The sequence below is a fragment of the Campylobacter concisus genome, from assembly GCF_003048905.1.
Lineage (GTDB): Bacteria > Campylobacterota > Campylobacteria > Campylobacterales > Campylobacteraceae > Campylobacter_A > Campylobacter_A concisus_V.
In genome coordinates, this window is the sequence record NZ_PIRO01000004.1 from 1 (window position 1) to 57671 (window position 57671).

Genomic DNA, 57671 nt, shown 5'->3' on the forward strand with positions numbered 1-57671 from the left:
TTTAGGAAGTGACCAGTTAAGAGTCCCTCGATCTTGCTACCAAGTGGGCAGGCTTTGGGTGAGTCAGAGTGGATCTTAAAAAGTTTTTCTTTATCATTTACTGCGTTAAAGATTTGAAGGAGGGTTAAGATTCTCTATTTAACATTTTAAATAAGCTTACTATTGAATATTTCAAATACCTAGTTAAATTTATAAAAAACCCTATTTAGATAAAGTCCTTCAGCTGGAGCTGGGATACGAGTTAAGGCAGAGCATCCATTAAGTGAAGCATTGATGAGCTCACCACCATTTTTGATACTTAAGGCTTTAAGTAGATTTGCAACCATAAGCCGTACTTGTGCGCGTAAAAAGCCATTCGCTTTAAAAACGATGATAGTTTGGTTTTTGTATTCATAACAAAATGCCTTAAAAATTTCTCGTACCGGACTTTTTGTATCACTTCCTGTTTTCATATAGGAGCTAAAATCATGCTCGCCAATAAAATTAGATAAAATTTCATTTGCTTTTTTGATATCGAATTTTGGCAAAAAGACTTTATAGTTTGAGCCAAAAACATCAAATTCTCCATGATCTATAATGTATCTATAAGACCTTGCTGCGGCATCAAACCTTGCTTGAAAATTTTCATCAACTAAATTTATACGTTTTATATGAATATTTGGATGAGTATGGCGGTTGATTAGCTCTTTTAAGTGCTCAAAATTTTTAAAATGATCGCCACAAATTACGCTTGAGCTTTGATTGATCGCATGGACGTTTTTGTCTGTACGTGAGCTAGAGACTATTTTTTCAAATATTCCAACGTGAGCTAGAGCACGCGAAAGCTCATCTTCTACGCCATTTTCATGCGGCTGAGTTTGCGAGCCTTGGAATTTGGAGCCATCGTAGCTATAAATTAGTTGGATTTTCATTAGTATCTTCGCATGATTTTAGCTTTAAAAAGCAAAATTCCTGCCAATAAAAAGACGAAAAATATGAGCGGGATCGCAAAAGCTGGTTTTGATGAAAATAGCATTATGAGTGTAAAATACCCAAATAAAACGCCAAACGTACCAACATAAACCATGCCCTTTTCATATCTATAAGTAACGATGCCAAAGCTTATGGCAAAAAGTGTACTGGCAAGTGGAAATAGTGCAACAAGCACATATGTGCTAAGGTCTTTTCTTCTTTTTTCACTACTATTTGCCTCCGCCCAGTACTCTTTTATACTACCTATATCGCTTATCTCTTCACTTTGTGCAGTCCTTATTTTCATAGACTTGAAGTTACTTTGATGATAAATTTTATCTTTTATATCATACATTTTTCCATCTATTAAAGAGAGTTCAATGCTTTGATTTGTATTGGAGATCTTTGCATTTTTAGCAGTGATTAAGCGTTGGGAGTCTTTAATGTAAGGATTAAACATCACGATATCTTTATAAGTAGTGCCATTATTATCTTGCATTTCACTACCCACATAGACCATCCAGTCAGAGAATTTTTGTCCAAACTGAGTTGGCTTTAAATTTAGCTTTGCAACAGTCTTTTTATAATCAATAAAATTTGCATTTAGCTGTGCGGCTATTGGTATCATGACGATGGCAACTACCAGCAAAGCGGCACTTAAAAGGGCTGAAAATGCTAAAAAAAATCTTGCTATTTTATTTGGCGATCCACCAAGCGTAAAGATAACGATACTTTCATTCTCTTTTGATAATCTAAAAAGAGTCATCGCAAGTGATACAAAAAATGCGATAGGCACGACAAAAAGTAGCACGCGTGGAAGCATAAATGAGTAGAGTTTAAAGAGCTCGCCAAAGCTGATCTCAATGTAAGAAGTGATGCGCGCGATCTGGATGAAAAATACGATCGACATGATCAAAAAAAGCGTACTAAATAGTGACGCAAAAGTCCCTAGGAAGTTAAATAAAAGATATCTATTTACTCTACTCATAAATAAACCTTAAAATTTCTAAAATTTGCTCTTTAAAAGCGTATGTAATAAGTAAGCCAAGACTTAAAAATGGCACAAAAGCCAGCTCATAGCCCTTTTTTTGAACGACCGCATAGACTGGAAGTGTAAAAAGTGCTGCAAGATAGATTGCCACTAGAGCTAGCTTGACTGACAAAATAGCTCCGATGATCGCTGCTATAAAGATATCTGCACTACCCATCGCTTCTCTTTTTATGGCAAAGCTTATGACAAATCTCAGCGCCCAAAAGATAAGCGCAAAAAGGAATAAATTTAAAATTTGGGCAAAATTTTCTTTAAATATAAAAAGCATCAGAGCGTAGATAAATGCGAAAAATAGCGCCGCAAAAAGAAGAGGATCTGGCACAGCTTTATATCTTATGTCTATGACGCTAAGAGCTAGCAGCATAACGAAGCAAAGCCCTAAAAATAGCGCGTAAAGCAGCGTTTCTACACTTAAAATTTCGCCGCACTCTTTAAAAAAGCAGATCAAAAAAAGTATCCCAGAAATTAGTTCGATCACTGGATATATGAGGCTTATTTTTTGCTTGCAAAAGGCACATTTGCCGCCTAAAAATAGCCATGAAAAAAGTGGAACGTTGTGATAAAAATTTAGCTTGTGAGAGCATTTTGGGCAGTGTGAGGCTGGGAAATTTATACTCTCATTTCGTGGCAAGCGATATATCAGTACATTTGAAAATGAGCCCACGCAAATACCCAAAACAAAAGCAAAAACGGCAAAAAAGATGACTAAATTATCCATTATTTCGCTAAACTCCACCAAATCTTCGCTCTATGTTTTTAAATTTACTAACGATATTTGCAAGCTCATTCTTGCCAAAGTCAGGCCAAAGTGTGGGCGTGAAAAATAGCTCCGCGTAGCTAGCCTGCCAGAGCATGAAATTTGAAAGCCTGCTCTCGCCACCAGTTCTAATGAGAAGATCCACCGGCTCACTCTCATCAAGTGCTGCATTTAGGCTCGCTTCGTTTATATCAGCGTCCTCTAAAATTAGCTTTTTTACTGCCCTTACGATCTCGTCTTTTGAGCCGTAGTTTATAGCTAAATTTAATAATAAATTTTTATTCTCTCTTGTAGCGTTTTTGGTGATCTCTATCTCGTTTTTTAGCTCATCGCTAAATGGCGAAATATCGCCGATCGTATTAAATTTGATCCTACTTTTTATAAAATCATCACGCTTTAAAATGAGAAATTTCTTAAGCAAATTCATCAAAAATTCGACCTCTTTTTGTGGCCTTTTCCAGTTTTCAGTGCTAAATGCATAAAGACTTAAAATTTTCACGCCATTATCGATACAAAATTCGCACATATCACTTACTACATTTGCTCCAGCTTCGTGCCCATTTGTCCGCAAAAATCCACGTTTTTTAGCCCAGCGTCCATTTCCATCCATGATAATAGCAAGGTGGTTTAATTCATTCAATCTTTAACCTTTTATATCAATAATTTGTTCTTTTTTGCTCCAAAGAGCACTCACATTTTGTACTGTTATGTTGGCGTTAAATTCTCTTTTTAGCAAGCTAGCTACATTATTAAATGGAGTCGCGATCTCGCATAAAGCTTCATCTTTAAATTTAAAAATAAGTGGAGCAAAATTTGAAAATATTAAAAAAATTTTCATATCATTCTCCTCTTTTTTTAGCTGAAAAACGCCGTTTGTACCATTATAAATAAATGGTATATGCACGACATTTTCTTGCAGAGCAAAGAGCATTTTCGCTAGCACTTTCATCTCGTCTTTTGTTTTAGCTTCACTTAGACTTTTGAATAAATAGTCATAAAACCACGATAAATTCTCATTTTCTATCAAATTTTCGATAAGATTTAGCCCATCAGCCAAGACATCTTCGTCTAAAATTCTTGGCTTTTCGTATAAATTTTTTATGACGATATTTTCGCCCTGACTTTGCACCTCGCCCCAGTATCTAGAGCCTACGTTTAGCTCTTTTGCACTTTTTGTGTTTAAATTTTTATTTGCAAAATTTAAAATGTATCTGTTAAAGCCGATCTTTTGGCTTACCAAGATACTAAGCGGAAGTGATGAATTTATCGCTACTAGTGGAGCTTGGCTGTTTTTTGCTATCTTTTGAACGCGTGAGATTTGCTCTATCATAAATTTGCTGCTAACTCCACTATGCGCCCTGCGATCTCATCTTTTGAGGCAAGCGGCAGTAGGGTTTCGCCACCTTTTGTGATGAAATTTACCTCATTTTGCTCGCTTGAAAAGCCATTTTTCTCGCCCAAAATATTTAGACAAACTGCGTCAAGCCCCTTTTGCTCTAGCATTGCTCTAGCATTTTTGTGTGCGCTCTCGCTTGAGATTTCAAGCTTAAAGCCGATATTTTTGCATTTAAACTCTTTTAAGCTTTGCAAAATATCGACATTTCTCTTTAGACTTAAGCTTAAAATTTCGCCAACATCCTCTTTTTTTATCTTGCCATCAATTTTTGTCGGCACAAAATCGCTTACTGCAGCACACATTACAAGCAAATTCGCACTCTCGCACTCGCTTTTGCAAAGCTCTAAAAGTTCACTACTTGAGCCAAAATTTAAAATCTCAAATGGCTCGTTTTCTGCTTCAAAGCTAGCAAGTAGTTTTACCTCTGCGCCTGCATAGTAAAAAGCCCTTGCAAGCGCCATCGCCATCTTACCGCTTGAAAAATTTGTAATGGCTCTAACATCATCTATCTTTTCTATCGTCGCACCACCCGTTATCACTACTTTTTTGCCTGCAAAAAGTGGCTTACTAAGCTTTTTTATCACTGCTTCAACTATTACTTCAGGGCTTGCAAGACCGCCTTTGCCAACGTCGCCACAAGCTAGAGTTTTAAGAACCGGCTCAACTATTAAAGCGCCGTTTTTCTTTAAAATTTTAAGTGAGTTTTGCGTCGCGAAGTGCTCTATCATATTGTTATTTGCAGCTAGTGCGACAACCAAAGGCACGTGTGAGGCGGCGATTAGCGTTTGCATAAAGACATTGTCACAGATGCCAGCTGCTAGCTTATTTATCGTATTTACAGAGGCAGGTGCGATGAGAACTAGATCCATTTTAGAGTAGGCTATGTGATTTACGCCATCTTGCCAGTTTTGCGTTTGTGAGCTTAAAATTTTATGCTCACTTAGCGCCTCAAAGCCGCTTACACTGCAAAAATCAAGCGCTCCGTCACTTAAAGCCACGTAGACATCAGCACCTTGTTTTTTAAGTAGCGATAAAATTTCGAATGCCTTATAAAAGGCAATACTACCGCAAACGGCAAGTAAAATTTTCTTATTTTTTAACATCGTCTTTGCCAAAGAATTTCTCAAAAAAGCCGCTTTTGTTCTCTTGACGAGCTCTGCTGATAGCTAGAGCGCCGCTTTCAACGTCTTTTGTGATGGTGCTACCAGCTGCAATGATGACGTTATCAGCGATATTTACAGGGGCGACTAGCTGTGTATCTGAGCCAACAAAGACGTTTTTGCCGATTTTGGTTTTGTATTTAGCTTTGCCATCGTAGTTGCATGTGATCGTACCGCAACCGATGTTTGTGCCACTTTCTATCTCGCAGTCGCCAAGATAGCTTAAGTGTCCAGCTTTTACGCCGCTAAGAACGCCTTTTTTAACCTCGACGAAATTTCCTATGTGTGTGTCAGAAATTTCAGAATTTGGCCTTATGTGAGCTAGTGGCCCGATGTCTGAGTTTTTGATGACGCTACTTTCGATCACTGATGAGCTTTTGATGATACTTTCTGTTATAACGCACTCGCCAAGGATGCTTACGTTTTCTTCGAGCACGCACTCGCCTTCAAATTTGGCTCTGCTATCTATGAAAATGCTCTCAGGCATGCGCATCAAAACGCCAGCTTTCATTAAATTTTGCTTTATCTCATCTTGCATTATTTTTTCTGCAATGCTTAGCTGAAATTTATCATTTATGCCCATGAAATTTTGCTCATTTACATTTACTGCAACGCACTTTAAACCCTTTTCATTTGCTATTTTTATGGCGTCAGTTAGGTAGTACTCTTTTTGTGCGTTTTGGTTGCTTATAAGCGGTAAAATTTGCTCTAGCGCCTCGCGTTTAAAGCAGTAGCAGCCAGCATTTACGCTCTTTATGGCAAGTTGAGCTTCGCTCGCATCTTTTTGCTCGACGATGGCCTCAACTTTGCCGTTTTTTATGATAACTCTGCCATAGCCAAAAGGATTTGCCGCTTCAAATGAGCTCATAACCACGTCTGCTTCGGCATTTGCTAGACGCATAAGATCAGTTGATCTAACAAGTGGCATGTCGCCGCAAGTGACAAGTACCTTTTCACCGCTTAAATTTACGCCCTTTATCGCGCCAGCAGTGCCTGGGAAATTTGCTAGATCTTGCTCGAAAATTTTAGTTTGAGGGAAAATTTCTTTTATCTTTTTGCTAATTAACTCTTTTTCGTAGTGAAGCACGACGCTAACATCATTTGTGATCGCATAAGCTTGCTTTAAGATGTGGATAATCATTGGCTCACCGCAAAGTTCAAATAGGACTTTTGGACGTTTTGATTTCATTCTGGTGCCAAGACCAGCCGCTAAAATTATGATTGAAGTATTGTTCATTTTTAAGCCTTTTAACGTTAGAAATTTCGCAGATTGTAGCAAAAAATGCCAAACATTTTTTTTAATTTAACGATTGTTTCAACAAAAAGCTAATAAAATAGCAATTCTTAAGAATTTATAAATAAAGTGAGCTTAAATGGATTTAGGAACCGTCGTCGGCTGGGTTTTGACCCTAGTGCTTTTGTTTGGATCAATGGCGATAGGCGTTGGTATAGGACCATACATCGATATTCCTTCTGTGATGATCGTTTTTGGTGGTACTATCGGCGTTATGATGGTTGGCTTCAAGATGGAGACGCTTAAAGGAATTGGTAAATTTTATGGCATTGCTGTTAAGCCATCAGTCGTAGTAAATTTACCTGAGACTATAAAAAAAATAGTCGATTATTCAACTAAAGCTAGACGTGATGGTATCTTATCGCTCGAAAGCGAAGTAAATAATGAGACAAATCAGTTTTTAAAAAGAGGCCTTTCAATGGCAGTTGATGGCAATGAGCCAGATGCGATCAGAGCACTTTTGGAGATTGATATCGATCAAACTAGCACAAGACATTCAAATAACATTAAAATTTTTGAGCAAGTCGGCGGTTTTGCGGGTGCTATGGGTATGATAGGAACGCTCATTGGTCTTGTTGCGATGCTTCTTAACATGTCAGATCCTAGTGCGATCGGCCCATCAATGGCGGTTGCCTTGCTTACGACACTTTATGGTGCGATGATAGGTAACATCATAGGTGCGCCTGTGGCAAATATCCTCTCTATTCGCGATGCTGATGAAGCACTTGAAAAACAAGTCGTACTTGAGGGAATCATGTCGATACAAGCAGGTGATAATCCAAGAACGCTTGAAGCTAAACTCTTAGCATTTTTACCACCAAAAGATAGAAAAAGTCAGTTTGAATAATGGGTAAGTTAATAAAACCAGAAGAGTGCCCAAAATGTATGCCTGAGTGGCTAGCTGCTTTTGGTGACCTCATGTCGCTTTTGCTTTGTTTTTTCGTTTTATTACTTTCTATGGCGACAATGGATGCTAAAAAGATGGAGGCTGCCGTTGGCTCACTAGCTGGTGCTTTGAGTGTGCTTGAAGGTGGTGCTAGACCTGAAAATCAGATAGAAAAAGAGACGGATCCAGAAAATACTCGTTCAAAAAAGATAAGCAAGCAAAAGGGCTCACAAAGTGAGCTAAATATGAATGTTAAAAAGATAAATGAGTTACTAGCTGCTAGTGGGGCACCTGAGATTACGATGGAAGAGAGCGAAGATGGCTTTATCGTAAGGCTTCCAGCGGCTATGCTTTTTGAGAAAGATAGTGTTGAAATTTCTGGTGAAGATGCGAAGCTATTTTTAAAACGAATAGGCATGATTGTGGCGAAAATGCCTAATGATGTAAAAGCCGATATCATCGGCCATACAGATAATATAGAACCAAGCAAAGACTCAGCTTATAAAAATAACTGGCAGCTCTCAACTGCAAGGGCTTTAAGCGTAGTTGAAGAGCTAATTAACGATGGTGTACCACAAAATAGAATAATAGCTTCTGGCAAAGCTTCGTTTGATCCAATCGCTACTAACAGCACAGAAGATGGCAGAGCTAAGAATAATAGAGTAGAAATTCACTTCATATCGCTTGAGCCAAAAAATAAAGAGGCTACTAAGAAAAGTATCCTTGATATGAGGAATTAGTCGTGAAAGCACTGCTCGGTTTAGCGGTTTTACTTTGCACGGTTTTTGGAGCTGATCCTGCGCTACCAACTATAAATTTAAGTCTAAATTCTCCAACAAATGCCGAGCAGCTTGTAAATTCTCTAAATGTTTTACTAATCCTCACTGCACTTGCACTTGCTCCTTCGCTCATTTTTATGATGACAAGTTTTTTAAGGCTTGTTATCGTATTTTCATTTTTACGCCAAGCGATGGGTACGCAACAAGTTCCACCTTCAACAGTGCTTATCTCGCTTGCGATGGTTCTTACATTTTTTATCATGGAGCCAGTTGGGCAAAAGAGCTATAATGATGGCATAAAGCCTTATATAGCTGAGCAGATAGGCTATGAGGAGATGCTTGATAAGAGCTTAAAGCCTTTTAAAGAATTTATGGTAAAAAATACAAGAGAAAAAGACCTTGCGCTTTTCTTTAGGATTAGAAATTTACAAAATCCAGCAAATATCGAAGAGATACCGCTAAGTATCGCAATGTCAGCTTTTATGATAAGTGAGCTAAAGACATCTTTTGAGATAGCGTTTTTGCTCTATTTGCCATTTCTTGTCATCGACATGGTCGTAAGCTCAGTGCTGATGGCTATGGGTATGATGATGCTTCCTCCTGTAATGATCTCACTGCCATTTAAACTGCTCATATTCGTGCTTGTTGATGGCTGGAATTTACTAATAGGAAATCTTGTAAAAAGCTTTCACTAATGAAAAAATTTTTATTCATTTTTTTGCCAGTGTTTTTGCTTGGTTCAAATTTAAGTGTGATCGCAAACAAAGCAACACAAAATGAAATTTCAAAGATCAAAGAGCTTGAACTAAAAAGAGCAAATTTAAGCGATGAAGCCACATTGAGCTCATATATGCCAAGTCTTAGCCTAGAGGGCTCATACGGCAAAAATGCAAGCACTTTTCCAAGTGTAGTCGCTAAAGAGTCAGCCGGTGTGCTAGCTAGGATAGATTTTTTGCTTTATGATGGCGGAGTGAGAGAGGCTAGGCTAAAGATGAGCCAGCTTTTAAAAAACAAAGCCATGATCGCTAGAGATGAAGCCAAAAACTATCTTGCATTTAAGGCTGTAAATTTATATTTTAATGCTCTAGCACTTGAAAATATAATCACAGCCAAGCAGGCTCAGGCAAATTTTTTAAAAGGCGTTTTAGATAAGCTTGAAAAGGCAAACATTGCAGGCCTTGCCGCAAAAGATGAGCTTGAAAATGTAAGGGCTAAATATTACTTAGCTAATAGTACACAGCTTGAATACAAAAACAAAATGGAGCAAATTTTAAATGAGATAAATTTGCTAACAGGCGAGCAAATTTCACCACTTAGCGGGGCAAAAATGGCTGAGATTGGCTCAAATTTAACTTCAAAAAATGCTGAGCTTGATAGACTAAGCCAAGATATATTTTTAGGCGAAGCTAAGCTTAGCGAGACAAGAGCTGGCTTTTTGCCCCAAATAATGCTTTATGACACATATGGATTTTATAAAAATAATTACAATATCGATCTAGGCAGATTTAGTTCTTACCGCTCATATGTGGATAAATACCTAAAAGAAGATACTCATGGCAATAAATTTGGTATCGCTTTTAAATGGAAAATTTTTGATTTTTTCGCCACTAGCAAGATGAGTCAGATCCAAAAGATCGCGCTTGATGAAGCGAGGCTAAATTTAGAGTATAAAAAGCGTGAAAACGAGACTAAACTTAAAAATTTACAAAACGAGATCGCAACTCTTAGCTCAAAGATTGCCTCGCTAAATGAGTATGTAAAAGCAAGCGATCTAGCGCTTAGAGTGAGTTATGAGAAGTATAACTCTGGGCTTTTAGGGTATAGCGACCTGCTTGAGGCGCTATCGCAAAAATTTGATGCCATTAGCCTTTTTGAAGGGGCAAAAGATGAGCTGGAGATAAAAAAGGCGGAGTATTTTTTTGAAAGTGGGGAGAGCATTTTAGAGAGGATTAGGGATTGAAAAATTTAGTTTTTTTAATGATATTTTGCATCTTTTCATTTGCAGCAGAGGAGATTTTTGCTGATTTTGAAGTCTATGCTAAGCAAAGCTCAAAGCTTGCATTTGAGAGCAGCGGCAAGGTGGATAAAATTTTTGTAGATGTCTCAAGCCACGTTAAAAAGGGTGACGCTTTAGCTAGCCTTGATCAAACAAGCCTTGAGATCGCTCTAAAAAAGGCAAAAAACGACCTAGCGCTTGCCAAAAATGCCAAAGAATTTGCTAAAAACACCTTTAATAAATTTAGCCAAGTAAAGGACGTCACTTCAAAACAAGAATTTGATGAGGTAAAGTATAAATTTGACGAGGTAGCTCTTAGGGTGCAGAGTGCAGAGATAGCCATTTTAAACGCAGATGATCATCTTAAAAAGGCCGTTTTAAAAGCTCCGTTTGATGGCGTCATAGCTAGTAAAAATGTCGAGCTTGGCGAGAGTGCTTCGCCGCTTCAACCAGCCTTTGTCTTAAACTCCGAGGAGGCTAAAATTTTAATAGCGATCGATGAAAAATATGCAAATTTAGTAAAAGTTGGCGACATTTTTAAATTTAGACTTGACGCAACAAGCGATGAGAAAGAGGTAAAAATCGCGCTAATTTATCCAGAAATTAAGCGAGAGACTAGGAAATTTTACGCCGAAGCTTACGATATGGGGCTAAAGCCAGGCATGTTTGGTCAAGGAAAAGTGATAATCGGCGAAAATAAATGATAAAAACAGCCATCAACCGCCCCATAACTACGCTTATGATATTTTTAAGCCTCGTTGTCTTTGGCATCTACTCGCTAAAGACGATGAATGTAAATTTATACCCGCAAGTAAATATCCCAATCGTTAAGATCACGACCTACGCAAACGGCGATATGAACTACATCAAGACAAAGATCACGCAAAAGATCGAGGACGAGGTCTCAAGCATCGAGGGGATAAAAAAGCTCTACTCAACCAGTTTTGACAACCTAAGCGTGGTAAGCATCGAATTTGAGCTAAACAAAGACCTAGAGAGCGCTACAAACGACGTCCGCGACAAGATGCAAAAGGCAAGGTTAAACGCAAACTACGAGATAGAAAAGCTAAACGGGCTCTCTTCATCTGTATTTAGCCTCTTTATCACAAGGCTTGATGGCAACGAAACCAAGCTCATGCAAGATATCGATGACGTGGCAAAGCCATTTTTGGAGCGCATTAGCGGCGTTTCAAAGGTCAAGACAAATGGCTTTTTAGAGCCAGCGGTGAAAATTTTGCTAAATAGATTTAAGCTTGATAAAAACGCTCTTAGCGCAAACGAAGTGGCAAATTTGATAAAGGTTGAAAATTTAAAAGCACCTCTTGGCAAGATAGAAAATGAGCAGATCCAAATGGCGATCAAGTCAAATTTCAGCGCCAAAAGCATAGATGAGATAAGAAATTTAACAATCAAACAAGGGGTCTTTTTAAAAGATATTGCAAGCGTTGATCTCGCTTACAAAGATGCAAACGAAGCAGCGATAATGGATAAAAAAAGTGGCGTCTTGCTTGGTCTCGAGCTAGCTCCAGACGCAAATGCTCTAACCGTGATCGCTCTAGCTAAGTCAAAGCTAGATCAGTTTAAAAGCCTGCTTGGCAGCGAATACGACGTAAAAATAGCCTACGATAAGAGCGAAGTGATACAAAAGCACATCGATCAAACCGCCTTTGATATGATCCTTGGCGTCTTGCTAACCATCGTGATCGTCTATCTATTTTTAAGAAATTTCTCGATCACTATCATCTCAGTTGTAGCGATACCAACTAGCATCGTGGCGACATTTTTCATCATAAATGCCCTAGGCTACGACATAAACCGCTTAAGCCTCATAGCGCTCACACTTGGTATCGGAATTTTCATCGACGACGCGATAGTTGTCACTGAAAATATCGCTAGCAAGCTAAAAGATGAGCCAAATGCCCTAAAAGCAAGCTTTGCAGGTATAAAAGAGATAGCATTTAGCGTCTTTGCGATCTCGCTCGTGCTACTTTGTGTCTTTGTACCAATAGCCTTTATGAGTGGTATCGTTGGCAAATACTTTAACTCCTTTGCGATGAGCGTGGCAGCTGGCATTGTCATCTCGTTTTTTGTGAGCATATTTCTTGTGCCGACACTTAGTGCTAGGTTTGTAAATGCCAAACAAAGCAGCTTTTTTCTAAAAAGCGAGCCTTTTTTTGAAGCGCTTGAAAATGGCTACGAGAAGCTTTTAGCCTTAGCGCTTAAATTTAAGCTCATATTTTTAGCCATAACGCTTGTGGTCGTTGTTTGCTCGTTTGGACTGGCTAAATTTGTAGGCGGCGACTTCATGCCAAGCGAGGATAACTCGGAGTTTAACATCTACTTTAAGCTTGATCCCTCACTTAGCTTGCAAGCTAGCAAAGAGAGGCTAAAAGATAAAATTTCACTCATAAACGCCGATCCTCAGGTAGCTTACGCCTACTTCATCCTTGGCTACACAGATGCCAAGCAACCCTATCTTGTAAAAGCTTACGTTAGGCTAAAAGAGCTAAAAGATAGAGCTAATCACGAGCGGCAAAACGCTATCATGCAGAGGTTTCGCGACAAGCTAAAAAGTGACGACATGAGCGTCATTGTAGCTGACTTGCCAGTTGTTGAAGGTGGTGATGTGCAGCCAGTTAAGCTTACTATCACCTCTGAAAATGGCAAAGATCTAGAGAAATTTGTGCCAAAGATCAGCAAGATGCTAAAAGAGATAAATGACGCAACGGACGTAAATTCGCCCGAAGAAGATCTGCTAAAACGCGTTCAAATTTCTATCGATGAAGATAAGGCTAAGAGGCTAAATTTAGACAAAGCCAGCATTGCAAGCGCCGTTTATAGCGCATTTAGCCAGAACGAGGTCTCTGTTTTTGAAAACGAAAATGGCAAAGAATATGAGCTTTACATGCGCCTTGATGATAAATTTAGAAGCGATACAAATGATATCTTACAGACCAAGATAAGAAGCAGTGAGGGCTTTTTCGTGACACTTGGCGATGTGGCTACGATTAGTTTTGAGCAAAAGCCAGCTAGCATTTCAAGGTTTAATAGAGCCGATGAGATCAAATTTCTAGCAAATACTAAAAACAACGCTCCGCTAAATAGCGTGGCAAATGAAATTTCAAAGAAGCTTGATGAAATTTTGCCAGCAAATTTCAAGTATAAATTTCTTGGATTTGTGGAGCTCATGGATGATACAAACGCTTCTTTTATCTTTACAGTAAGTGCAAGCGCGGTGCTTATTTACATGGTGCTAGCGGCACTTTATGAGAGCTTTTTGCTGCCATTTCTCATCATGCTTGCCATGCCGCTTGCCTTTTGTGGCGTCGTGATAGGGCTTTTTATAAGCGGCAATCCATTTAGCCTATTTGTCATGGTTGGCGTCATCTTGCTCTTTGGCATGGTCGGTAAAAACGCCATTTTAGTCGTTGATTTTGCAAACCACTTTGCAAATAGTGGCATAGAGGCAAACGAAGCTGTGAAAATGGCTGCTAAAAAGCGCTTAAGGGCTGTTTTGATGACTACTTTTGCGATGATATTTGCCATGCTACCTCTTGCTCTTAGCAGAGGTGCTGGCTATGAGGCCAACTCACCTATGGCTATAAGTATCATCTTTGGGCTCATTAGCTCGACCTTGCTAAGCTTGCTTGTCGTGCCAGTGCTTTTTGCATGGGTCTATAATCTTGATAAATTTATAAGAAAATTTTATGAAAGGGAGAGAATTTGAAGAAAATTTTAGCTGTTTTGCTCTTTGCTTTGCCTCTTTGGGCTGGAAATTTACTAGAGATCATCGCTCTGGCGCAAAGTGCGAAGCTTGAGAGCTTGAAAGAATTTAATAAAAATGAATATATAAATAAAAATAAAAGCAAAAAGCTAAATTTATCCCTTGATGGCAGATATACCTTTGTGCCTGATGAGATAAAGGGCGGATATATGACAAAGGCTGGATCGATCACGGCAAAGGTTGAGTATCTTATCTTTGATGGCGGTGCGAGCGAGGCTGCTGATAAAATTTTAGACCACAAGGGCGTGGAGAAAATTTACAAAGATGAAGAGCTGATGAATCTCACTGCTTTTCAGGTCGCAAAGGTCTATTTTAACGCCGTTGCCCTAAATTCACTTATAAATTTAGAGACAAAATTTGTCGATAGCTTTGCTAAGGCTGCGGCTGAAAATGAGTTTTGGTTTGAGTATGGCGAGATAAATAAAGCTGAGTTTGATGCGATAAATTTTACTCTTAGTAAAAAAAGAGCTGAGCTTGACGAGCTTGGACTTAAGCTAGCTGAGCTAAACTCAAGGATAAATTTGCTCTCAAATGGTGAGATCGGCTTTAACGCTGGCTCAAAGATAATGATGCCTGATTTTAGCAAAGATGATATAAGCGCAAAACTTGGGGCGATGGAGCAAGAAAAATTTATAAAAGAGCAAGAAAATGAGAAGCAAAAGAGTAAATTTGCTCCAAAAATTTATTTAAAAGATACGCAAAGTGTAAATAATAACAGCTTTAAAAAAGGTGAGAGGACGACTTCGCAGATGATAGGCGCTTACGCTGATGCGAACAAGCCTAGAGTAGAGTTTGAGTGGAAGCTACCTGATAGCTTAAGTCTTAGCAAACAAAGTCAAGTTAAACGCATTGAAGAGCAAAAGGCCGCACTTGATCTAAGCGATGAAGAAAATAGGATAATCACTCGCCTAAAAGAGCTAGAAAGCACGATCAAAGGCTTAAATGCAAAGTTAAATTTGCAAGATTTGAAGCAAGATAAGCTTGATAGTGATTTTGTTGATTTGTTAAATGGCTATCTTAATGGCGAGATAAAATATGAAGAATTTTTGTTTGTGAGTGAGAAAAATTTTAGCGATAGGGCAAATTTCATACTTGATGGCGATTTGCTTGAGCTAAATAAGCTTGAGTATTTTTTTGAATGTGCAAGAAAGATAAATGAGGTAGTAATCGAATGAATAAATTGATTTTTGTAACCGTTTTGTGGGCTTTTAGCTTTAGTTTGATAGGTGAGTTTTTAGCTGGTAAGGTTGATAGCTATTTGGCTGTTTTTATTCGGGTTGCGCTTGCGAGCTTAGTCTTTTTGCCATTTACAAAATTTCGTGGCATCAGCCCAAAGCTAGCATTTGGCATCATGGCGATCGGAGCAGTGCAAATAGGACTTATGTATCTATTTTATTACAATTCATTTTTGTATCTAAGCGTGCCAGAAGTAGCACTTTTTACCATTTTTACGCCGTTTTATGTGACGCTCATCTATGACGCATTTAGCTTTAAATTTAGACCACTTTATCTATTTAGCGTTGGCGTTGCAGTTTTTGGAGCTTTGGTCATAAAATACGGTGCTATAAACGATGGTGTATTAAAGGGCTTTTTGCTAGTGCAAGCGGCAAATATCTGCTTTGGAGCGGGGCAGAGCGCATATAAGGCACTTTTAGAAAAATTTGATGTGGATCAAAAAAATGTCTTTGGCTACTTTCACTTTGGGGCATTTTTTGTAGCTATCGTTGCGCTTCTTACCCTTGGTAATCCAGCCAAATTTTCACTTACTTCAACGCAAATTTTAGTGCTTCTCTGGCTTGGTGTGGTCGCTAGTGGAGTTGGGTATTTTATGTGGAACAAAGGTGCTTGCGAGGTCGATAGTGGCGTGCTTGCCATCATGAATAATGCTCTCATTCCAGCTGCTATCATTGTAAATTTGGTCTTTTGGCAAAAGGACACAGACTTAACTAGGCTAATTTTAGGCGCTGTTATAATGTATATATCTTTGATAATTCACAACAAGATAATGAAATTTTATGGTATGAAGATCGCTTAGGCGTAAATTTTATAGCTAGCAATAGCAAAACACAGAAGTCCAAATAGTGACAAAATGTAGAATATTGATCTAAATTTTATAGCTAGAAGTGAAGCGATATTATAAAAGATAAAAATAATGGCTGGCACGAAAATTTTAGTCGAGCTTAGTCTAAAATTTAAAACATTATTTAGCAATCCATCAAAGATGTCGCCATACGAAGCGATGTGAAGCGCAGCACTTAATGGATAAAAAACGCTAAAGATGTAGTTGATAGCAAGGACGCTAAGCTGCTGTAAGCTAATGAGCGGAAAGAAATAAAGCACGCAAATTTCCATTGCAAAGCAAACATATAAATTTAAAAGTATAAGATGAATGAAGGGTAAAAATTTATCTTTTAAGTGTTTAAAATATAAAAATATGTAAAAAACGCCCATGAGTGAAAAGTAAAAACCTACACTAAAAAGAAGCTGCGGAAAGAGTGATATGCTAACAAGTGCCACTATAAAAAGTGTTTTGAAGTTTAAAATTTTTACGCCTTTTAACGCGCAATAAAATCCTAAAATGCTCATTAAGAACGCTCGCAAAAAGCTTGGTATAAAGCCTATTATAAAAAAGTAAAATGACAAGACTATAAAAACGATAATGGCTAGATCAAAGTTATAGTTTCTAAAAGGTAAAAATCTTGCATATAAAAATTTTAAAAGTGGCCTAAATACAAAAAATATAACTGCGCTTATAAAACCTAAATGATAGCCACTTATGGCTATAAGATGCGCTATACCAAGGTGCGAGACGTCATCTCTTAGCTCGCCGTCAATACTCGTGCCTAAAAATAGAGCTGAGTAGAGCTGTGAAATTTTACTATTTTCATGCTGGGCGTAGATGAGTGATTGTAGTTTTTGGTTGATATTTTGCGTGGCTTTTTGTGGTAGTTTTTCGCGTGAAAAGCTAGGCATGTAAAAGGAGGAAGCAAGATAGTCTTTAAAACTAACGTCTAAATTTATGACGCTTAGAAATATATTATCTCCAGCTTTAAAGTCATCTGTTTTAGCTCCAAGCGTATAAAATGAAAACTCATCAGTTTTAAGCTTTAAAATTTGCCTTTTCTTGCCGTCATCTCCAAGCTTTTCATAGCTAGAAATCACGGTTGCTGTTAGCTCTTGTTCGCCTTTGTCCATAAAAATTTGATATTTATGATAACTAATAGCCAAATTTATAGAAAAAATGCAAAGGCAAAACAGACAAAATATAGTAAAAATTTCTTTATTTTTTAAAGCTTTAAAACGCATCAGCCTTCAAATGAAACATCAGATACTGGCATTGCAGACATATCTTCAAATCTTGAGTGTTGCTTTTGAAAGAGCACATCAACTGAGCCAGTTTCGCCATTTCTGTTTTTGCCAACTATGATCTCAGCCTTTTCTTGAAGCTTATTAAAGACGTGATTGCTCTTGTACTCTTTGCCCTCGGCACTTGCGCGTTTTTCTTTCTCTTTTTCTTCTTGCTCTAGGTAAAACTCATCTCTATAAACAAAAAGAATGATGTCAGCATCTTGCTCGATTGCGCCTGACTCTCTTAGATCGCTTAGCATAGGGCGCTTGTTTGCGCGAGATTCGAGGCTTCTATTTAGCTGAGAAAGAGCGATGATTGGCATATCTAGCTCACGTGCCAAAAGCTTTAATCCGCGAGAAATTTCAGCTATTTGGACGTGACGATCAGCGTAGTTATTTGTACTCATCATAAGACCGATGTAGTCAATCACGCAAAGTGAAATTTCAGGATGCATAGCCTTTAGTTTTCGCATTTGTGTTCTTACTTGATGGATGTTTACATAGCCGCTATCATGTACAAAAAGCTTGCTAGCAGCAAACTCTTCGCAAGCATCGCTAAATCTAGCCAACGCTTCATCATCCATCTTTGCAGTCATTATGTCTTGAAGCGGGATAGAGGTCTTGCTTGCTAGCATTCTCATCATTATCTGCTCAGCTGGCATCTCGAGCGAGAAGAAAACAACTCCGGCATTATTTTTTAAAACCTGACTCATAAAATTTAAACAAAGTGTCGTTTTTCCCATGCCTGGACGAGCTGCGACGATGATGAGGTCTCCATTTTTAAAGCCCTTTATCATCTCATTTAGCTTTTTAAATCCAGTATCAAGTCCAACAATATCTTTTTCACCAAGCAAGGCTTGAGCATTAATATGATCCATCATTTTCATGATGATCTCTTTGCCTTCTTTTATGACTCCAGTGCTTCCACCTTCTATCAAAGAGTAAAATTCCTGACTAAGATCATCGACCATATCGCGGCTTGGCTTATCTTCATTTACTTTGCTTGGTATATTGTGAGCGATCTTTACAAGACTTCGTTTTATAGATTTTTCTCTTAGTTCGTTTGCGTATTTTTGAATGTCTATTAGGGAATTTGTGCCCAAAATATCTAGTATTAGCTCTTCGTCGTATTTTTCGCCAAGTCTATTTTTTAAAAATGGCATAGTTATGGGATCATCGCTATTTAGGCATGCCACCATTGCATCATATATTTGTGAATGCCCTTTTAGATAAAAATCCTTTGCCTTAACAATGTCAAAAATTTCACCTAAAATATCGTTGTTTTGCAAAATGGAGCTTAGTATAGCTCGCTCCATATCAATGTCGTAAAGGTTGGTAAAATCTATTTCGTTAACTCTTTGCTTTGCCACAAATTTTCCTTTAGTCTCTACTTTTTATCTCATCGTCGATCTCTTGTAAAAATCTATCCACAAGCTCGCTCTCAGGCAGTCTTGCGACCACTTCGCCGTGACGCATGATCATGCCATTGCCTTTGCCAAATGCTATGGCAACATCCGCACCTTTTGCCTCACCTATAGCATTTACCACGCAGCCCATGACTGAGACGTTTAACGGCTCTTTTATACCTTTTGTTTTTTCTTCTACGAGCTTTACTGCTGCCATGAGATCAGCTTGCAAGCGCCCGCATGTTGGGCATGAGATGATGTTTAACCCCTCTTTTTGACGGCCACTATCTTTTAAGATCGCCTTTGCGACTTTGATCTCTTCTTCAAGCTCGCCAGTTATGCTAACTCTCATCGTATCGCCGATGCCTTCAAGCAAAAGCCCACCAAGAGCGATCGCGGACTTGATAGTCGCGTGAAATATTGTACCAGCCTCAGTAACACCAAGATGAAATGGATAGTTTGTCTTTGGGCGAAGCGCTCTATAAGCTTGCATCGTGCGTTCAACGTCGCTTGATTTGAGCGAAATTTTAATGTCTGTAAAGTCAAAATCCTCAAGAAGCTTGATGTTATACATCGCACTCTCCACCATCGCCTCAACTGTGCGGCCATAGCGATCCTCAAACTGCTTTTCAAGCGAGCCAGAATTTACACCTATGCGGATAGGTAAATTTCGCTGCTTGCAGGCATCAACGACTGCTTTTATGTTTTTTGCTGAGCCGATGTTGCCCGGATTTATACGGATAGCATCAACAAATTCGCTAACAATGAGTGCGTAGGTGTGGTTAAAATGAATGTCTGCAACGACTGGAATAGGTGAGCCCGCAACTATCTGTTTTAGCGCGCTGGCGTCTTCTTTGTCAAAAACTGCGCAGCGCACGATGTCACAGCCTGCAAAATATAGCCTTTGTATCTGTTCAAGCGTGCCTTTTACGTCTTTTGTCTTTGAAAATGTCATTGATTGCACGGATATTGGCGCGTCGCCACCTATTAAAACATTGCGAATTTTTATCTGTTTTGTTGGGTATCGTTGCAAAATTTTGCCTTTAAATTTTTATTGGGGATTATAAAGAAAAATGGCTTTTAAAAGGCTTGAAAATTTATTTTTAATAGTTTATAAAAATTAGTATTTTTATTGGATGTAGTTTCTAAAATTTTACTTACTCTTTATAGCCAACTTATCAAATTCCATAATGCTTTCATAAGCATTAGGTTTCTCTATATGTCTATTTTTAAAATTTGCCATGTCTTTGTTGGATAGTTTTTAGACTAACATTTTAAGTAAAGTTGACTGGATCAATATCGATATCGCCAAGCTCGCTTTTGCAGAGGCTTGCAGCTTTTAAAAGAGGTATATGAGAGTTTGAGCGGAGTAAAATTTCATATCTAAATTTGCTTCCAAGATACTCTATCTGGCACTTTCCGTATCCTATGATCTCAAGCTCATCGCTTCTTAAAGGTTCTATTCTTTGCACAAATTCATTCATTGTATTTTTTACTATGTTTTCATCTTTATGCGAGATGATAATGCGAAGAAGCCTGGTAAATGGCGGATAAAGCTCTTTTCTATAATCTATCTCATCTTTTAAAAATGAGTCATAATCACTGATGTAGCTCTCAAAAAATTCTCTTTGTTTACTTTGGATGATGACTCTACCAACTCCGTTTCTGCCAGCTCTGCCAGCTACTTGCATAGCAAGAGCGAGCGTTCTTTCTCTGGCCCTGTAATCAGGAAAATTTAAAAGCTCGTCAAATCCCATGATGACAGCAAGCTCTACGTTGTGGTAATCATGCCCTTTGCTTAGCATTTGCGTACCAAGCAAGATATCTATCTTGCCGTCGTTAAATTCCTTCAAAGCCTTTACGAGCTTGTTTTGCGTCGTTATTTCATCTCTATCAAATTTAGCGATTCTAGCATTTGCAAACTCAGCTTGCAGCCTCTCAAGAAGCTCGCTCGTGCCGATCTTTTTAGCCTCTATCATCTCGCTGCCGCACTGGTGGCAGGTCTTTGGCACAGCCATTTTGTGCTCGCAGTATTGACACTTTAGTACGTTTTGTTTTTTGTAGTAGCTCATGCCGATACTGCAAAATGGGCACTTTAGCGTTTCACCGCAGTTTTTGCAGACTAGATATTTAAAATTTGCCCTTGTTGGCAGGCAGATGACAGCTTGTTTTTTATTCGCGAGTGTCTTTGAAATTTCATCTTTTAAAATTTCACTAATTCCAGTCTCGCTCTCATCAAAAATATAATTTTTTTGCGAATCAAAATATGTTCCCTTTAAGCGAAAATGCTCCTGCTTGTAAAAGCTAGTAAGGCTTGGCGTGGCACTTCCAAGCACCACTTGTAGGTCAAATTTGCTAGTTAGAAAGAGGGCGAGATCTCTTGCGTTGTAGTGGGGTTTTGAGCCTGTGTTTTTGTAGCTATCGTCGTGTTCTTCGTCAATGATGATAAGTTGTAGTTTTTCAAGTGGTAAAAATAAAGCCGATCTCGCACCTGCAACGAGTCTAACTTTCCCACTTTTTATATCTTTTAAAATTTGCTCTTTTTTCTTTGACGTGATCTTTGAGTGCCAGACTGCTACTGCCTCGACAAAAAAGCTCTCAAGGCGTTTTTGCATTTGTGGCGTGAGTGAAATTTCAGGCATTAAAAATAGTGCTTGGCTGCCTGCGTTTAAAATTTCTCTGATCTTTGCTATATAAATTTCGCTTTTTCCACTTCCAGTGTCGCCAAAAATGAGTGAAATTTTACGTTTATTTATAAACTCCAAAGCCTCTTGCTGTTTTTCGCTTAGTTTGGGTGCCACATTAAAATTTTGATTTTCATAAATTTGATCTACTGTAATAATGTCATTTGGTTCAAATAAATTTAGGCTGACGCCAAGCTCGCATGTGTAATATTTTGAGATAAATATTGCCAATTCACTTTGCATTGAAGTTAGATTGATCGGTAGAATTTCTAAAATTTTACTTGTTTTAAACTCTGGCTTGCCAGTCTCTTTTATGATAAAAGCAGTGAGAATTTTGCCTCTTAAAGAAGCCTTTACGCCTTGAAATTTTTCTAGTTTTTGATCGCTTTCATAAGTGAGCGGGGCTAAATTGAGCCCATAAAATGCGAGTATGTAATAATGCATTACTGAAGTGATTTGCAAATTTCATTTTCATCACTGCAACCAAAATCACCAGTATTTTTGTCGTATTTGAAATTTGCTACTTTGCCATCTAGCCTAAATGTATATTTGTCATCGTTTATTCTGTGCCAGCCATTTTTGCTACCGCTATCTTTTATCGGTATATTTATAACATTTTTAAAGAGCTTGCTTGGATCGCCATCGTCTAGTTTTTGTGGAAATTCTGGCTTTGCCTGCAAGATATTATCGTTGTATTTTAGTGAAATTCCGCTTCTTATAGCAGCAAGTTGAGTTTTTGCATTTGAGATGGTAGCATCACTTCTAGAAAAAAATAGTCTAGGTATAGCGACTGTGCTTAAAATACCTAGTATAACTACTATAAATATCAGCTCAAGCAAGGTGTAAGCTCGTCTTTTCATCTCTCTTCTCGCTTTAATATCTCATCAACATTGCCAGTTAAATTTTTTACTGCCTTTATCACAGCATAATTTTCATAACATTTTTCTATAAAGGCATTTAAAAGCTCTTTTGGCTCGATAAATTGGCGCCCGCCCATTAAATTTTGCCAGTCATCTTCAAAGAATTTAGCAAAATCATCATCAAGCGTGATCGTGTAGTCGCGAGATGATATCGTGAGCGTAATTTTTTTCATATTTTAACCAAGCTTATCTGCCAAGGACAGCTTCGATTTTTCTCATTACATCGTCAGCTTCGGTATTTTTCTTGTCAAGATCCTCTTCTAAACGCATGATTTGATTGCTTTTTGCCTCATTTTGTGCTTTTAAAGTTACGATCTCATTACGCAACTCTTCGTTCGTTTTGCAAAGCTCGTCATATTTTGTGATCAGGTCATTTACTTTATCGCTTAGTGTGGTTAAGATCGCATTATCTTCAAACATAAAAGTTCCTTTAAAATAATAATTAGGCTCGTATTCTAACACGCAGAGGCTAAATTCTTATTAAAATTCTTATTTGACAAAGCACTATCTTTGCTATAAAATTCGCCCAAATTTAAAGGCGATCAATGAGTAAATTTGAAATTTCATCTAAATTTAGCCCAAGTAGTGACCAAGCAAGAGCGATAAAAGAGATAGTAAAAAGTATAAAATCAGGCAATAAATACCAAACTCTTCTAGGTGTGACAGGATCTGGCAAGACTTTTACCATGGCAAACGTCATACGTGAGCTAAACATGCCAACGCTTATCATGACGCATAACAAATCCTTAGCTGCTCAGCTTTATAGCGAATTTAAGGGCTTTTTTCCAAAAAACCATGTCGAGTACTTCATAAGCTACTACGACTACTACCAGCCAGAGGCTTACATCCCAAGAAGCGACCTATATATAGAAAAGGATAGCTCGGTAAATGAGGAGCTTGAGCGCCTACGTCTCTCTGCGACGGCTAGCTTGCTAAGCTTTGATGATGTCATCTGCGTGGCCTCAGTCTCTGCAAACTACGGACTTGGTAATCCAAGCGAGTATAAAGGGATGGTGGCATATCTTAGCGTGGGCGAGAAGATAAGCCAAAGAAAGCTTTTGGAGCAGCTTGTAGATATGGGCTACAAGCGCAATGACAACTACTTTGACAGGGGCGACTTTCGTGTAAATGGCGATGTGGTTGATATTTATCCAGCGTATTACAACGACGAAGCCCTAAGGGTTGAGTTTTTTGGCGATGAGATCGATGCGATGTATCATTTTGACGTGCTTGATAATAAACGGCTCAAAGACATTTCTAAATTTACGCTTTATGCGACCAGCCAGTTCATCGTGGGCGCTGATAGGCTAAAGATCGCTATGAAAGAGATCGAAGAGGAGCTTGATGCGCGTTTAAAAGAGTTTAACGAGCAGGGCAAGCTAGTCGAGGCGCAGAGGCTAAAGCAGAGGGTGGAGTTTGACCTCGAGATGATGGCAAGCACTGGTATGTGCAAAGGTATCGAAAACTACGCGCGCCACCTAACCGGACAAAAACCCGGAGAGACGCCATACTCGATGTTTGACTACTTTGAGATAAGCGGCAAAGACTATCTGGTCATCGTTGATGAGAGCCACGTGAGTTTGCCGCAGTTTAGAGGCATGTACGCGGGTGATAGGAGCCGTAAAGAGGTGCTTGTGGAGTATGGATTTCGCTTGCCATCAGCGCTTGATAACAGGCCGCTTAAATTTGATGAGTTTATAAGCAAAAAGGCGAAATTTGTCTTTGTCTCAGCTACGCCAAACGAGTACGAGCTTGGTATCAGCCAGGGGCACGTATATGAGCAGATTTTGCGACCTACTGGACTGCTTGATCCGCTTATCGAGATAAAAGATAGTGACAACCAAGTTGAAGCGCTATTTGACGAGGCAAAGGCGGTGATCGCAAGAGGTGAGCGCGTGCTAGTTACGGTGCTAACTAAAAAGATGGCCGAGGAGCTAAGCCGCTACTACATCGAGCTTGGCATAAAGGTCAAGTATATGCACTCAGACATCGACGCGATCGAGCGAAATGAGATCATTAGAGGGCTTAGAAGTGGCGAATTTGACATGCTAATAGGCATAAATTTGCTCCGTGAAGGGCTGGACCTGCCTGAAGTGAGCCTGATAGCGATCATGGACGCCGATAAAGAGGGCTTTTTGCGCTCGACAACGAGCCTTATACAGACGATGGGGCGCGCAGCTAGAAATGTAAACGGCAAGGTGTTAATGTTTGCCAAAAAGATCACGCACTCGATGAAAGAGGCAATCGATACGACAACGGCTAGGCGTAAATTTCAAGATGAGTACAACAAAGCTCATGGCATCACGCCACACTCTGCAAGCAGGAATATCGAAGAGAGCCTGCATGTCGAAGATGATGGTGAAATTTATAAACGTGGCAAGAATTTAGAAAAGATGCCAGCAAGCGAGCGAGCTGCGATAGTAAAAGAGCTAAGAAAGCAGATGCTTGAAGCGGCGGCGCAGCTTGAGTTTGAGAAGGCAGCGGCGTTGCGTGACGAAATAGCGAAGATGAGAAAACTATAAAAAAGACAAGCCCTTTTTGTTTTATACTGCGTTGGATATCGCTTCAAACTTCGGTCACGTATCATATATACGCTCCCTCGTTTTTGTTCATCCGCCTTGTCTAAAACAAAAAAATCTTGTATTTGGCGATTTGTCTTTTTCTGCTATACGTCGTTTAAATTTCACTCTACTTCAGTCACATACTATATGTATGCTCCTTTGTATCGTAAAATTTCGCCTCATCTCCTCGTAGCGAAGTCTCGTTGCAAGCAAGGCGAAGCAAGCAAAAAATACTACCTCTTGGGGTTTTAAAATTACTAAACAAAACAAAAATTTCTTGTCTTGGCGTCTTAAATTTTACGAGCTGAACTTATATGTTCTATCTTCGGTCGAAAATTACTTCGTAATATTTAAAATCTTTACAATATACTTTGCCTTGATGATTCAGTAGCCAAAATTTAAATTTTTATGTGTCTAGTCTGCGCAAATTTTAACCGCGCAACATTTAAATCTATCACAAAATACTACCCTTTTGAGCCTATTCGTATCGTAAAATTTTGCCTCGTCTCCTCATAGCGAAGTTAAAGACAAAAATCATCTTGTCTTTAGCTGTTTAAATTATAAATTTATCGCCAGATGCCGTTTTATGATCTATCCTGCTCTCTTGTGTCTTTTTTCACGCTATACCAAGCAATTAATAAAAAGAAAAACTCTGCCATATTAAAAAGGTCTATGTTTTTGGTTAAAAGACCTATAAAGTCTGGCTTACCCGGAAACAGTATTGCTAAAAGTATGGCCGAACTTACCACAAACAATATAAAATTTATCCAAAATAGCCTACTTTTAGTTGCGCTCACTAATCTTGTTGTAAATAAAAATAAAAATACTGTAGCTAACAAATGAGCAAATACTCCAATGTATAAGATTGTATTGGCACTAGAAACTAAAGATTTAATTGAGGCATTGTGCGTACCAAAGATATTAAAAAAAGTATAATCGTAAGCATATATATACATGTAGTCAGTTGTTGCTTTTGCTATTGTAAATATCACAAAAAGGATAGAGAAAAATAAGAAATTTGTATGTAGTCTTATCTCATTTAACGTATGTGCTATCTGTTTAACGGCAGAGTAAATAGCCACTAATACTACCGCGTAAGCAAGAGGCTTTATAAATATTATTGGTCGAAGTGACATTCTTTCTTGATGTGCTAACAAATATTCAAAAAATATATAGTAAAAAAATGTTGCGACAAGGCCAACTAAACAGGCTTTCACGGCTAATTGGCTTGGAGATTTGATAGTAGTCACATTTAAAATCCCATTTTCGCTAATTACTTGAATTTCGTTACTACTTACTTGTGTCTTTAGTCGCCACCATGCGATTAAAGCAAGAAAGAAAGCTCCAATATCAATATAATTATAAATTTTGTGATCAATTTTAATAAAGTAGCTTGCTATGTGAGATGCGCCAAATAACGCATAAGCCCAAAACATTTTTTCTTTTGTTATTTTTCCTAATTTTGCGATAGATATAAATAAAAATAGTGATGCTGTTACAAATAATACTCTCAATAAATAGCTACGATAAATAAATAGCTGTTTAAACAGGTCATGATTATACATGATCTCTTCGTCGTTATAAAAATGATTCAATATCGTAAAGATAAAATCATCATAGTTAAAATTTCTTTCTCCTAGATACATAACAATTTTAAAAGTCAAAAGAGTTAAAATGACATATATCAAAATGAAAATAGTAAAAATTTTAAAATATGTTCTTAGTTTTGAGGAATTATAAATAGAGCATATCAATGAAATAGCAAAAAATAAAAGTAGCCAACTGATAGAGTCGCAGCATGCTTTGAGGATAAGACTGAAATCACGATCAAGGGTTTTGTAAAGCCCTGAAACGAAAACTAGATACTTAAATATCGCCACAATACAAGATATAATCCCCAACTCTCTGGCACTTTTTAACATATATTTTTTTTCTTGTTGTAACGGTTCCAAATTTACTCCTTAAATTAAATTAGTTATTTTATTGTAATTGGTTTAAAAATATTTAAATATTTTAAATCAGGTTAATTTATTTTAATTTGGTATTTATTTATCTCGTGACTGGCCTTAAAAAGTAGCTAGAAACCGCGCATATAAGCGATACTGCTGCGACAAAGTAAAATGAGTGTATAAGGCTAAAGATGTCAGCGATCTTGCCGATGACCGTTGCGAATATGCTACCATCGTTATACTAAGGCCAAGCATTACGCCGGAGGCTAGGCCGATTTGATTTGGCTATAAAGACTAGCGTCCCTTTTAGGCCAAAATTTCCCACAAAAACGGCGACTAAAATGGGCCCAACTGCAAATCCAAAAGAAAATATACTTATACTTTTGGCTCTATTTTTGGCGTTTGAGACGTAGTTTACGATCCTTGCGGCACTTGGGTGAAAGAGTGCGGCGCCGATACCGCTTATCATCACGCAAACCAAGATGATGTAGTAGTTTGTCACAAAGCCAGTGAGGCTCATGCCACCACTCACAAGTAATAGCCCAAGCGGGATGATGTATGGCAGCTCTTTTTGTCTCTTAGGCGGCCGATAAGTGGTTGGATGAGCAATTTGTGGCGGTCACGAGCGAGGCGGCCGTGGTATAGTCGTAGTGGTAGCTTGCGATGAAAAAAGGCAGCATCGCATCAAGCGCGCTTTGGTTTATGTCGCTACAAAAGTGCCCAAGCCCCATTAGATACTTTAAATTTTTCGCCTTTTTCATCTAAAATAGCCCTTTTAAAAGCCCCTTTAAATTTTGCTTTTCGCCGCTTGCGTCATCATCTTTGCCAAGCTTTTTGTCTAAAAATCTACCTATCTCTTTTTTGACCTTATTTTCGAGATATTGTGATCTGACGTCGTATTTTAGCTTATCTGTCGTGCCTGAAATTTGCACGTTTAGATCGGTCTTTTCTAGCCTGCAAACAAGTGGCGCGTTAAGTATTTTTGTGGCGGTGTTATAAGTACCGCCCGCAACCTTTATGTCGCTTTTTGGTGAGCTTAAATTTACGTTAAAAACTAGATTATCGCCTTTTATATCGCCATAAATTTTGCCGTCTTTGTAAATCTCTTTTGTGATGTCCTTGCTGGTGAAGGTTTTGATGCTGTTTGTGAGATTTGTACTGGCTAGGTGACCCTCTTTTAGTAAGATGTCAAATTTGCCGAGCTTTTGCTTTGTTTCGTAGTCAAATTTAGCATCGCCGTTGCCGTCATAAAGATGCTCTAGTCCCAAAGTCTGCGTTAGCCCTTTAACCTCAAAGTTTTTTAGCGCCGCATCAAGCGCGCCGCCTTTGTAGTTTGCCTCGAGTTTACCCTTAAATAGATCATCTGAGGTAGCTTTTACGCTTAGATCATCCACTTTGCCCTCTGCCGTTACGAGGGCTGTAAATTTACCGTGAAGCTCGCGGCCAGCTAAAAACGCAAGCTTATTTAGCTCTGAAACTACCGCTTGAAGCTTTAAGCTTAGCGTGCTTTTGCCCACGTCAAAGCTGCCATCTATGCCCTTTATATCAGCTAGTGAGCTAAGAAAGTCGCCACTAAATTTTGCTACGTCGCCTTTATAGTCTAAGCTCAAATTTGAGCTAAATTTCTCGTTTTCAGGGAATTTTTTATCAAGCATTTTGCTAAGCGCTGCGGCGTTAAATTTGCCATCATTTAAAGTGATCGTTGCAGTGACGCTTGGACTTTTGCTAAAGATATTTTGTCCCTTTGCCTGGACATTTGTCTTAGCGTTTGCCAGCCTGTCGTTGCCGCTAAGTGCCAAGATCTCTCCTAGCTGCGCCTCTTTTAGACTAAGATCGAGATTTTCATTTTTTATGGTGGCGTTTAGCTTGCCAGCAAAGGCATCGCCGCCTAAATTTAGCTCATCTATATTGCTATCTTTGAGCTTCACATCGCCAGCAAGCGCCATCTTTGAGCCTACCTCAAAGCCACTAACCGCTTTAAATTTCTCAGGGTCGCTAATGAGCAGGGCAAATTTGCTAAAAATTTGGCTGTTTTTTAGGTCAAAAACGCCCTTTATATCCTTTAGTTCGCCAAGGTCGCTAAGCACGTTTCCGTCAAAATTTACAAGCTCACCTTTTGCTGTGGCGCCACCTTTTAACTCAAATTTAGCTGCGTTTTTAAGCTTTGCAAGCCCTTTATCTATAAGGCCGTTTTTTATCTCAAATTTAGCCTCGCCTGCAAGCTTTTTTAGCTCGTCAAAGCCGCTAAAATTTGCGTTTAAATTTATCTCTCCGTCTGCGTAGCTAGGCTGCAAGGCAAGTGCTAGAAGCTCTTTTAGCTTTATGTTGGTTGCATTTAGGACTAAGTTTTTGCTATCAAAATTTGCATTTATCTTGCCGCCAAGGCCGTTTATCTCAGCCTTTAGGTTTTTAAGGGTGTTTTCTTGCATCGTAATTTCGCCGTTTGCATCCACGGCGCCACTTAGCTGTTGCCCAAAAAGCTTACCAAAAAGGGCAAGATCAGGCACGTTTAGCAAAAAGTCGCTCTTTAAATTTTTGCTAGCTAGATCATAAGTCGTCTCATTTGCTTTTAAAGTGGCTTCAGGCGCAATGATAAGGGTTTTTGCGCTCACTTTTTCATTTGCAAATTTAGCATTTACTCCGCCTTTAAAGTTTATATCTTTTGCTAAATTTAGCCCAAATTCGTTTTTAAGAATTTCTTTGTTTATCGCTGCATTGCTTGCTAAAATTTGAGCGTTAATGATGGGCTCATTTTTCTCATCAACCCCCTGCATGTTGCTCGTTAGATCAAGCTTGCCACTAGCTAAATTTGGTTTTTGTGTAAGGGCTGATATCTCAGAAAGCTCGATATTTTTAGCATCAAGATTTAGAGCTTTTGGCAGATGGTCTTTTAAAATTGCGTTTAAATTTATGTTTGAGCCAAGTGCCATGCCAGTTGCCACTAGCTTAAAGTCGCTAAATTTACCAGCTGCGTTTGCTTTAAGCACGACATCTTTTTTTAATCCAAGCTTGCTAGCCTTTGCCTTGTCGGCGTTGATATCTATGTTTAAATTCATGCTTTGAGCAAGCAAAGAAAGGTTGCCATTCGCCTTTAAATTTATGGCATTCATCACGGTCGCTTCTAAATTTAGCGTGCTAAGCCCAAGGTTAAAGTCTTTAAATTTGACATCGATACCATGAGCTAGCGCCTCTTTTTCTATTTTACTGGCTATAAATTTATTACCAAAAGAGCTAAAGATAAAGCTAAAGATGCAAAGGATTATCAGCGCCAAAGCCGCTACTATGTAGGTTATGTTTTTCATAAATTTCCTTTATATTAGTTTTACATATCATAAAACTTTAGTGTAAGTGACTAAAGTTTTAATAAAATTTAACTATAAATTATTGACTTTTTTAGAAAAAAGTGCTAGGATCTCATCACTCAAAAATAAAGAGTGCTAAAAAAGACAATTAAACTAAAAGGATGAACAATGAACTTTCAACCATTAGGCAAGCGTGTTCTAGTCGAACGCGTAGAGGAGACAAAGACCACAGCTTCGGGCATTATTATACCTGATAACGCAAAAGAAAAACCTTTAAGCGGTGAGGTAAAAGCAGTCGGTGCTGAAGTAGAGGGCGTAAAAGTTGGTGATAAAGTTGTATTTGCAAAATACGGTGGCACTGAGATAAATTTAGATGATAAAACATATCTTGTTTTAAACATTGATGATGTTTTAGGCGTGATTAAATAATTTAAAAAGGAAAAACAATGGCAAAAGAAATTTTTTACTCTGATGATGCAAGAAACCGCCTATACGAGGGCGTAAAAAAACTAAATGACGCTGTAAAAGTAACAATGGGACCAAGAGGTAGAAACGTCCTTATCCAAAAGAGCTTTGGCGCTCCAAACATCACAAAAGACGGCGTTAGCGTGGCTAAAGAGGTTGAACTAAAAGATACTATCGAAAACATGGGTGCAAGCCTAGTTAGAGAAGTAGCAAGCAAGACAAACGACCAAGCAGGTGACGGCACTACAACAGCAACCGTGCTAGCTCACGCGATATTTAAAGAGGGTCTTAGAAACGTAACTGCTGGCGCAAATCCTATCGAAGTAAAACGTGGTATGGATAAAGAAGTAGCAGCTCTTATAGATGCACTAAAAAACATCTCTAAAAAAGTTTCTGGCTCAAAAGAGATCGCTCAGATCGCTACTATCTCTGCAAACTCAGATGAGAGCATCGGCAAACTTATCGCTGATGCGATGGAAAAAGTTGGCAAAGATGGCGTCATAACAGTAGAAGAGGCAAAGTCTATCCAAGACGAGCTAAGCGTTGTTGAGGGTATGCAGTTTGACCGCGGATATCTAAGCCCATACTTCATCACAAACCCTGAAAAGATGCAAGTTGAGCTAAGCAATCCATTTATATTACTATTTGACAAGAAGATCACAAATTTAAAAGACCTGCTTCCAGTGCTTGAGCAAGTACAAAAGAGTGGCAAACCACTTCTAATCATCGCTGAAGATATCGAAGGCGAGGCACTTGCAACGCTTGTTGTAAATAAACTTCGTGGCGTGCTAAACATCTCAGCTGTTAAAGCTCCTGGCTTTGGCGATAGAAGAAAAGCTATGCTTGAAGATATCGCTATCTTAACAGGTGGCGAAGTCATCAGCGAAGAGCTAGGCAGAACACTTGAGAGTGCTACTATAAACGACCTTGGACAAGCTTCAAGCGTAGTTATCGACAAAGACAACACAACTATCGTAAATGGTGCAGGCGAGAAGTCAGCGATCGACGCTAGAATAACTCAGATCAAAGCACAAATCGCAGAAACAACAAGCGACTACGACAAAGAAAAACTACAAGAGCGCCTTGCAAAACTAAGTGGTGGCGTGGCAGTTATCAAAGTAGGTGCTGCGACTGAGACTGAGATGAAAGAGAAAAAAGACCGCGTTGATGATGCTCTAAGCGCTACTCGTGCAGCTGTTGAAGAGGGTATCGTAGTAGGTGGCGGTTCAGCTCTTATCCTTGCTTCAAAGAGTGTAAATCTAAATTTACAAGGTGATGAGGCAATTGGCGCTGAGATCGTTAGAAGAGCGCTTCGTGCTCCACTTCGCCAAATCGCTGAGAACGCTGGCTTTGACGCAGGCGTTGTAGCAAATGCAGTTGAGACAAGCAAAGATGCAAATTTTGGCTTTAATGCTGCAACTGGCGAATATGTAAACATGTTTGAAGCCGGTATCATCGATCCAGTTAAAGTTGAGAGAGTCGCGCTTCAAAACGCTGTTAGCGTGGCTAGCTTACTACTAACGACTGAGGCAACTATCAGCGAGATAAAAGAAGAAAAAGCAATGCCTGCAATGCCTGACATGGGCGGAATGGGTGGTATGGGCGGTATGATGTAGCAGCCCTTTTCGAGCTAGAGCTTTCTAGCTCGAATTTATATTTAAATTTAACCTCACAAAATTTATAAAATTATTTACTCCTTTTTAAATTTATTCTTGTATCATTTTTGCATTCTTTTAGGGAGAATTTATAATGAAATATGATGAAATTTTTAGAGAATACGATATCCGTGGCATTTTTGAAAAAGACTTGACAGAGGACAGCGTCAAGGCTATAGGGCTTGCTTTGGGTAAGAAATTTAACGAATTTGGCGTAAAAACTTTAAGCGTTGGCTTTGACGCAAGGCTTAGTGCTAGCATGCTTTTTAGGTATCTACTAAGCGGTCTAAATAAGGCTGGTGGCTTTAAAATTTACAACATCGGCTTACTTCCAACTCCTGTTGGCTACTTTAGCGTTTATGCTGATTATTTCGACGCAAATATCATGATCACGGGCTCTCATAACCCAAAAGAGTATAATGGCTTTAAGATCACTATCAAAAAAGATAGTTTTTTTGGTAAAGATCTGCAAATTTTAAAAGATAAAGTTAATGAGATAATCGCCTCTGGTGAGCAGATCATAGACGATGAGAGTTGCGAGAAATTTAACATCTTAGAAAAATATGTTGAGTTTTTTGTAAAAGAATTTAGTGAGCTTAAAAATTTCAAAAAGCCTTTTATCATCGACTGTGCAAATGGCGCTGTTGGCGTGAGTTTGGTGCCTATCGTCAAGGCACTTGGACTAAATGCGAAAATTTTATATGAAGATCCAGACGGAAATTTCCCAAATCACCACCCAGACCCAAGCGAAAAAGAGAATTTAAAAGAGATATTTTCACTCATTAAAAAGAAGGAATTTGACCTTGGATTTGGCTTTGACGGAGATGGCGACAGGATCGCGGTTATAACGCCAAAAAGAGATATAAAAGGCGATGAACTAGCATATCTTTATGCTCTAAATATGGATCATCCAAAGGTGCTTGGCGAGGTAAAATGCTCGCAAAATATGTATGATGAGATCGCCAAGATCGGCGAAGTTTTTATGGGGAAAACTGGGCACAGCAATATAAAAAAGATGATGAAAGAGCTAAATGTCGATCTCGCAGCCGAAGTAAGTGGTCATATCTTCTTTAAAGAGCGCTATTTTGGCTTTGATGATGCGCTTTATGCGATGATGAGGGTGCTTGAGCTAGTTCATAAAGGCTTTGACCTTGACGGCGAGCTTGATAAGATGCCACTTGTCTTTAGCACCGATGAGATCAAGATAAAGACGACTGATGAGGCTAAATTTAAGATAGTTGCTAAGTTAAAAGAGTGCGTGAAAAACGAGAGTTGCGATCTACCAAAGATAAAAAATATCATTGATATTGATGGCATTAGGATTCAGTTTGAAAATGGCTGGGCGCTTGTGCGTGCGTCAAATACAACGCCAGTTATCGTCACTAGATTTGAGGCAAAGAGCAAGGAATTTCTTGCAGAGATCGAGCAAAAAGTGACAAATTTACTAAAGAGCTTAATGTAGCTTACAATGAGCATTTTGGGCTAAATTTACTCCAAAATGCTTTTAAAATTTTATTTAGACATTCAAAAACTAAGATTTATCTTTCTTGCCTAGCTTTCGTGGGTTTCTTTTTTTGTGGGCTCTATATACATATCATCTAGAATTTAAATTTATAAAATACATGCGCCTTAGCTTTTTTGAACCTTCATGTGGATAATGCAATTTAAATCCGCAAGTAGTCTATCTATAGCAAGGGTCCATCTACTAGCTTACTGCTCAGTCAGATATGCAAGTTTATGTATTTTATGACAATATCACCTACTGAGAAAGCCTACGAACATATTCGTTAAATTTAAAAGATAGAGAGATGGCGTAAAGATTTACGCCATTAAATTTTTAGAGTTTGCCGCCTTCAACGACAAGTGATTCTGGATTTACACTATCGCCGTAGATCGGTTTTAGTGTAGCATCATAGTCTTTGTGGAAGAAATTTTCTTTTCCAAGCTCAATGATCTCATTATTTAGCCAGTCAAGTAAAACTTTGTTACCTTTTTTAACAGCTGGTGCTATCACGTCCACATCACCAAGTGCTTCAACGCCTACAACAAAGCCTGGAGTCTCTTTCGCCCAGGCAAAAAGTAGGGCATTATCATGTGCTAGTGCAGCACCTCTTTTATCAACCAAAGCTGCAAATGTTTCAGTATTTTGGTCGTATTTTGCAAGCTTAATGTCAGGATAATTTTTTGTAAAAAACGCGTCTGCGGTTGTGCCCTTATTTACGATTAAGGTTTTGTCTTTTAGCTCATCGATGCTCTTTATCACTGCACCTTCAGGGCTTACGATGCCAAGTGAAACCTTCATGTATGGAAGCGCAAAATCAACAACTTGTGCGCGCTCAGGTGTTTTTGTAAAATTTGCAAGCGTGATATCTACTTTATCAGCTACTAAAACTTCAACTCTACCAGCAGCCTCTACTAGCTCAAATTTTACCTTGCTCTCATCGCCTAGTAGATCTTTTGCGATACGTTTTGCAAAGTAAATATCATAGCCTTGGTTTTTGCTGTCTTTATCGACATAGCCAAATGGTGGTTTGTCGCTGAAAACGCCAATTCTTACATATCCGCGCTCTTTGATCTTTGCGATCGCATCAGCTTCATTTGAAGCAGCTTTTGCCGTGTCGGCACCTTTGTCATTACCACAACCCGTTAGAAAGACGGTAGCGATTAATGCTAATAAGAAAAATTTAAATTTTCTCACTCTTTCTCCTTGTAAAAAAGTTAAATAAATAAGAGCGTTAAATTTTCGCCCTAAACGCATTTTGAAAAAACGGCAAATTATCTCTTATTTTTTCTAAAACGAGAATAAATTTAGAAATTTCTTTGCGCGGTCGCTCTTTGGGTTGGTAAAAAATTCCTCCGGCTCGCTGATCTCCACGATCGCTCCATTGTCCATAAATACGATCTTGTTTGCAACCGCCCTTGCAAAGCTCATTTCATGTGTAACTATTAGCATCGTCATTCCATCTTTGGCTAAATTTAGTATAACATCAAGCACTTCTCTAACGATCTCTGGATCAAGCGCAGCCGTAACCTCGTCAAATAGCATAATTTCAGGGTTTAAACAAAGGCTTCTTACTATTGCTATGCGCTGCTTTTGACCGCCGCTTAGCTCCTTTGGATAGGCAAATTTCTTATCAAGCAGTCCAACCTTGCTTAACCACATATCAGCGGTTTTTTCAGCCTCGGCCCTATCTCTTTTTTGCACCTTTAAAGGCCCAAGAAGGACGTTGTCTATGACATTCATATGATCAAAGAGCTCGTAGCTTTGAAAGACCATGCCGACTTTTTGGCGGATCCTTTGCCAATCATTAAATTTAGCATCAATCACTTCACCATCGATTATTATCTCACCGCTAGCGATGCTCTCAAGGCCGTTTATACATCTAAGAGTTGTGCTTTTGCCACAGCCTGATGGGCCAAGAAGCACGACCACTTCACCGCTTTTTACCTCTAAATTTATATCCTTTAAGGCGTGAAGCTCTCCATAAAATTTGTTTATTTTTTTAAGTTCTAATATGTTTTCGCTCATTTTAGCTCCATTTTTCTTCTAGTTTTTTTGATAGTTTTGAGACTGGATAGCAGATCACAAAATATAAAAAGAATATGAGCGTGTATATCCAAAATGGTGCCATAGGATTTGTAAATACATTTCGCTCGATGATCTGCTGACCGACTTTGACTACCTCCACAACGCCGATTAGCACGACGATAGAGGTCGTTTTTATCATACGACTTAGTAAATTTACAGCCCCAGGCACTAGCCTTCTCGTGGCTAGTGGGATGATGACGTGAGAGTAAATTTGAAATTTACTAAGTCCAAGTGAGGCGGCTGATTCAAATTGATGTTTTGGTATTGATGTTATTGCGCCACGCACGATGTCCATCATCTCAAAAACACCCCAAAGGCTAAAGACGATGAGCGAGGCGGTAAATGCCGAGATATGCAGTCCAAAAGCCTTGCTAACGCCAAAATAAAATAAAAATAGCCAAACGATCTGAGGCATTATGCGAACGATTTCTAGGCAAATTTTTAAAATAAAATAGATAAATTTGTTTTTCATGCTCATAAGCACGCCAAGCACTAAGCCACCGATTATAGAGATAAAGATAGAGATAAATGAAATTTCTGTGCTAACGACTAGACCTTCAAAGAGCCTTAGTAAATTTTGCGTATCAAATAATATGCTAACTCCTTGCATTTCTCACCCTTTTTTCGATATAGCTAAGCACTAGCGAGACTGGCAAGATGATGATGAGGTAGCTCACTACCAGCATAAATAGCGACTCATCTGTCTTGTAGTAAAGCCCAATGAGATCCTTTGCGACATAAACTAGATCAGCAAGGGCTACGATACTAACGATACTTGTCTCTTTTAGTAAAAAGATAATATTTGCACTAATGCTTGGTACCGCTACGCTAAAGGCTTGAGGCAAGATGACATATCTTAGAAGCTGGTTTTTACTAAGTGCGATGCTAAGTCCTGCTTCTATCTGCGACTTTCTAACTGCCTCAAAGCCAAGCCTAAAGCTCTCACTCATATAGCTACCACCAAGAAAGCTAAGTCCCGCGACCGCACAGGTAAAGCCGCTCATCGATACTCCAAGCTTTGGCAAGCCGTAGTATAAAAAGAAAAGCTGTATAAGAAGTGGTGTATTTCTTGAGAGTTCGACGTAGCAGTCAATCACTTTTGATAGAAATTTTAGCTTGTAAAATTTCACGGCCATACAAAAAATACCGATTAAAATAGAAAAAATGATCCCTAAAAAGGCGATCTCACAGGTAAGCACTCCGGCCTTAACATAAAGCGGATAAAATTTCTCAATAAACTCAAAATCCATAAAACTTTAATCCAATCTGAAAAATGGAGTTATTTTATCTTATAATCATAAATTTAAAACTAATTAGATATGATCTTGCTTTAAATTTAAGCTTGCAAAAAGGATAAAATTTGATCGATCTTTTTCAGATCATCGGCTTTTTAGGGATGATTTGCATCGTGATGGGCTACTTTTTACTTCAGATCGGCCGCCTAAATAGCCGCGATCTAGCCTATCAGATAATAAATTTAGTAGGTGCGGTGCTACTTATCATCTCGCTTTTTGTGCATTTTAACCTTGGCTCATTTTTGATAGAGGTTTTTTGGATATTCATTACGATTTATGGAATTTATAAAATTTATAAGGAGAGAGTGTGAGAGCTTACGCAGAGTGGGAAGAGCAGGAGCTTTTGTTTTTATCGCTGCCACATAGTAAGAGCGACTGGGCACCTTATTTGGAGGAAATTTTAGCTAGTTATGAGGAGCTTGTGGCTGCGGTTACGCCCTATGAAAAAGTGGTGCTCATCTGCCCTGATGAGGCAAATTTTGCTAGATTTAAGAAATTTAAAAATATTGAGTTTGTAAAGCTTGAAACTGATGATACTTGGATCAGAGACTACGGCATGATCGACGTTTGCACTGAAGACGGTGTAAAAAGTTACGACTTTAAATTTAATGCTTGGGGTGGTAAATTTAAGAGCTCAAAAGATGATGCGATAAATTTAGCACTAGCTAAAATTTATAAGACCAAGCTTGAGCCAGTTGATATGATACTAGAGGGTGGAAGTGTTGAATTTAACGGAGATGGCGTACTTTTAACCACCTCAAAATGCTTACTAAATGAAAATAGAAACAAGGCACTTAGCAAAGAGCAGATCGAGGAGAAGCTAAAGAGTTTGTTTGGCTTAAAGCGTATCATTTGGCTTGAAAATGGTTTTATAAGAGGCGATGACACAGATAGTCACATCGATACTTTAGCGCGTTTTATTACACCTGATACTATCGCTTACGCAGCTTGCGATGACAAGAGCGATGAGCACTTTGATGAGCTAAAAAGGATGGAGGATGAGCTTAAAAAAACTGGCTTTAAGCTACTTGCTCTGCCGCTTCCTAAGCCTAAATTTTATGATGACAAAAGGCTTGGCTGCACATATGCGAACTTCATCTTTATAAATGGCGCACTGATCGTGCCAACATATAACGACAAAAACGATGAAAAGGTGCTAAATTTACTAGCCAAGGCACTGCCAGATAGAAAGATCATCGGTGTAAATTCGCTAGTTTTTGTCCGTCAAAATGGCTCGCTTCACTGCTCAAGCCAAAATAGATACAAAAGGTCTTAGTCTTGTCAAGTCCGTTTGATTATGAGTTTAACCGCATAAATAAGCAGGAGTGCACGCAGGGCGAAAATAAGGCCGTTATCGCAGCTGGAGCTTGCGCCTTTTTGCTCGCACTTGTGAAATTTGCAGCTGGACTTTTTAGCGGCTCAGTCGCTGTACTTGGCTCGGCGATTGACTCGATGCTTGATTTTATCGTTTCGCTTTTAAATTTATTTGCGCTTAGAAAGTCAAGAAAGCAAGCCGATGAGAGATTTAACTTTGGCTACACAAAGCTAGAGGCCTTGGCAGCGCTATTTGAGTGTGTCATCATCGTCGTGGCTGCTGGATATATTTTTTATGAGAGTATTAAAAAATTTAGTGAGCCAAATTTAAAGATAGACCTTGATTTAAGCCTTGGTGTGATGGTATTTTCGGTAGTTGTGACGTTATGTTTGGTGCTATTTTTAAACCAAATTTCTAAAAAAAGCGGAAACCTTATCATAAAAGCAGACGCACTGCACTATAAGATCGACCTTTTTAGCAACCTAGCAGTCATCATCTCGCTACTTATCATTAAATTTAGCGGCTTTGTGATGATAGATGCGATCTTTGGTATCGTGATAAGCGGCTACATCGCTCAAAGTGCGATAAATTTAGGTAAAGACGCCTTTGGTATCTTGCTAGATCACGCAGCAAGCCCTGAGGTCACAGCTGAGATCATCAAGATGATAAAGGCAAAGAAGAGAGTTTCAGACTTTCACTACCTAAATACAAGACAGAGCGCAAATACCATATTTTTAACGCTGCATTTAGTTTTTGACAAAGATATCTCGCTTTACGACGCGCACGAGGTGGCCGACTCGCTTGAAGCTGAGATAAGAGAGAAATTTAGGGATTATTCGTGGCAGATAACCACACATTTAGACCCATACAACGACAAAGAAGGGAAATGAGATGAAAGTAGCACTACTTCAACAAGAATTTAAAGGCACAAAAGAGGCAACCATCGCAAAGACGCTTGAGTTAATCGCCGAGGCAAAAAAAGGCGGTGCCGATCTAGTCGTCTGTCAAGAGCTTCACCAGACGCAATACTTTTGCCAAAGCGAGGATACAAATTTCTTTGATCACGCAAACGACTGGCAAGAGGACGTCGCTTTTTGGGGCAGGGTAGCAAAAGAAAATGGCGTGGTTTTAGTCACTTCGCTCTTTGAAAAGAGGGCTGACGGACTTTATCACAACACCGCCTTTGTCTTCGAGCGTGACGGCAGTGTGGCTGGCAAATACAGAAAAATGCACATCCCTGATGATCCAGGATTTTACGAGAAATTTTACTTCACGCCTGGCGACATTGGCTTTGAGCCTATTGAAACTAGCCTTGGCAAGCTTGGTGTTTTGGTTTGCTGGGATCAGTGGTATCCAGAGGCAGCAAGGCTGATGGCGCTAAAAGGGGCGAAAATTCTCATCTATCCAACGGCTATTGGCTGGTTTGAGGGCGATAGCGACGATGAAAAATCAAGACAGCTTGAAGCGTGGGTGGCAGTGCAAAGAGGCCACAGCGTGGCAAATGGCCTGCCAGTGGTCGCAGTAAATCGCGTCGGTTTTGAAAAAGATGATAGCGGCGTGATGGATGGGATAAAATTTTGGGGAAATAGTTTTGTCTTTGGGCCACAAGGCGAGCAGCTTTTCCGCGCAAATAGCACAGATGAGCTTTGCAAGATCGTTGAAATAGATATGAAAAGAAGTGAAGAAGTGCGCAGAATTTGGCCATTTTTAAGAGACCGCAGGATCGATGCCTACGCAAATATCACAAAAAGATTTATCGACTAAATTTAGAGCTAGAATTTTCTAGCTCTTTTAAAATGTAAATTTCTTATCTACTATGCGAACTATCCTACCGCCAAGCCTTTTTGTCTGCTCTTCATTGTGCGTGGTAATGATGATGGTGTATCTTTGCGACAAGTTTTTTAAAAGCTCCTCTATGATTAGGACATTTTTCATATCAAGCGATGAGCAAGGCTCGTCAAGCATGAGCACTTCAGGCTTTGTGGTTAGCATCCTTGCGATGCAAAGTCTTTGCTTTTGACCGCCAGAAAGCTTGCTAGCTGGCATATTAAGGCCATTTATTTCGCCCAGTAAATTTACGCTTTTAAGTAGCTCTTCTACTCTTTTTTGCTTATCTTTTATACTGCCCTCATAAAATTCCATCGCATAGGTCAAATTTCTTTCTACACTAAAAGGAAAGAGCGTGGCGTCTTGAAAGAGTATGGCTAGCTTTCGTCTTAGCCAAATTTCGCTCTTATTTTTGATATTTTCGCCTTTAAATAGTATCTCTCCGCTATATCTGCCGCCCTTTTGCTCCAAAAAGCCATTTAACGCTGAAAGAAAAGTCGATTTACCACATCCTGAGCTGCCCATTAGGCATATGATCTCGTTTTCGGCGACGCTTAAATTTAGATCTTTTAAAATTTCATTGTTTTGGTAAAAGATGCTAAGATCTTTTATGTTTAAAATATCTGGCAATTTTCTCTCCTATATCAAATAAAACTACGGCTGAAAGCAGGTGCAAAATGATCAGTATAAAAATGAGCACGAGCGCCGTGGCGTAGGCATTTTGCGTTGCTACTGACTGACTTAAGAGCATGTGTAGGTGAAATGGTAGCGCCATGACTGGCGAGAGCAGGCCTTCTGCCTTTGCCATGAAGACAACCCCAGTTAAAAGTAGTGGCGCAGTTGCCCCTATGGCGTAGCTGCCAGCTAGTATTAAAATAGATATTATATTTTTTCTAATAGTTGGCAAAACTAGCTTTCTAGCCATGAAATTTTTATCAACGCCAAGCGCGAAGCTATCTCTTAACATCTTTTCATCGATCTGCGAGATCACCTTTTCTGTGCTCACTTCAACAAATGGAAAGACCATCAAAGCAAGCGTAATGCTAGCTGTTAGCAGGCTTTTAGGGATATCAAGGCTGACGATAAAAAGCCCATAAACAAACATCCCAAGCAAGATAGAAGGTATCGAGGCCATCGTTTGGATGATAAATTTAAGCCCAAATTTTATGATACGGGATGTGCAGTAAATTTGCCTGTAAATGGCGCAGCTAACGCCAAGAAGCGCTGAAAATATCATCGAGAGTGTCATCAGCAAAAATGATCCTATGATGGCGTCTCTTATGCCGCCGCTCTCACCTAAATTTAAACCTTGCGGGTTTTTGGTTAGAAAGTCTAAATTTATCTGAGAGATGCCATTTGCAAAGATGAAATAAAATATCCAAAATATCACCGCAACCACTATAAATACGCAAAGATAAGCGTAAAATTTGACTAAAAAATCCTTAAAAACATTCATTGCTTTTCTCAAATTTAAAGATAAAAATATTTAGCATAAAGATAAAAACAAGCAGGACAAATCCACTTGCAATAAGAGCGTGATAGTGCAGGCTGCCAGCCTCGCTCATACCCATTTCAAGGGCTATTAGAGACGGTATGGTTTGAGCTTTTGAGAGCAGGTGTGGAAAAAGCGGGGTGTTGCCTATGACCATCATCACGGCCATCGTCTCGCCAGCTGCTCTGGAAAATGCGAGTATAAAGCCTGAAATGCTAGCTTTTATGGATTTTCTAAAAATGACTTTTCTTATAAAATATCCCGTGCTTACGCCAAGCGCGTCTGAGTTTGTCTTGAAATTTTGCTTTAGCAGATCAACACTTTGGAGCAAGTGCGAGGTAAAAAAGGGCAGTATCATGACGCTAAGGATGAGGCTAGCTGCCAAGACTGACTCGCCAGCGGACATTTTTAGCCCTGACTCTAAAATTTTTACAACCGTGTAAAGCGCGAAAAATCCATATATGATAGATGGTATGCCAGCTAGTATTCGTATCATCCAGTCTAGCACGTGCCTAAGCCAGGCGCTCGCAAAAAAGCAGATAAAGATAGTAACTCCAAGCGAGATAAAAAATGAAAATATGCAAGCTAAAAACGCAACTGCAAAATTTGCGACTAGGACATTAAATAGTCCAAAGCTAAAAGGCTCTGTGCTAACGTCCCAGTCGCCATTTAGTAAGAAGTCAAAGAGGCTTACTTCTGCAAAAAAGCTCGTGGAATTTATCAGTAAAAACCCCACGAGTAAAAGCAAAAGCATGGCGGATAAAAGTGTGAAAGCATATACCCCGCCTTTAAAAATTTGCCCTGTCATTGGCTATTTTACTGGTATAAATCCCATTTTTTCGATAGTCTTTTGACCTTCGGCCGAATTTAGCACGTCAACAAAAATTTGCTCGCTCTTGCTTAGATTGCCACTTTTTACGATGACGAGCGGGCGAGAGATGTAGTATTTGCCATCAACTATATTTTTAACAGTTGGCTCCACACCGTCAACGTTTAGCGGTATTAGCTTGCCTTTGTTTTGGTTTGTGATACCAAAAGATGCGTAGCCAACGGCGTTTTTATTTTCGATGATCTTTGAAACAAGTGCGCCCATTGATGGTGACTGGATGACGTTTTTGCTAACTTTGACATCCTTCATGATCTTTTTTTGAAAAACCTCGTGAGCACCGCCACCAAGATCTCTTGTAACTACGACTATTTCGTCATTTGGTAGGGATTTGTCAAGGTCACTCCACTTTTTGTACTCGCCTGAGAAAATTTTGACGATCTCATCTTTGTTTAAATTTCCGCCCTTTAGCTTTATCACCTCATTTTCTGGGTTTACAGCCACGCAAAGTGCGTCTATACCAAGCGTATAGGCTTTCATATCCTTGATCTTTGCTTTTTCGCTATCTTTTATGTCGCGAGCTAGCATGCCAAAGTCAGCGACATGATCAAGCACAGCTTTCACGCCAGCACCTGAGCCACCAGCTGAGACGAAAATGGTGATGTTTTTGTTTGGCAAAGTGCTATCTACTTTGTCCCAAGTCTCGTACTTTTCGATAAAGTCGGTTGAAATTTTAGCGATGACTGGAGCTAGAGTAGATGAGCCACTAAAGCTAACTTGCGTTTTTTCATCCGCACCAGAAGCAAAATTTAAAGATAAAAGCAGCATAGAAGCGGCCAACATAAGTGATTTTTTCATAAAAACCTCCAAAATTTGATTGTTATTAACATTTGTAAAAGCTATTGGTTATGTTGTAAATTTGCAACAGTTTTTCTAAAACTTAGAACTGCGGTGGATTATACAATAAAAAATGATATTTAAATAGCCGGTTTATCAAATTTATTTTGACTGATAAAGAAATATAAATTTAATCTTAAGAAAATATTTTTTTAAGTCTTGATTGTGTAGAATGGTTGCAACTTTGCCAAAACGGCATGAAAATATCATATTAAATAAGGTAAAAAGCTAAATTTATAGAATAAAATAGCCTTAAATTTCTTGAAAGGATCTTAGATGAAGACTACTTCTTTGGCACTTGCTGGCTTGCTTTTAGCAACAACTCTTTCAGCAAAAGAATTTATCAGTATCGGTACTGGTGGCATGACAGGCACATACTATCCGATAGGTGGAGCGATTTGCCGTTTAGCAAACAAAAATACTAATGTAAAATGCTCAGTTCAATCAACTGGCGGCTCAGTTTATAACGTAAATAACGTCCTCAAAAAAGAGCTTACATTCGGCTTTGTTCAAAGCGACGTCGTCTATGATAAATTTAACGGTACTGGCAAATTTGACGGAGCAAAAGATGAAAATTTACGCTCAGTAGTTGCTATCTATCCAGAACTTCTTGCATTTGTCGTGGCAAAAGATAGTGGTCTTACAAGCGATCTTTCTTCATTTGCAGGCAAAAAATACAATGTTGGTAACCCGGGCAGTGGCAACGAAGTGAGCACACTTGAAGTCTTTAAAGCAAAAGGTTTTGACGTTTCAAAACTAGGCTACCGCGGCGTTTTAACAGTTGGCGAATGTCCACACGCACTAAAAGATAAAAAGATAGACGGTTATAGCTTTGTCGTCGGCCACCCAACCGCAAACATAACTGACGCTGCGACATCTTTGCCTATTGATATCCTAAACATCGAAGGTAGCGAGATCGACAAACTTCTTGCAGAGAAGCCATACTTTGCAAAAGGCGTCATCCCAAAAGGCTCATATGACGGTGTAGATCACGATGTAAATACTATCGGCGTAAAAGCTGTTTTGGTAACTAGTAAAGATACGAAAGATGAGGCTGTAAAAGCTGTGATAAAAGCTATTTTAGACAACTTTGATGAGTATAAAACTCTTCACCCAGCGCTAAAATCAGTTAAAAAAGAAGATCTCGTTCAAGGTCTTTCAGCTCCGCTTCACCCAGCTGCAGAGGCTGCATTTAAAGAGGCCGGTATCTTAAAATAGTCTATTTCCAGAGGCTTTTGCCTCTGGATAAAATTTAAATATACAAATTCTTTTAAATTTGTATATTTAAATTTTAAAGGAGAGAGATGAACGAAGTCAAAGACAACGAAGAACAATTTGTCGAAGTAAAAACAAGGGAGATAAATAGCAATTTTTACAACTATTTCATTGCGATCGTATGCTTTTCTTGGTCAGTTTTTCAGCTTTATATAGCTTATTTTCCGCTAAATACCAACATTTCGCGCTCAATACACTTAGCCTTTGCGGTTGGTCTTGTATTTTTGCTTTATCCAGTCACTTTTCATAAAAAGGCACATTCTAGTTTGCCATTTTACGATCTAGTCTTTTGTGTAGTAGGCGTTGTTGCTGTGCTTTATCCAGCGGTTTATTTTTATGAACTAGCTGATAGGACAGGGGACTACATCACGCAAGATATTGTCATATCGTTTTTAGCGATTATTGTCTTGCTTGAGGCTGGTAGGCGCGTGATGGGGCCAGCACTTCCAATTATTTGTATATTGTTTTTGATATATGATCACTTTGGCCCTTATATGCCAGACATCATCGCTCATCAAGGTGCCAGCTTTGAAAAGATCGCAGGCCATATGTTTTTGACGACTGAGGGCATCTTTGGTGTGCCTATCGGAGTTAGTGTTAGTTTTATCTATCTTTTTGTTCTTTTTGGCTCATTGCTTGAGAGGGCAGGTGCTGGGCAATATTTCATAAATTTAGCTTTCTCTCTTCTTGGAAAATATAGAGGCGGTCCAGCTAAGGCCTCGGTCATCGCAAGTGGTCTAACTGGCATGGTTTCAGGAAGCTCCACTGCAAATGTTGTAACCGTTGGCACATTTACCATACCACTTATGAAAAAAGCTGGTCTTTCACGCACAAAAGCTGGAGCCATCGAAGTTGCAGCTGGCGTAAATGGACAGCTCATGCCTCCGATCATGGGCGCAGCTGCCTTTATCATCGCTGAGTTTTTAGGTATGACATATACAAATGTTATGATGGCAGCGATTATCCCAGCATTTGCTTGTTATTTGTCGCTATTTTTTATCGTTCATTTAGAGAGCGTGAAGCTTGGCTTAAAAGGTATAAATCAAAGCGAGTTTCACTCAAGATTTAAAATTTTTGTAAGCGGACTTCACTATATAACTCCAATTTTGATTTTACTTTATACGCTATTAATCGCAAAAGAATCAGCCATCGCTGCAGCATTTAATGCGATTGGATTTTTATTTTTAATAATGATCTTTCAAGAGCCAGTTAAAAAACTAGCAAGTGGCGAAAAAGTTGGAATAAATGATGTGTTAATAGGCTTTGAAGATATATTTTGGGCGATGGTTGCAGCTGCAAAAAGCATGACAACGATCGCCATTGCAACTGCACTTGCAGGTATTATCGTGGGCTCTATCTCTCTAACTGGACTTGGTCAAGTGCTTTCAGATTTAGTTGAGCTACTTGCTGGTGATAATATAGTTATGATATTGCTTCTTACTGCGATGATGTCACTTATACTAGGAATGGGCCTTCCAACGACAGCAAACTACATCGTAGTTTCAAGCCTTGTGGCACCTGTTATTTTATTTTTGGCGCACAAAAATGGCTTTTTAATCCCAGCCATTGCTGTGCATCTTTTTGTCTTTTACTTTGGAATTTTAGCTGATGACACGCCACCAGTTGGTATCGCAGCTTATGCAGCAGCTGGTATCGCCAAAGCAAATCCTATAACAGTTGGTGTTCAAGGATTCTTTTATGATCTAAGAACGGCGATCTTGCCATTTGCCTTTTTCTTTAACAACAAACTTATGCTAATTGAAAGCGTAAATACAGGCGACCCGCTTGATTCAAAAGGAATAGTCTGGATGAGTAATCCGCTTGAAATTTTACTTGTCTTTGGTATGGCGATCGTGGGAATGTTTGCTTTTTCAAGCTTACTTCAAGGCTACTATGTCACAAAGCTTAGGATCTGGGAGCGTATTCTTTTGATCCCTGTTGTGCCACTAGCTCTTGTACCAAATATATGTGTGAAATTTAATCTTATACCAAACGAATACACTGCTTATATCGTAGCTGCTGTGCTTTATGGATTTGTTTTTATGACTCAATGGGGCATTAAAGACAAACCACTTGATCAAATAAAAATAATCTAATCTTAGGCAAGAGCATTCTTGCCTAAATTTCTAATATAAATTTTTTAGACTACCTTTATACTTTGAGTAATTTCTATTTAAAATAAGTGTTTTTGGATTTTTTTGTTTTAAGAAATTTTTAGGCTCGAAAGCCTAAAAATTATAGTTGTTTTGAGCGTCTTAGATCACCTGCAAATTCGCAAGACATCTTATCGCCTAATTCGCAGCCTTTTACTAAAAATTCATAAGCTTTTTTAAATTCCTTAGCTTCTATTAAGATAGAACCTACCATTTCGCAAGAATATCCATCATTCTTCTCACAAGCTTTGTTAAAAAGTTCTCTTGCTTTTTGTGGCTCAGTATTTAGATAAAGTCCACCAGCTGCCGAGCAACCTTCAACCTCACCAGCTTCGCAAGCTTTATTATAGTACTCTAAAGCCTTGTCTAGATCCGGTGTTGCTGTTTTGCCTAGCTGATAAACGGCGCCAGTTTTTACGCATGATTTCGCATCATTTTCTACACATCCTGCTTCAAATTTAGCTAAAGCTTCTTTGAAATTTGAGCTCCCATATGCCTTTAGGCCATCTTCAAAGTTACCTGCAAAAGCACAAGCAGCTAAGATTGAGATAAAAATCATTTTTTTCATTGAAATTCCCTTTTTGTGAATTAACATGTAATTTTAGCATATTAATTTTTACACTTACTTGATGAAAATAAATTACGCTCTTAAAATTTGCTCTTGTTTTTTATAATCAGGCATGATTTTTTCTATAAAATCGTAAAAACTTTTTTGATGATGCGGATAGAGCATGTGTGTTAGTTCGTGAAGAACGACGTAGCGCACGGCTGAGAGCGGCTTTTCTATGAGTCTTAGGCTTAGGTTTATGTAGCCTTTTTTGTGATTACAGCTACCCCAGCGAGTCTTGCTATTTCGTATGACTATACGCTTGATTGGCTTATTTATAAAAGGCTGAAAATGGCTTATAAGCTCTAAAAATAGCTCTTTTGCTCTTACTTTTTTAAAACGCTCAAGGCTTTTTAAATTTGGCGTAAAGACAAACTCGCCATCAAAAAATGGCTCTTTAAAATTTTCATCAAATTTTATCTTATAAATTTGTCCAAGAAATTTTATCTCATCATCTTTTGGTAAATTTGCAAGAGCTTTTTTGTAAGTATTTTCAAGCCAAATTCTGTGCATCTCAAGAAAGCTAAGAGCCATCTTTTGTGTGCTGTAAAATGGCACAGATAGCGTGATCTTAGCGTCCTTGCCAACTCTTAGACGCATAGCCTTTACATTTGTTTTAAAATTTATTAAAACGCTTAGCCCATAAAAGTCTAAATTTATGCTCTTTTGCTTTAAACTAGGCGTTTTTCTTGCCATTTTTTACTTCTCCAGCGCCACGTATTTGCAAGGCCTCTTAGCCATTCATCAGCACAAAACCCTATCCAAACGCCGATAATTCCCCAACCAAGATAGATACCTAAAAAATATCCAAGTGGCAGTGAAAGCCCCCACATGAAGATAAGGCCAGTCGCAAGAGGAAATTTTGCATCACCGCTTGCACGAAGGGCATTTACGATGACTATATTAAAGGTTCTGCCCGCTTCAAGAAATATCGAAAGTGTAAAAAGTGGTAGCATGATCGCACGTAAATTTTCATTTAAATTTAGTGCGTCCATGATTTGATGCTTTAGCGCATAAGCTATAAGCACGACTACTAGCGTTATAAAAACTCCAAGTCTTAGCGCCCTAAATGTCCTTGTATATGCCTCATTAAACTCGCTTGCTCCAACTAAATGTCCTACAATGACCTCGTTGGCCACGCTAATGCTCGCTCCACAAAGTAAGATAAGAAGCGTGATCTGAAAGTAAATGGTCTGCACGCTAAGGCTAGCTTCACCCATACTTGCCACAAAGCCAAAAGCGACCATGTATTGCGCCATCCAGAGTAAATTTTCGCCTGCACTTGGAAGGCCGATTGAGAGAATTTTCTTTAAAATTTCAAATGGCACGACAAGTAGCTTTTTAAAGTAAATTTTAACTTTTGCCTTTTGACTTAGCATATAAGCTAGCACAAAAATGCCTACCAGTCTGCCAACAAGTGTCGAGATAGCTACACCTTGCAGACCTAAATTTGGCAGATCAAACCAGCCAAAAAGGGAGATAGCGTTGCCTAAAATCGTAATTACGTTCATTAAAACTGAAGTTAGCATAACAGCAGTTGCTAGATTATAAACACGAAGCACCGCAGCTAGCACCATACCGATGCCATCAAAAAGCAGTGCAAAGCCAAGGATATGAAGATATGAGAAGCTATCATTTATAAGCTCTTTTGGCACATTTAGTAAGTTTAAGATGTTATAGCCAAAGACGTAGATGACGATAGCTGAGAAGATACCAAAGAGCGTATTTGACGTGATACTTGCGTGTATGACGTTTGAAGCAAGATCGTTCTTTTTAGCTCCCAGTGCTTGAGCTACGACGACTGAACAGCCAATACTTAGGAAGTTAAAAATGGTCATAAAAAGATCCATTACTTGATTGCCAGCACCCATTGCACCAACTAGATGCACACTCACTTTTGCCACCATGTAGGTGTTGATGATGAGCGTAATGAAGTGTAAAAACATATCTAAAAATATCGGAACTACGAGTTTTCTCATAGATAAGTTCATTAAATTTTCCTTAATTATTTCAAAATTTTGGCGATTATAGCCAAAATTAGGTTTTAGCTCCCTTTTGATATAATCGCAAGAAATTTAAAAAATGAGAGAAAAATGGCATTAATTGACCTGATAGACGTAAGTAAAAAATTTGGCGCAAATGAGATTTTAAACGCTGTAAATTTTAGTGTAAATGAAAATGAAAAAATAGCGATCATCGGTAAAAACGGCAGTGGCAAGAGCACGCTTATGAAGATCATCTCTGGCGAGGTGGCAGTAGATAGTGGTAGACGCATAGTGCAAAACTTAATAAGCGTCGAGATGCTGGCACAAACTCCAAATTTTAACGCCACTTTTACCGTAAGGCAGGCACTAAATAACGAGCTAAAAGAGATATTTGACGCGATAAGCGAATATGAAAAGAGCGGCGTTTTGCTAGCAAATGATCCTGAAAACAAAGAAATTTTAAAAGAGCAAGAGAGGCTTTTAAAATTTATAGAGGCAAAGGACGGCTGGAATATCGAGCACAAGATTGAGAGAATTTTGCAAGAATTTAAGCTAAAAGAGTATGAAAATAGACCCATTTGCTCGCTAAGTGGCGGCGAGATCAGACGCGTAGCACTAGGTGCTCTCATCCTTAAAAAGCCAGATGTGCTGCTACTTGATGAGCCGACAAACCACCTTGATGTTTACATGGTCAAATTTCTTGAAGATATGCTAAAGGGCTCAAATCAAAGCATAGTTTTTATAAGCCACGATAGGTATTTTATCGATGCGCTGGCAACCAGGTGCGTTGAGGTCGAGGATGCGGGCTTAAAAAATTTCGAAGGCGGATATGCAAACTATCTAACCAAAAAAGAGGAAATTTTAGCAAGCCTTGCAAAGTCGCATGAGACGCTACTAAAACAGCTAAAGGCTGAAGAGGAGTGGCTAAGAAGAGGCGTGAAAGCTAGGCTAAAGCGAAACGAGGGTAGAAAAGAGCGGGTGCTTGCTATGCGCGAGGAGGCTAAGAAAAACCCAGGCGTGATAAGGCGTGTGAGGCTTGAGCTGGAGCGTGCGAGTAAAAATTTCAACCAAACGCAGAGTCAAAACCGCAAAAAAATGCTCTTTGAGTTTAAAAATTTAAGCAAAAGCATAGATGGTAAGGTGCTTTTTGAAAAATTTGATGCAAGAGTTTTGCAAGGCGAGAGGATCGCCATAGTCGGGCGAAATGGTAGCGGCAAAAGCACGCTACTTAAAATTTTGCTAGGACTTGAAAAACCAAGTAGTGGTGAGATAAAAAGAGGCGAGGTGAGCATCGGCTACTTTGATCAAGCTAGAAATGTCCTTGATGATGATAAAAGCCTAATAGAGACGTTTTGCCCAAATGGTGGCGATCACGTGCTAGTTCGTGGACGAAATATGCATGTTTATGGCTATCTTAAAAATTTCCTCTTTCCAAAGGAATTTTTGGATAAAAAGATAGGCGTTTTAAGTGGTGGCGAGAAAAACCGCGTCGCACTTGCACTTCTTTTTACTAAAACTTACGATGTGCTAGTACTTGATGAGCCGACAAATGACCTTGATATCGCAACTATCAACATATTAGAAGACTACTTGCAAAGCTTTGAGGGAGCGATCTTGCTAGTTAGCCACGATAGATATTTTGTCGATAAGATGGCAAATAAGCTCTGGGCATTTGAGGGCACAAAGATAAATGTCTTGCATGAAGAGTATAGCGTCTATTTGGAGCTTGAAGATGAGCTAAAAGAGCTTGATAAATTTGAAAAAGAGCTTGTAAATAACCAAAACGAAGCTAAACAAAAGAGCAAAACCGGCATAAAGCTAAGCTACAAACAAATGCAAATTTTAAATACATATCCAGATAAAATTTCGGCCCTTGAAGCAAAAATTTCTGAGCTAAATGAAGGTTTAAGCGATCCAAAAATTTATCAAGAAGTAGGCCTAGCTAAGCTTTATGAAGAGCTTGAAAAGGCAAAAGTCCAGCTTGAAAGCCTAGAAAATGAGTACTTTGAAGTGCTTGAGATCGCCGAGGCACTGGAGTAGGGAAGATAAAGTATCGCAAGATGAAGTCATTTGCAGGTTTAAAATGATAAAAAAATACCCAATAATTGTCATAGTGCTACTTTTTGCTTTTATCTTGCTTGGTATTTATATATTTATGTTTATTTCCGCTGGCTATATAGATGAAGATAGAGAAAAATTTAAAGATATAAGAGGCAGTGTGTTTTATACCACCGAAGATGACAAGGTCTATGCCATGGTACCAAGCGGCGGTAAATTTGAGCTAATAGGCGTGAGGGCCAGTAAATTTAGATACATTGACACCGGCAAATACGACAACAGAAACGTTGGCGCTAGCGATGAGGCTGTATATTGCGGTAACCTCGTGATGAGTGAGCTTGATCCAAATGGCGTTAGAGCGCTTGGCAATGGCTATTTTGGTGACGGCAAGATTACATATTTTTGCGATAGCGTAAGCGAGACAAACCTCGAAATTTCCGCACTTAGAGAGTTTTGGGACATCTTCTCGCACAAAATGTTTAACACACCAAAAGCGCAAACTCATATCTATAAATTTAGGCAGGTTGATAACGCAAATTTAGCAGCGATCTTGGGCTTTGGCTACGCAAGCGACGGAGTAAAAGTCTATCATGAGGGCAAAGAGCTAGAGGGCGCAAATGCCAGCAAAATGCGTTATATCGAGCAGATATCTGGCAGAAAGAGCGTGCATTTTACGACTGATGGGGAAAATGTCTATTATGACAGCTCAAAGCTAGGGATCAAATTTAGCCCACAAATGCGTGATATCGGCGAGATATGGCGCATTCACTATCTTTATGAGCCAAATTCTGGCATGGTCTATGCAAATGATCATGAATTTGACCCAAAATTTGCCCCATACGAGCCACTTTTTAACCTAAAGGATGAGCACTCCTATCATGCGCTCTTTCGTGGTAAAGGCGGTATATATCACTGGGAGCGAAAGTGGCAGTGGTATAACAGCATAGATGAAGGCGAGTTTGTAAGGGACGGAGATGATCCATTTAAAGGCGAGATAACGCCGCTATATGGCGACGTGGTGATAAGTGATGGCAAGACATATTTTTTAAAAACCTATGAAATTTGGCACAACACAAAAAATAACCACAGCCTAAGCTCGCGCCACACGTCTATCGTAAGGCTTGATACAAAAGAGCAGTGGCGAAAGATAGGCCTTGTAAGAAACGATGGCTACGGAGCAGTCTATGCAAACGGCGATAAGACATATTATTTTGATAACGTCGGCTACGGATGGCATTTTAACAGCAGCGTTTATGATATAAACGACCTTGGCGTGGTTGAAATCCTCACTCGTCCTTATGACTCAAATGTTGAGAATTTAAAACTTGATGAGATAGTAAAAATGGTAGATCAAGGCGCCATGGTGCCAGCTGAGGGCGAGGTGGTGATCGATGCGATAAGCGACTTTGATGAGTATTCGCAAAAATATGCCTACTGGATATTTTTAGCTATTGCGTTTATAGTCTCGGTGGTTGGCGCTATTTTTAAAAACAAAAAGCAAAAAAGCGAGCTTAAAAAAAGGATAGATGACTATAGATCATGAGAAAAATTACTATTAGATTTGTTTATTTTTTAGTTATCTTGACGCTATTTTTTGTTTTGGCGATGCTTTATCTATGGCATGAGGGCGAGTATCAAAGAAGCTTTGCAAACATTGATAATAGCGAGTTTTACCGCTCACCTGAGGGTAAAATTTACGTTCAAATTTCAGGTAGTGGCAAGTATGAGCTAAAAGGCGTCGATGAGGCTAGTTTTAGGGTCTTAAAGCTAAAACACGCATACGACTACTCAAATGTGGGAGCTGATAAAAACAGTGTCTATTGCGCTAGAGAAATTTTGCCAGGTCTTGATCCAAAAAGCACAAAAGTGCTTGGCAATGGTTATATAAGTGATGGCAAGATAAGCTATTATTGCAGCTCTAGAAGTGAGAAAGAGGCGGGATTTAGCGAATTTGGCGCCATTATGAAAAACCTTGCTCACACCTTTATAAAAAGCTACGATGATAGCCCTTATTTTTACAGGACAAAAAGGGTTGAAAGCACAAATTTAGAGCCTGTCTTTGACGCTGGCTTTGCAAGAGACGGCGCCACGCTTTACTACAAGGGCGAAAAGCTTGACGCAGATCCTAGCGAGCTAAGATACATCACGACAGAAAGCGGCGCTGCTAGCGGATATTACACAGATGGCAAAAGCCTTTTTTTGGGCAAGCATAAGCTTGATACTAGCTACACAGATGAGGTGCGCCAGATATGTTACGACCCTAAGCATGACATAGAATATCTTTTTGAACCAAAAAGTGGGGCGGCGTTTGCAAATGAGCGTAAATTTAGCGCTCAGCAGATGCCTTATAGTGCCATTTATAGCGTGGATAACGTGCACTCTTTTTGGCCTCTTTTTGCCAGCAAAGATGGAATTTACTTTTGGGATAGCATGAAAAACGAACAAGCTAAAATTTCAGACTACCAGCTAAAAGGCGAACTAAAAAGGCTCTATGCTGACGTTTTTGTAGATGATGGCTCGGCATATTTCTTGCAGCAAGGCGAAGAGTGGCAACGCTCAAAGCACGGCAGGCACTTAGTGACACAAACTGTCTCTTTATATAAATTTGCCCCAAGTAGCTCTTGGCGTGAGATAGGGCTGGTAAAAGATGGCGAGTATGGTGCGGTGTATGCAAACGGCGATAAGCTCTATTTTTTTAGCAAGATAAAGCCATTTTATGGCATAAAACATAGCGTTTATGAGGTGGCAGATCTTAGCGTCATAGAAATTTTAACAAGGCCGTCTAAAGCGCTTAGCGCAAAAGATATCAGCGAGATAATAAAACGTGGTGAACTAGTGGAGACAAGTGGCGAAGAGGTCGCAAGGTCGAGGATAGAGTATGACTCGCCAAAGATCATCTTGTATATCACATTTGGCATCGCTTTTGTCGTCATAGTGTTAATAACTCTTGCAAAACCAAAAAGAGATAAAAGAGACTTGAGATAAATTTCAAAGTGGCTATTTTTGGTGGTTAAAGCTTAAAATTTCATAAAAAATTTAAAGAGAAAATTTGACCCATTTACTCTTTTTTGTTATTTTGAAATAAAGCTGAAATTTACAAAAAAGGAGAAAAATGATCAAATTTCAAAGGTCAAAATTTAACAATTCGGTATTTATCCCATCGCTTGTTGTCATATTTTTAATAACGGCATTTGCAGCAATATTTCCAAATTTCTCAAATGAGTTTTTTAAAGGTATGCAAAACTACATCGCGGCCAAATTTGGCTGGTTTTACATCCTGACCGTCGCCGTCATACTTCTAAGCATCATTATCCTTGGCTTTAGCAAGCTTGGCGAGATCAAGCTCGGAGCCGATCACGTAAAGCCGGAGCACAAAAATATCTCGTGGTTTTCTATGCTTTTTGCCGCCGGCATGGGCATCGGGCTTGTGTTTTTTGGCGTGGCCGAGCCGCTCATGCACTATCTAAATCCGCCGCTCGGCGACGCGCAAACTATCGCAGCGCAAAAGCTTGCAATGAATATCACCTTCTTTCACTGGGGTATGGGCGCATGGTCGGTCTATGCTATCGTGGCGTTAATTCTCGCCTTTTTCTCGTATAGACACGGCTTGCCGCTCACGCTTAGATCGGCGTTTTATCCGATAATCGGCGATAAAATTTACGGCAAGATCGGCAACGCTATCGACACATTTGCCGTCGTGGCGACGCTTTTTGGCGTGGCGACCTCGCTAGGATACGGCGTACTTCAGGTAAATGCCGGCCTTACGCACGTTTTTGGCCTGCCGACCATGCATATTACGCTTCTAATAGTGCTTTGTTTTGCAGCGACCATCTCGGCGGCTAGCGGCGTTGATAAGGGGATTAAAATTTTATCAAACGCAAACATTGCGCTAGCTATATGTTTTATGTTTTTGATACTATTTTTAGGCGATACGACGCAGCTTCTAAAGTCATTTGTACAAAACAGCGGCGACTACGTATCTACGCTCATCTCAAACACATTTAATCTCTACGCCTACGAGAGGCAAAATGAGAGCTGGCTTGGCGGCTGGACACTGCTATACTGGGCTTGGTGGCTATCTTGGTCGCCGTTTGTGGGACTATTTATAGCTAAAATTTCAAAGGGTAGGACGATAAGAGAATTTGTGATCGGCGTGCTTTTGGTGCCAACCGGCTTTACCTTTGCTTGGATGAGCTTTTTTGGCAACTCGGCGATTGCGCTTGTGCAAAGTGGATTTAGCGAGCTTGCCAGCACGGTAAATTCTGACTCGGCCTCGGCGCTTTTTATGTTTTTAGAAAAATTTAGCTTTTCAGGCGTGCTAAGCACGATCGCTGTCTTTATGATCGTCATATTTTTCGTCACTTCGGCTGACTCTGCGGCGATAGTTATGAATATGCTTTGCTCAAATGGCAAGGACGATACGCCGGTTTGGCAAAAGGTCTTTTGGGGCGTTACTGTGGGCGTCGTAGCGGCATTTTTGATGCTAGCCGGCGGTCTTGGCTCACTTCAAGCACTTACGATAACTACGGCGTTGCCGTTTGCCATAGTGCTACTTGGCGCCATTTACGGGCTATTTAAAGCCTTGCGCGTCGATGTGACCAAAAAAGAGACAAATAACTTTAATAATATGCCTCTTAGCGATCTTTCAAAGCCTTGGCAAGAGCGACTAAGCGCGATCATCACGCTACCAAGCAAAAAAGACGGCAGTAAATTTCTAAACGAAGTCGTGCTAAAAGCCTTTAACGAGCTAAAAGAGGAATTTGCCAAAAACGGCCTTGAGGCAAATGTAACAAAAGCTGAAAATTTCGTAAATTTAAACGTCGGGCTTGGCGACGAGATGGATTTTAGATACGGCGTATATCTCACCAAAAGCCAGAGCCCGGACTATACTAGAGAGCTTGAGGGCGACGATCTTTACTACAGAGCCGAGGTATATCTAAAAGAGGGCGGTCAAGACTACGACGTGCTTGGTTGGAGCGAGGCCACGCTGATAAACGACGTCATCGAGCAATACCGCAAACATATGCAGTTCTTGCATATAGTTAGGTAAATTTGCTCTGAAATTTGCCTGGAATTTGAAAATTTCTAGGCAAATTCTAAATTTTACTCACTCGTTATCGTTTGTTACTGAATTTAAAAGCGTGATATACTTGTTTGTAAATTTTAAAATTTAATTGAATTTATGCACGTGGTGTAAAGCAAGATATGAGTGTCCTTATTTTTTAGAGAAAACAAATTAGAAAATTTAACTTTATTAGTTTATATTTTTGCTTGTAGCTATGAAATAAATTTGAAATAAAAAATGTTAATTTTTTGTTGCATATCGTTCAAATTCCAGAGCCAAAATGCATTTTCTGTAAATTTTTAACTTTGATAGATATTTTGCTGTATCGGTCATTGTAAAAATTTATAAAATCTCAAGTCTGGTGCTGATATCAGCAACGCCTTTTGAATACATCGCTGATGTTACTATCGCATCGGCATTTGCGTAATCTTTTGCATTTGATAAATTTATACCACCGGCTGCTAGGATAATGGTATTTGGCGAAATCTCATCTCTTAAAGAGAGTACATTTTCGATGAGCTCTGGACTAAATTTATCGCACTGCACGACGTCGCAATTTGCTTTTAAAAGCTTGCTTACTTCGTCTAAATTTTCAGCTTCAATGCATACTTTTCGCTCAGCCATTTTTGCTTTAAACTCTGGCAAATGCGATAAAAATTTATCAAAGCTACCGTAGGCTTTCATGTGGTTTTTAAAAAATAAAATACTATCGCTAAGCCCAAGCCTATGGATGCCACCACCGCCTTCAAGTACGGCTTTTACGCAAAATTTCTTAGCAAACGGAAAACTCTTTCTAGTTGCCAACACTTCACATTTTTCATTGACGTACTTTGTGGCATTTACCATTTTATTTGTATAAGTTGCGATGGCACTGGCATATTCTAGTGCGACTTGAGCTAGTTTCCAAGCTTTATGCACATCTTCGTAGCTGCCATAAATTTTT

The 57671-nt window shown here is 39.1% G+C and carries 53 protein-coding genes (1 of these 53 running past the window's edge); 22 read left to right on the top strand and 31 right to left on the bottom strand.

Annotated elements, in window-relative coordinates:
- Positions 1 to 179: 179 nt before the first annotated feature.
- The 7 genes from truA to glmU are packed head-to-tail and all read right to left on the bottom strand — an operon-like array spanning position 180 to position 6552.
- Complete coding sequence (truA, locus tag CVS95_RS07855; protein ID WP_107696204.1) at positions 180 to 911, bottom strand: tRNA pseudouridine(38-40) synthase TruA; 732 nt, start codon at positions 909 to 911, stop codon at positions 180 to 182.
- Positions 911 to 1939, bottom strand: coding sequence for an LptF/LptG family permease (locus CVS95_RS07860; protein ID WP_107696205.1), 1029 nt, complete (start codon positions 1937 to 1939; stop codon positions 911 to 913). Before CVS95_RS07860 ends, truA begins: the two co-directional genes overlap by 1 nt.
- Positions 1932 to 2720, bottom strand: coding sequence for a prepilin peptidase (locus tag CVS95_RS07865; protein ID WP_107696261.1), 789 nt, complete (start codon positions 2718 to 2720; stop codon positions 1932 to 1934). The genes CVS95_RS07860 and CVS95_RS07865 overlap by 8 nt, the downstream gene beginning before the upstream one ends.
- 7 nt (positions 2721 to 2727) lie before the next feature.
- Complete coding sequence (gene uppS, locus CVS95_RS07870) at positions 2728 to 3399, bottom strand: polyprenyl diphosphate synthase (protein ID WP_107696206.1); 672 nt, start codon at positions 3397 to 3399, stop codon at positions 2728 to 2730.
- Positions 3400 to 3402: 3 nt separating this feature from the next.
- A complete protein-coding gene (locus tag CVS95_RS07875; protein ID WP_107696207.1) occupies positions 3403 to 4089 on the bottom strand; it encodes a hypothetical protein in 687 nt (228 codons plus the stop codon).
- A complete protein-coding gene (coaBC, locus tag CVS95_RS07880; RefSeq protein ID WP_107696262.1) occupies positions 4086 to 5258 on the bottom strand; it encodes a bifunctional phosphopantothenoylcysteine decarboxylase/phosphopantothenate--cysteine ligase CoaBC in 1173 nt (390 codons plus the stop codon). The genes CVS95_RS07875 and coaBC overlap by 4 nt, the downstream gene beginning before the upstream one ends.
- Positions 5245 to 6552, bottom strand: a complete 1308-nt coding sequence (gene glmU / locus CVS95_RS07885) for a bifunctional UDP-N-acetylglucosamine diphosphorylase/glucosamine-1-phosphate N-acetyltransferase GlmU (protein ID WP_107696208.1) — start codon at positions 6550 to 6552, stop codon at positions 5245 to 5247. Before glmU ends, coaBC begins: the two co-directional genes overlap by 14 nt.
- Before the next feature lie 136 nt (positions 6553 to 6688).
- Between glmU and CVS95_RS07890 the strand changes: the two genes are divergently transcribed.
- From CVS95_RS07890 to CVS95_RS07925, 8 genes are read left to right on the top strand one after another with little or no spacing between them, the layout of a single operon-like run.
- Complete coding sequence (locus tag CVS95_RS07890; protein WP_021091276.1) at positions 6689 to 7456, top strand: motility protein A; 768 nt, start codon at positions 6689 to 6691, stop codon at positions 7454 to 7456.
- Complete coding sequence (locus CVS95_RS07895) at positions 7456 to 8235, top strand: flagellar motor protein MotB (RefSeq protein WP_107696209.1); 780 nt, start codon at positions 7456 to 7458, stop codon at positions 8233 to 8235. Before CVS95_RS07890 ends, CVS95_RS07895 begins: the two co-directional genes overlap by 1 nt.
- An 11-nt stretch (positions 8236 to 8246) precedes the next feature.
- Positions 8247 to 8969, top strand: coding sequence for a flagellar type III secretion system pore protein FliP (fliP, locus tag CVS95_RS07900; protein ID WP_413784126.1), 723 nt, complete (start codon positions 8247 to 8249; stop codon positions 8967 to 8969).
- On the top strand, positions 8969 to 10234 hold the full coding sequence (locus CVS95_RS07905; RefSeq protein ID WP_107696210.1) for a TolC family protein: 1266 nt from the start codon (positions 8969 to 8971) through the stop codon (positions 10232 to 10234). Before fliP ends, CVS95_RS07905 begins: the two co-directional genes overlap by 1 nt.
- A complete protein-coding gene (locus tag CVS95_RS07910) occupies positions 10231 to 10974 on the top strand; it encodes an efflux RND transporter periplasmic adaptor subunit (RefSeq protein ID WP_107696211.1) in 744 nt (247 codons plus the stop codon). The genes CVS95_RS07905 and CVS95_RS07910 overlap by 4 nt, the downstream gene beginning before the upstream one ends.
- Positions 10971 to 13997 carry an efflux RND transporter permease subunit gene (locus tag CVS95_RS07915; RefSeq protein WP_107696212.1) on the top strand — a complete coding sequence of 1009 codons (3027 nt, stop codon included), beginning with the start codon at positions 10971 to 10973 and terminating at the stop codon, positions 13995 to 13997. The genes CVS95_RS07910 and CVS95_RS07915 overlap by 4 nt, the downstream gene beginning before the upstream one ends.
- Positions 13994 to 15229, top strand: a complete 1236-nt coding sequence (locus CVS95_RS07920) for a TolC family protein (RefSeq protein ID WP_107696213.1) — start codon at positions 13994 to 13996, stop codon at positions 15227 to 15229. The genes CVS95_RS07915 and CVS95_RS07920 overlap by 4 nt, the downstream gene beginning before the upstream one ends.
- The gene (locus CVS95_RS07925; protein ID WP_107696214.1) at positions 15226 to 16089 is read left to right on the top strand and encodes an EamA family transporter; all 864 of its coding nucleotides are present in this window, start codon (positions 15226 to 15228) and stop codon (positions 16087 to 16089) included. The genes CVS95_RS07920 and CVS95_RS07925 overlap by 4 nt, the downstream gene beginning before the upstream one ends.
- Here the strand turns inward: CVS95_RS07925 and CVS95_RS07930 are convergent.
- From CVS95_RS07930 to CVS95_RS07960, 7 genes are all read right to left on the bottom strand, one after another.
- Positions 16086 to 17249 (bottom strand): ComEC/Rec2 family competence protein, encoded by a 1164-nt coding sequence (locus tag CVS95_RS07930; protein ID WP_234400048.1) that lies wholly within the window; start codon positions 17247 to 17249, stop codon positions 16086 to 16088. The genes CVS95_RS07925 and CVS95_RS07930 overlap by 4 nt on opposite strands.
- A gap of 110 nt (positions 17250 to 17359) precedes the next feature.
- Positions 17360 to 18772, bottom strand: coding sequence for a replicative DNA helicase (locus CVS95_RS07935; RefSeq protein WP_107696216.1), 1413 nt, complete (start codon positions 18770 to 18772; stop codon positions 17360 to 17362).
- A 10-nt stretch (positions 18773 to 18782) separates the two neighbouring features.
- Positions 18783 to 19841 carry a flavodoxin-dependent (E)-4-hydroxy-3-methylbut-2-enyl-diphosphate synthase gene (ispG, locus tag CVS95_RS07940; protein ID WP_107696217.1) on the bottom strand — a complete coding sequence of 353 codons (1059 nt, stop codon included), beginning with the start codon at positions 19839 to 19841 and terminating at the stop codon, positions 18783 to 18785.
- Between the two features lie 241 nt (positions 19842 to 20082).
- Entirely contained in the window at positions 20083 to 21936 is a 1854-nt protein-coding gene (locus CVS95_RS07945; RefSeq protein ID WP_107696218.1) for a primosomal protein N', read from the bottom strand.
- Positions 21936 to 22352 carry a type II secretion system protein gene (locus tag CVS95_RS07950; protein ID WP_107696219.1) on the bottom strand — a complete coding sequence of 139 codons (417 nt, stop codon included), beginning with the start codon at positions 22350 to 22352 and terminating at the stop codon, positions 21936 to 21938. Before CVS95_RS07950 ends, CVS95_RS07945 begins: the two co-directional genes overlap by 1 nt.
- A complete protein-coding gene (locus CVS95_RS07955; RefSeq protein ID WP_054196819.1) occupies positions 22349 to 22585 on the bottom strand; it encodes a hypothetical protein in 237 nt (78 codons plus the stop codon). Before CVS95_RS07955 ends, CVS95_RS07950 begins: the two co-directional genes overlap by 4 nt.
- Before the next feature lie 13 nt (positions 22586 to 22598).
- On the bottom strand, positions 22599 to 22832 hold the full coding sequence (locus CVS95_RS07960; protein ID WP_021091279.1) for a cell division protein ZapB: 234 nt from the start codon (positions 22830 to 22832) through the stop codon (positions 22599 to 22601).
- 125 nt (positions 22833 to 22957) lie between these two features.
- Here CVS95_RS07960 and uvrB point away from each other — a divergent pair, with 125 nt between their 5' ends.
- Positions 22958 to 24934 carry an excinuclease ABC subunit UvrB gene (gene uvrB, locus CVS95_RS07965; RefSeq protein WP_107696220.1) on the top strand — a complete coding sequence of 659 codons (1977 nt, stop codon included), beginning with the start codon at positions 22958 to 22960 and terminating at the stop codon, positions 24932 to 24934.
- A 175-nt stretch (positions 24935 to 25109) separates the two neighbouring features.
- Here uvrB and CVS95_RS09910 read toward each other — a convergent pair whose 3' ends face one another.
- From CVS95_RS09910 to CVS95_RS07980, 5 genes are all read right to left on the bottom strand, one after another.
- The gene (locus tag CVS95_RS09910) at positions 25110 to 25238 is read right to left on the bottom strand and encodes a hypothetical protein (RefSeq protein WP_265094526.1); all 129 of its coding nucleotides are present in this window, start codon (positions 25236 to 25238) and stop codon (positions 25110 to 25112) included.
- A 319-nt stretch (positions 25239 to 25557) separates the two neighbouring features.
- Positions 25558 to 26925, bottom strand: coding sequence for a hypothetical protein (locus CVS95_RS07970; RefSeq protein WP_107696221.1), 1368 nt, complete (start codon positions 26923 to 26925; stop codon positions 25558 to 25560).
- A gap of 238 nt (positions 26926 to 27163) precedes the next feature.
- The gene (locus CVS95_RS09665) at positions 27164 to 27532 is read right to left on the bottom strand and encodes an MFS transporter (RefSeq protein ID WP_320205223.1); all 369 of its coding nucleotides are present in this window, start codon (positions 27530 to 27532) and stop codon (positions 27164 to 27166) included.
- Positions 27501 to 27683 carry a hypothetical protein gene (locus CVS95_RS09670; protein WP_199906350.1) on the bottom strand — a complete coding sequence of 61 codons (183 nt, stop codon included), beginning with the start codon at positions 27681 to 27683 and terminating at the stop codon, positions 27501 to 27503. Before CVS95_RS09670 ends, CVS95_RS09665 begins: the two co-directional genes overlap by 32 nt.
- Complete coding sequence (locus CVS95_RS07980) at positions 27684 to 30224, bottom strand: tryptophanyl-tRNA synthetase (RefSeq protein WP_107696222.1); 2541 nt, start codon at positions 30222 to 30224, stop codon at positions 27684 to 27686.
- Positions 30225 to 30392: 168 nt separating this feature from the next.
- On the opposite strand from CVS95_RS07980, the gene groES reads away from it, so the two are divergent.
- From groES to CVS95_RS07995, 3 genes are all read left to right on the top strand, one after another.
- Positions 30393 to 30653, top strand: a complete 261-nt coding sequence (gene groES, locus CVS95_RS07985) for a co-chaperone GroES (protein WP_021091238.1) — start codon at positions 30393 to 30395, stop codon at positions 30651 to 30653.
- A gap of 17 nt (positions 30654 to 30670) precedes the next feature.
- Entirely contained in the window at positions 30671 to 32305 is a 1635-nt protein-coding gene (groL, locus tag CVS95_RS07990; protein ID WP_002940160.1) for a chaperonin GroEL, read from the top strand.
- 133 nt (positions 32306 to 32438) lie between these two features.
- Positions 32439 to 33806 carry a phosphomannomutase/phosphoglucomutase gene (locus CVS95_RS07995; protein ID WP_107696223.1) on the top strand — a complete coding sequence of 456 codons (1368 nt, stop codon included), beginning with the start codon at positions 32439 to 32441 and terminating at the stop codon, positions 33804 to 33806.
- Between the two features lie 375 nt (positions 33807 to 34181).
- Here the strand turns inward: CVS95_RS07995 and CVS95_RS08000 are convergent, their stop codons facing one another.
- From CVS95_RS08000 to CVS95_RS08015, 4 genes are all read right to left on the bottom strand, one after another.
- Positions 34182 to 35042, bottom strand: a complete 861-nt coding sequence (locus CVS95_RS08000) for a cysteine ABC transporter substrate-binding protein (RefSeq protein WP_107696224.1) — start codon at positions 35040 to 35042, stop codon at positions 34182 to 34184.
- 93 nt (positions 35043 to 35135) lie between these two features.
- Positions 35136 to 35873, bottom strand: a complete 738-nt coding sequence (locus CVS95_RS08005; RefSeq protein ID WP_103649251.1) for an amino acid ABC transporter ATP-binding protein — start codon at positions 35871 to 35873, stop codon at positions 35136 to 35138.
- Position 35874: 1 nt separating this feature from the next.
- A complete protein-coding gene (locus tag CVS95_RS08010; protein WP_107696225.1) occupies positions 35875 to 36543 on the bottom strand; it encodes an amino acid ABC transporter permease in 669 nt (222 codons plus the stop codon).
- On the bottom strand, positions 36530 to 37183 hold the full coding sequence (locus CVS95_RS08015; protein ID WP_107696226.1) for an amino acid ABC transporter permease: 654 nt from the start codon (positions 37181 to 37183) through the stop codon (positions 36530 to 36532). The genes CVS95_RS08010 and CVS95_RS08015 overlap by 14 nt, the downstream gene beginning before the upstream one ends.
- Positions 37184 to 37293: 110 nt before the next feature.
- Here CVS95_RS08015 and CVS95_RS08020 point away from each other — a divergent pair, with 110 nt between their 5' ends.
- From CVS95_RS08020 to CVS95_RS08035, 4 genes are read left to right on the top strand one after another with little or no spacing between them, the layout of a single operon-like run.
- Entirely contained in the window at positions 37294 to 37539 is a 246-nt protein-coding gene (locus CVS95_RS08020; protein ID WP_107696227.1) for a CBU_0592 family membrane protein, read from the top strand.
- The gene (locus CVS95_RS08025) at positions 37536 to 38504 is read left to right on the top strand and encodes an agmatine deiminase family protein (protein ID WP_107696228.1); all 969 of its coding nucleotides are present in this window, start codon (positions 37536 to 37538) and stop codon (positions 38502 to 38504) included. Before CVS95_RS08020 ends, CVS95_RS08025 begins: the two co-directional genes overlap by 4 nt.
- Positions 38505 to 38506: 2 nt before the next feature.
- Positions 38507 to 39433 carry a cation diffusion facilitator family transporter gene (locus CVS95_RS08030; RefSeq protein ID WP_107696229.1) on the top strand — a complete coding sequence of 309 codons (927 nt, stop codon included), beginning with the start codon at positions 38507 to 38509 and terminating at the stop codon, positions 39431 to 39433.
- 1 nt (position 39434) lies between these two features.
- On the top strand, positions 39435 to 40307 hold the full coding sequence (locus CVS95_RS08035) for a carbon-nitrogen hydrolase (protein WP_107696230.1): 873 nt from the start codon (positions 39435 to 39437) through the stop codon (positions 40305 to 40307).
- 27 nt (positions 40308 to 40334) lie between these two features.
- Here CVS95_RS08035 and CVS95_RS08040 read toward each other — a convergent pair whose 3' ends face one another.
- The 4 genes from CVS95_RS08040 to CVS95_RS08055 are packed head-to-tail and all read right to left on the bottom strand — an operon-like array spanning position 40335 to position 43546.
- Complete coding sequence (locus CVS95_RS08040; protein ID WP_107696231.1) at positions 40335 to 41000, bottom strand: phosphate ABC transporter ATP-binding protein; 666 nt, start codon at positions 40998 to 41000, stop codon at positions 40335 to 40337.
- Positions 40969 to 41826: a PstA family ABC transporter permease gene (locus CVS95_RS08045; RefSeq protein ID WP_107696232.1), complete on the bottom strand. Its 858-nt coding sequence runs from the start codon at positions 41824 to 41826 to the stop codon at positions 40969 to 40971. The genes CVS95_RS08040 and CVS95_RS08045 overlap by 32 nt, the downstream gene beginning before the upstream one ends.
- Positions 41813 to 42670, bottom strand: a complete 858-nt coding sequence (gene pstC / locus CVS95_RS08050) for a phosphate ABC transporter permease subunit PstC (protein ID WP_107696233.1) — start codon at positions 42668 to 42670, stop codon at positions 41813 to 41815. Before pstC ends, CVS95_RS08045 begins: the two co-directional genes overlap by 14 nt.
- A gap of 3 nt (positions 42671 to 42673) precedes the next feature.
- The gene (locus CVS95_RS08055; RefSeq protein ID WP_107696234.1) at positions 42674 to 43546 is read right to left on the bottom strand and encodes a phosphate ABC transporter substrate-binding protein; all 873 of its coding nucleotides are present in this window, start codon (positions 43544 to 43546) and stop codon (positions 42674 to 42676) included.
- A 315-nt stretch (positions 43547 to 43861) separates the two neighbouring features.
- Between CVS95_RS08055 and CVS95_RS08060 the strand changes: the two genes are divergently transcribed.
- Entirely contained in the window at positions 43862 to 44803 is a 942-nt protein-coding gene (locus tag CVS95_RS08060) for a TAXI family TRAP transporter solute-binding subunit (protein ID WP_107696235.1), read from the top strand.
- Positions 44804 to 44889: 86 nt separating this feature from the next.
- On the top strand, positions 44890 to 46956 hold the full coding sequence (locus tag CVS95_RS08065) for a TRAP transporter permease (RefSeq protein ID WP_107696236.1): 2067 nt from the start codon (positions 44890 to 44892) through the stop codon (positions 46954 to 46956).
- Between the two features lie 139 nt (positions 46957 to 47095).
- Here CVS95_RS08065 and CVS95_RS08070 read toward each other — a convergent pair whose 3' ends face one another.
- The 3 genes from CVS95_RS08070 to CVS95_RS08080 form a co-directional block, all read right to left on the bottom strand.
- Positions 47096 to 47581, bottom strand: a complete 486-nt coding sequence (locus tag CVS95_RS08070) for a tetratricopeptide repeat protein (protein ID WP_107696237.1) — start codon at positions 47579 to 47581, stop codon at positions 47096 to 47098.
- A gap of 72 nt (positions 47582 to 47653) precedes the next feature.
- A complete protein-coding gene (locus tag CVS95_RS08075) occupies positions 47654 to 48316 on the bottom strand; it encodes a M48 family metallopeptidase (RefSeq protein ID WP_107696238.1) in 663 nt (220 codons plus the stop codon).
- Positions 48292 to 49611, bottom strand: a complete 1320-nt coding sequence (locus tag CVS95_RS08080; protein WP_107696239.1) for an MATE family efflux transporter — start codon at positions 49609 to 49611, stop codon at positions 48292 to 48294. The genes CVS95_RS08075 and CVS95_RS08080 overlap by 25 nt, the downstream gene beginning before the upstream one ends.
- 102 nt (positions 49612 to 49713) lie before the next feature.
- Between CVS95_RS08080 and abc-f the strand changes: the two genes are divergently transcribed.
- The 4 genes from abc-f (at position 49714) to CVS95_RS08100 (ending at position 56713) form a co-directional block, all read left to right on the top strand.
- Positions 49714 to 51645: a ribosomal protection-like ABC-F family protein gene (gene abc-f, locus CVS95_RS08085; protein WP_107696240.1), complete on the top strand. Its 1932-nt coding sequence runs from the start codon at positions 49714 to 49716 to the stop codon at positions 51643 to 51645.
- 43 nt (positions 51646 to 51688) lie between these two features.
- Positions 51689 to 53206, top strand: a complete 1518-nt coding sequence (locus CVS95_RS08090; RefSeq protein WP_107696241.1) for a DKNYY domain-containing protein — start codon at positions 51689 to 51691, stop codon at positions 53204 to 53206.
- The gene (locus CVS95_RS08095) at positions 53203 to 54648 is read left to right on the top strand and encodes a DKNYY domain-containing protein (protein WP_107696242.1); all 1446 of its coding nucleotides are present in this window, start codon (positions 53203 to 53205) and stop codon (positions 54646 to 54648) included. Before CVS95_RS08090 ends, CVS95_RS08095 begins: the two co-directional genes overlap by 4 nt.
- Positions 54649 to 54775: 127 nt before the next feature.
- Positions 54776 to 56713: a BCCT family transporter gene (locus CVS95_RS08100; protein ID WP_107696243.1), complete on the top strand. Its 1938-nt coding sequence runs from the start codon at positions 54776 to 54778 to the stop codon at positions 56711 to 56713.
- A gap of 357 nt (positions 56714 to 57070) precedes the next feature.
- Here CVS95_RS08100 and modD read toward each other — a convergent pair whose 3' ends face one another.
- Positions 57071 to 57671: the 3' portion of a ModD protein gene (modD, locus tag CVS95_RS08105; protein ID WP_107696244.1), read on the bottom strand. Its footprint extends 233 nt past the window's final position; 601 of the gene's 834 nt are visible here — the last part of the coding sequence; its start codon lies off the right edge, out of view; it ends in the stop codon at positions 57071 to 57073.

What these genes read in the sequence shown, in the direction of transcription:
- truA (WP_107696204.1), bottom strand. Translation starts at nt 911, where the DNA reads ATGAAAATCCAACTAATTTATAGCTACGATGGCTCCAAATTCCAAGGC.
- CVS95_RS07860 (WP_107696205.1), bottom strand. Translation starts at nt 1,939, where the DNA reads ATGAGTAGAGTAAATAGATATCTTTTATTTAACTTCCTAGGGACTTTT.
- CVS95_RS07865 (WP_107696261.1), bottom strand. Translation starts at nt 2,720, where the DNA reads ATGGATAATTTAGTCATCTTTTTTGCCGTTTTTGCTTTTGTTTTGGGT.
- CVS95_RS07875 (WP_107696207.1), bottom strand. Translation starts at nt 4,089, where the DNA reads ATGATAGAGCAAATCTCACGCGTTCAAAAGATAGCAAAAAACAGCCAA.
- coaBC (WP_107696262.1), bottom strand. Translation starts at nt 5,258, where the DNA reads ATGTTAAAAAATAAGAAAATTTTACTTGCCGTTTGCGGTAGTATTGCC.
- glmU (WP_107696208.1), bottom strand. Translation starts at nt 6,552, where the DNA reads ATGAACAATACTTCAATCATAATTTTAGCGGCTGGTCTTGGCACCAGA.
- CVS95_RS07890 (WP_021091276.1), top strand. Translation starts at nt 6,689, where the DNA reads ATGGATTTAGGAACCGTCGTCGGCTGGGTTTTGACCCTAGTGCTTTTG.
- CVS95_RS07895 (WP_107696209.1), top strand. Translation starts at nt 7,456, where the DNA reads ATGGGTAAGTTAATAAAACCAGAAGAGTGCCCAAAATGTATGCCTGAG.
- CVS95_RS07905 (WP_107696210.1), top strand. Translation starts at nt 8,969, where the DNA reads ATGAAAAAATTTTTATTCATTTTTTTGCCAGTGTTTTTGCTTGGTTCA.
- CVS95_RS07915 (WP_107696212.1), top strand. Translation starts at nt 10,971, where the DNA reads ATGATAAAAACAGCCATCAACCGCCCCATAACTACGCTTATGATATTT.
- CVS95_RS07925 (WP_107696214.1), top strand. Translation starts at nt 15,226, where the DNA reads ATGAATAAATTGATTTTTGTAACCGTTTTGTGGGCTTTTAGCTTTAGT.
- CVS95_RS07930 (WP_234400048.1), bottom strand. Translation starts at nt 17,249, where the DNA reads ATGGACAAAGGCGAACAAGAGCTAACAGCAACCGTGATTTCTAGCTAT.
- CVS95_RS07945 (WP_107696218.1), bottom strand. Translation starts at nt 21,936, where the DNA reads ATGCATTATTACATACTCGCATTTTATGGGCTCAATTTAGCCCCGCTC.
- CVS95_RS07950 (WP_107696219.1), bottom strand. Translation starts at nt 22,352, where the DNA reads ATGAAAAGACGAGCTTACACCTTGCTTGAGCTGATATTTATAGTAGTT.
- CVS95_RS07955 (WP_054196819.1), bottom strand. Translation starts at nt 22,585, where the DNA reads ATGAAAAAAATTACGCTCACGATATCATCTCGCGACTACACGATCACG.
- CVS95_RS07960 (WP_021091279.1), bottom strand. Translation starts at nt 22,832, where the DNA reads ATGTTTGAAGATAATGCGATCTTAACCACACTAAGCGATAAAGTAAAT.
- uvrB (WP_107696220.1), top strand. Translation starts at nt 22,958, where the DNA reads ATGAGTAAATTTGAAATTTCATCTAAATTTAGCCCAAGTAGTGACCAA.
- CVS95_RS09670 (WP_199906350.1), bottom strand. Translation starts at nt 27,683, where the DNA reads ATGAAAAAGGCGAAAAATTTAAAGTATCTAATGGGGCTTGGGCACTTT.
- CVS95_RS07980 (WP_107696222.1), bottom strand. Translation starts at nt 30,224, where the DNA reads ATGAAAAACATAACCTACATAGTAGCGGCTTTGGCGCTGATAATCCTT.
- groES (WP_021091238.1), top strand. Translation starts at nt 30,393, where the DNA reads ATGAACTTTCAACCATTAGGCAAGCGTGTTCTAGTCGAACGCGTAGAG.
- groL (WP_002940160.1), top strand. Translation starts at nt 30,671, where the DNA reads ATGGCAAAAGAAATTTTTTACTCTGATGATGCAAGAAACCGCCTATAC.
- CVS95_RS07995 (WP_107696223.1), top strand. Translation starts at nt 32,439, where the DNA reads ATGAAATATGATGAAATTTTTAGAGAATACGATATCCGTGGCATTTTT.
- CVS95_RS08005 (WP_103649251.1), bottom strand. Translation starts at nt 35,873, where the DNA reads ATGAGCGAAAACATATTAGAACTTAAAAAAATAAACAAATTTTATGGA.
- CVS95_RS08010 (WP_107696225.1), bottom strand. Translation starts at nt 36,543, where the DNA reads ATGCAAGGAGTTAGCATATTATTTGATACGCAAAATTTACTAAGGCTC.
- CVS95_RS08015 (WP_107696226.1), bottom strand. Translation starts at nt 37,183, where the DNA reads ATGGATTTTGAGTTTATTGAGAAATTTTATCCGCTTTATGTTAAGGCC.
- CVS95_RS08035 (WP_107696230.1), top strand. Translation starts at nt 39,435, where the DNA reads ATGAAAGTAGCACTACTTCAACAAGAATTTAAAGGCACAAAAGAGGCA.
- CVS95_RS08045 (WP_107696232.1), bottom strand. Translation starts at nt 41,826, where the DNA reads ATGAATGTTTTTAAGGATTTTTTAGTCAAATTTTACGCTTATCTTTGC.
- pstC (WP_107696233.1), bottom strand. Translation starts at nt 42,670, where the DNA reads ATGACAGGGCAAATTTTTAAAGGCGGGGTATATGCTTTCACACTTTTA.
- CVS95_RS08055 (WP_107696234.1), bottom strand. Translation starts at nt 43,546, where the DNA reads ATGAAAAAATCACTTATGTTGGCCGCTTCTATGCTGCTTTTATCTTTA.
- CVS95_RS08060 (WP_107696235.1), top strand. Translation starts at nt 43,862, where the DNA reads ATGAAGACTACTTCTTTGGCACTTGCTGGCTTGCTTTTAGCAACAACT.
- CVS95_RS08065 (WP_107696236.1), top strand. Translation starts at nt 44,890, where the DNA reads ATGAACGAAGTCAAAGACAACGAAGAACAATTTGTCGAAGTAAAAACA.
- CVS95_RS08070 (WP_107696237.1), bottom strand. Translation starts at nt 47,581, where the DNA reads ATGAAAAAAATGATTTTTATCTCAATCTTAGCTGCTTGTGCTTTTGCA.
- CVS95_RS08075 (WP_107696238.1), bottom strand. Translation starts at nt 48,316, where the DNA reads ATGGCAAGAAAAACGCCTAGTTTAAAGCAAAAGAGCATAAATTTAGAC.
- CVS95_RS08080 (WP_107696239.1), bottom strand. Translation starts at nt 49,611, where the DNA reads ATGAACTTATCTATGAGAAAACTCGTAGTTCCGATATTTTTAGATATG.
- abc-f (WP_107696240.1), top strand. Translation starts at nt 49,714, where the DNA reads ATGGCATTAATTGACCTGATAGACGTAAGTAAAAAATTTGGCGCAAAT.
- CVS95_RS08090 (WP_107696241.1), top strand. Translation starts at nt 51,689, where the DNA reads ATGATAAAAAAATACCCAATAATTGTCATAGTGCTACTTTTTGCTTTT.
- CVS95_RS08095 (WP_107696242.1), top strand. Translation starts at nt 53,203, where the DNA reads ATGAGAAAAATTACTATTAGATTTGTTTATTTTTTAGTTATCTTGACG.
- CVS95_RS08100 (WP_107696243.1), top strand. Translation starts at nt 54,776, where the DNA reads ATGATCAAATTTCAAAGGTCAAAATTTAACAATTCGGTATTTATCCCA.